Below are 57,671 nucleotides of genomic sequence, written 5' to 3' on the forward strand. Positions count from 1 at the left end.
GTGTCCATGTCGGGGTTGGAGAGGCCTTCTAATGCTGATGATATCCCCAATAAGGTGCTTCTTCCCGCCTATATGCTCAGCGAGCTCAAGTCGGCCTTTCAGATGGGAATAGTTATATACGTGCCTTTTATCGTTGTGGATATGATAATATCCAGCGTCCTGATGAGCATGGGTATGATAATGCTTCCGCCCATGATGATATCCTTGCCGTTCAAAGTTTTGCTTTTCGTGATGGCCGACGGATGGAATCTGGTCGTGGTCAGCCTTATCAGGAGTTTTCAGTGATGTCTAGAGGGAGGTCTTAACGATGGAAGCCTTCAGCGTCAGCGATATGTTGATGGAGGCGATCAAGGTTTCGTTGATGGCCTCTTTGCCCATATTGATAGTCGCCATGGTGGTGGGGCTTATCGTCGGCATTCTTCAGACCGCCACTTCCATCCAGGAGCAGACTCTCTCCTTCGTTCCCAAGATACTTGCCATAATGGGAGCTCTCATAGTCATGGGACCGTGGATCTTCGGGGTGGTCAGGAAACTGGCCGTAGATCTTCTGGGACAGCTGGATCGTTTCGTTCGATGATGGATTTAGACGCCCTTTTCCGCGTGGTTCCCCTCTATATGCTCGTATCGGTCCGTTTCCTAGGGATCATCTTCACCGCTCCGGTTTTTCTGGCCTCGTCGTTCCCAATGCCCTGCCTTTATTTTCTGTCCTTTTTCTTTGCCTTGATAACCGTACCTCAGTTGAGTGGAACTCTCCCCGAAATCCTGTTTTCCGGGGTTATCCCCTTTCTGCTCTCTGCGGCTAGGGAGCTTCTCGTAGGGGCCTCGATAGCCTTCGTGGCCTCGGCTCCGTTCTACGCGCTTCAGATAGCGGGACGGATGATAGGCACCCGCATGGGACTGGCCATGGTCAGTGTTCTGGACCCTATCTCTCAGAGCCAGAGCTCCATAATAGGACAGCTTCAGATCCTGATAGGTCTTTGGTTTTTCCTCTACTGGAACGGCCATATTCTTCTATTCCGAGCTCTGATGGAGAGCTTCAGACTACTGCCTCTCGGAGGAATGGGGTTGTCCGTGTCGTCCGATCTGGGATTGGCCGAATGGCTAGGGAAGCTCTTCGTTATGGCCTTCAAGTTCGCCATTCCGTTTTACGGAGCCCTTCTTTTGGCGGATATTGGCCTCGGTTTTCTGGCTCGGACCGTTCCTCAGATGAACGTTTTTATTCTGGGATTGCCTCTGAAAATAGGTTTGGGACTCTTCCTGCTTATGGTCGTTTTGCCTATGACCGTGGATATGGTTCACGATCAGATAGAGCCCTATCTTCGCGTCGCTTTAGGGAGTCTGGCGGTATGGCGATAATCTTTAAAAATTTCCGGCTTCAGTTTTTCGCCGAGGAGAAGACCGAGCCGGCCACTCCCAGAAAGAGGCGCAAGGAAAGAGAGGAGGGACGGGTCGCCAAGAGCCAGGACATGGGTGCCTCTGCGGTTATAATTGCCGGTTTAATCGCTATCGTCCTGTTTGGGGAATGGATTTTCGACGTTATTCTGTCTTTCATAAGGGAGTGCATGGTTTTTATCGGAGACGGAACTATGGGGCATACCGGGTGGTTTCACTCTCTGACGATGAGGTCCATATCGGCCTACGGTTTGGCTATAATTCCCATGGTCGTTGGCTGTTTCCTAGCCGCGTTTTTTGTATCCGTAGCTCAGGTCGGCTTCGTTATGACCCCTAAGCCACTGATACCCAAGATGAACAGGTTCAACCCCATCTCGGGGCTCAAGAAAGTTATATCTCTAAGGTCTTTGGTCGAGATGGTGAAGGGGCTTCTCAAGGCCCTTATATTGGCTATAGTCCTTTATTCCGCTCTGGTAGGAGATCTTGCCGATATGGTGAGGGCCGTAAGGTACCCTATAGGCCCCGCTGTGTCTCTTATGTTGTGGCGAATCTGGTTGTTGTGTGTCAAGATGACCTTTTTGCTTCTGGTCATAGCGATCTTCGACTGGTCCTATCAGAAATGGGAGTTCGAGAAGAACATCAAGATGAGCAAACAGGAGATCAAAGAGGAGTACAAACAGATGGAGGGGGATCCTCAGATCAAGCAGAAGATCCGCCAGAAACAGAGGGAGATGGCCAGGCAGAGGATGATGGCCGACGTCCCTAAGGCGGATGTGGTCATAACAAACCCGACGACCTTGGCGATAGCCCTTCAATATGACAGGGGAAAGATGGACGCTCCGGTGGTGCTTGCCAAGGGAAAGGATCTACTGGCCAAGAGGATCAGAGAGATTGCCGAGGAAAACGACGTGCCAGTTGTCGAGAACAAGCCTCTGGCCTGGGCTCTCTACGAGGCCGTAGAGATAGGCGAATCGATCCCTGAGGCGCTTTACAAAGGGGTTGCAGAGGTACTGGCTTTCGTCTATGGGATCAGTAAAAAGAGGTCTTAGCTCTCTGGAAGGGCTCCTTGGTTTCTGGTAAAGTTCTAGAATATCGAATTCATCATCTTCATCATCTGAGGACAAACGAGAGGACGCGTGAAAATGGCAGAGGAAAGGATGACTATGGTAGAGAGGATGCTTCGCTTTTCCGACGTAGGCGTGGCGGCGCTGATGGTTTTGGTCGTGGTCATGATGATCATACCTTTACCCACCTGGCTGCTGGACATTCTCCTTACCCTAAACATAACCTTCGGCGTGGTGGTCCTTTTGGTGACCTTCTATGTCAACAGAGCTCTCGAGATATCGTCGTTCCCATCCATCTTGCTCATAGTAACCCTGTTCCGACTGGCCTTGAACGTCTCCACAACGCGATTGATCCTGCTTAAGGGGAATGCTGGAAACATTATCTCTTCCTTTGGAAACTTTGTCGTAGGGGGAAACTACGTCGTCGGTGCGGTGGTCTTTCTCATCTTGGTCATCATTCAGTTTCTCGTTATAACGAAAGGAGCCGAACGAGTGGCCGAGGTCGCTGCCAGGTTCACTCTGGACGCCATGCCTGGGAAACAGATGGCCATAGACGCGGATCTCAACGCTGGCTTGATAGATGAGCTCGGAGCCAAGGAAAGGCGAAGGGATATCCAGAGGGAGGCTGATTTCTACGGTTCTATGGATGGAGCCTCTAAGTTCGTCAAGGGTGACGCCATTGCCGGTCTCATCATAACCATAATCAACATCCTGGGAGGGCTGGCCATAGGCGTATTTCAGCGAGGTCTGTCCCTTGGCCAGGCAGCTGGAGTCTACAGTCTCCTTACAGTTGGAGACGGGCTGGTGTCTCAGATACCGGCTCTGCTCTTTTCCACCGCTACCGGCATAATAGTAACCAGGGCCGCCGGCGACTCCAACCTTGGAAGGGATATCTTTTCGTCCTTTATCAGGTATCCCAGGCCCCTCATGATAGGGACCGCCCTCCTTTTCGCTTTCGCCATGGTTCCAGGGTTGCCGACCTTCCCCTTCATGTTGCTTGGGGTGTTTCTGGGAGTAATGGCCTATGGGGTGTATCGTGAGGCAAAGACCCAGGAAGGTATGGCCAGCGAGCCCGGGCAGAGAAAGGGTAAGGGGGCTTCTCCCGCAGGGGGAGAAGGAGATCACCCGACTCCTCAGACTCCCACCTCTCCGGAGGATGTGATGAAGCTTCTGGCAGTGGATCCCATGGAGATGGAGATAGGCTATGCCGTGATACCTCTGGTCGATCCCGCCCAGGGGGGGGATATGCTCGATCGTATCAGCACCATAAGGAAACAGATGGCCATGGACATGGGTTTGGTCGTTCCCTCCATAAGAATAAGGGACAACATTCAGCTGAAACCCTCCGAGTATCTGATAAGGGTCAAGGGAGCTCTCGAGGGGCAGGGAGAGCTGATGCCGGAGCACTACCTCGCCATGGATACAGGGAACGTCACAGAGGTAGTCGTCGGGGTGCCCACTACGGAACCCGCCTTCGGTCTTCCTGCTCTTTGGATCTCTCCTGAGCTCAGGGACAAGGCGGAGGCCAGCGGCTACACAGTTGTGGACGCTCCCTCCGTGTTGGCTACCCATCTGTCTGAGGTCATCAAACTCCACGGTGCCGATCTCATAACCAGACAGGAAGTTCAGAAACTCACCGAAATGGTCAAAGAGAGCAACTCCGCCGTTACCGAGGAGATGCTCAGCGTCCTCGGCCTTGGGGACATTCAGAAAGTCCTTCAGAACCTGGTGGCGGAGCATATACCCATCAGGGACCTGGTGACCATTTTCGAGACCTTGACCGATTACGGAAGGCTTTCCTCCTCGGTGGATTATCTGACCGAGAGGGTAAGAGAGAGCCTGGCCCGTATAATCTCTCTAAGGCTAAAGGAGAACGACGTCATAACCGTCTCAACCCTTTCCCCGACCTGGGAGCAAAAGATCAGGGACGCTCTGGAAGGCGATCTGGCCAAAGGTTGGCGTCTAAACATGGATTCTAGGGAGATCTCCAAACTGGTCGCTTCCGTGTCGACAAAGTCGGAGGAGGCCATGCTTCAGGGATTCTCCCCCATCTTGCTCGTAAGTCCCGATGTCAGGCTGGTTGTCCGTCGAGTTCTGGAATCCTCGTTGCCTGGTCTGTTCGTGGTGTCTTATAATGAAATAAGTCAGGGTATAGATATCAAATCGTTGGGGATGGTGGAGTAGACCATGAGGGTTGTCCAACAGATTACCTTTGAGGCCAGAGACGATGCCGAGGCCATCAGGATCGCTGCCGATAGATTGGGCAGGGATGCGGTGGTGCTTTCGACCCGTCCTGTCAACAAGGGAGGCTTCCTTGGGTTGTTCGGAAAGCCCGCTCTGGTCGTGACGGCGGGTATTTTGGAGGAAGACGAGCCCAAAAGGAAAGAAGAGCCTCTTGGCGATAGGGTCCGGGCCTTTCAGCTGTTGCTGGAGGGTAAGAGAGAGAGCTTCCCCGTCGCCTCTGCGGATGAGAGATCATTGGGGGAAAAAGAGACCGGTGAAGCTTCGACTTTAGGGGAAGAGGACAGACTTGAATTGTCCTCGTCTATCGGCATTGCCTCCCGTCCTTCTGTCTCGAGGGAGAAAGTCGCTCAGGCTTATGGAAAAGACCCTAATCCCGTCGGAGAGGTAGAAAACAAAAATCTCTCCGACGACGTGGAGAGGATCCAACGCACCTTGTCCTCCGTTCTAGAGCGGCTAGACAGGGGAGCCGTGTCCGATGATGATGGGACGGACAAGATCCCAAGGCCGGATTTAACTTCTTCGCCCGATAACGATTGCCGGAGGCAGTGGCGTAACATGCTGTTAGAGGCCGATATGACCGAGCCCTTCGTTGAAACCCTTCTCGACCGTTACGATGGACCTCTGGACGACCGATCCTTTCGGGATTGGCTGAAGGGTTCCATAAGAGCCCCTTTCCGGGACGTCATAAGCGCCCTAGGCGGGACCAGAGTGATGTTTATAGGTCCAACAGGGGTCGGCAAGACCACTACCATTGCAAAGCTTGCGGCGGCTAACTCTCTCTGGGAAGACCGCAAGGTCCTCCTTGCGACCGCCGATACCTACCGTATAGCGGCGGTTGAGCAGCTCAGGACATATGCCAAGATCTTGGGAGTCCCCGTCGAGGTGGTCTTTGACCCCAAGGATCTCAAGGGCATCAGGGAGAAAAGGGACGCCGAGCTTATCTTGCTCGATACGGCAGGGCGAAGCCAGAGAGATTCTCGCAGGCTGGATGAGGCAAAGGAGCTTTACGAGGCATTCGCTCCAGAGAGCGTTCATCTCGTTATCTCCGCTAGCTCCAAATACAGGGATATGCTCGACGTCATCGAGAGAATGGGAGATATGCCCATATCCCATCTCATATTCACGAAGCTTGACGAGACCTTGACTCTTGGACCGGTTCTGGAGATAGCTCTCAACTTCGATATCCCTGTGTCCTTTCTGACCGTAGGTCAGAATGTCCCCAACGACATAGAGGTTGCCTCTCCCGATAGGCTTGTGGATATGGCATTAGGCGGTGAATACGGTGATTGATCGCAGAGCTTCTATGGCGGATCAAGCCTCCGACCTGAGACGTATGGTGGCCTCCATATCGGAGGATAAAAGGACCAACAGTTCCGGATTTCTCCGTTCCATCGCGGTTGTCGGAGGTAAGGGCGGCGTAGGTAAGAGCAATATTTCCGTCAACCTGGCTCTGGCTTTGGGGGAGATGGGCCATAAGGTGGCGCTCCTGGACGGAGATCTCGGCTTGGCTAACGTAGATATTCTAATGGGTATCCAGGCTCCATATAATTTGATCCACCTAGTAAGAGGTGAGAGATCCCTCGACGAAATTCTGTACGATGTCGGGGACGGAGTCTCCGTAATACCGGGAGGCACCGGTATAGAGGAATTGGCCAATATGGACGAATCGGCTCAGTCGTCTCTGATAAACGCCTTGGCGGATCTGGAGTCACTTGCCGAGATTATGGTGGTGGACACCGGTGCGGGTATCCATAGAAACATGATCTCCTTCGCCCTTTCTGCCGATACGGTTATACTTGTTACTACGCCAGAGCCCACGTCCATAAGAGACGCATATGGGCTTCTCAAGTCTCTGGTGTTCGGTACTGTTGGAAAGCTGGACGTCCGAGTGCTGGTCAATATGGTTTCCTCCGAGGAGGAAGCCCGATCTGTGGCTGGACGTATGCGTTTTGCCGCCAGCCAGTTTCTTAGGGTAGACCTCGGCTACTCTGGGTATGTCTTGACCGATAATAGTCTGTCCGATTCGGTAAGGGCCAGAAAGCCTTTGATTAGATTTGCTCCTCGTTCGGACGCATCCAGATGTTTTCGCAGGATAGCCAGGACCCTTATATCCGAAGGCGGCGAAGAAAACTCAGTCGATCTGGGGCGAGGGGTTAAGTCCCTGTTCTTCAAGCTTGCCAGAAGCCTCGGGGTCGACCGGAATAGATAGGGGGTAGAGCATGGAAGCGACGACCCTTTTAAACAAAGATCCTCAACTGATAGGTTCCAAAGTTGGCATCTCTATAGTGGCGGGGCTCTATAAAGGGGAATATCCATCACGCCTGGAGGACGGAGAAGGAGACGTATGGAAGCTCTCTCATCCGTTCCTCGGGGGGGGGCTTCTGCCTATGTTCCGTGGTGTGGAGCTGAAGCTTTCTCTGAGTTCCGATAAAAGCGTCTACAACGTAACGGGTTCCGTTCTGGGTACGGTTCGGGAGGGGGCCGTCGTTATGTTGGTGGTGAAGGTTTTCGGCGAGGTCGATAAACTTCAGAGACGTCGTTTCGTAAGGGTCCCCTGTATGCTGAACGTCGAGGTAGCTCCTCTCGGTTTTTTCTTGGACAGCCATCATGGATGGCTCGACGGTATCGCCAAGGACGTCAGTCTAGGTGGCGTTAGGCTTGCGTTGAAGGGGAACTGTTCCTCTTCCTTCAGGGATATGTCCAGATTTATACTGAAATTCCCTTTAGATGATGTAGTGTCCTATCTCTCCTGTCGGCTAGTCGTGGTACGATATATAGAAGAACATGACGTTACCGAGTTGGCCCTGGCCTTCGATTTTCTTCCGGCTATTCTGGAGAAATCCTTGGGCCGTTTTATTCGGAAGAAAGAGCTGGCGTCTAAGGGGGATGGACGCTGACGAGGGGAGGGTGGTCCGGTGAAAGGCATAAAAGTCCTGGTAGTGGACGATTCCTCTTTCATGAGGAAAGTTCTAGGGGATATTTTGGAGGAAACACCGGGTATAACCGTGATAGCCAAGGCTAGAGATGGCGTGGATGCGCTTGATAAGATAGATCGAGACAGACCCGACGTGGTTACTCTCGACGTGGAGATGCCGAGAAAGAACGGACTGGAGACCTTAAAGGAGATCATGGATCGTTTCCCTACTCCGGTCATAATGGTGAGTAGCCTGACCAAAGAGGGAGCTTCTATAACCATGCAGGCCCTTGCCCTGGGTGCTGTCGATTTTGTGGCGAAGCCGTCCGGGACAATCTCTCTGGACATGAGGGACGTTGGAGAAGAGCTCAAACAAAAGGTCTTGGGGGCGGCCTTCGCCAGATCTGCCGTCCCAGGCAAGCCCTTTTTGAAAAAAACGGTACCTCCAGTGTCCTCTCTGAAGCGCCAGGCCACCGTAAAACCTCCGGTTCCTGGGATACATCCGGAACTCGTGTGCATAGCCTCTTCAACGGGAGGACCTCAGGCTCTTCAACGGTTGTTGACCGCTTTGCCCTCGGATTTTCCTCTTCCCATAATAGTGGCTCAGCACATGCCCAGAGGTTTTACCGCCTCCTTTGCTACCAGGTTGAACGATCTTTCCAGCATAGACGTGGTCGAGGGACAGGAGGGGACCATCCTAAGGCCCGGTCTGGCGGTCATAGCTCCTGGCGGTTATCATATGATTCTAAAGGGAGGAAGCGGTAGCCTGTCTCTCGGTCTGTCCGACGCCCCTCCCGTATTGTCGGTAAAACCGTCGGCCAACGTGATGTTTCTCAGCGTGGCCGAAATCCTCGGAGGAAACGTAGTTGCTGTCATCCTAACAGGAATGGGTATAGACGGTACAGATGGAGCTCAGACCCTATCGTCCATGGGAGCATACGTTTTTGGAGAATCTCCGGAAACCTGCGTGGTTTACGGTATGCCCAGGGCGGCTATGGAAGCAGGCGTGGTCAACGAACAGCTGCCGTTGCATAAAATAGCGCCAGCCTTGGACCGCTTCGTGAGAGAAAATCGATAGAGGAGATGATAGGACATGTCTACCGATATGAGCCAGTACCTGGGAGCCTACCTCGACGAGGCGACCGATAACCTCCAGCAACTTAATGAGCTTATATTGGCGGTTGAGCAGGACCGTCGCAGTCGCGACACGATAGACGAGATATTCAGAACGGCTCACACGCTTAAGGGGATGTCCGCTACGATGGGTTTTAAGCATATGGCCGAGCTTACCCATGCGTTGGAGGACCGTTTCTCCAAGGTCCGAAGCGGCGACGAGGATCTAACCGACGACGATATAGACCATCTTTTCCAGAGCCTCGATCTGATGCAGTCCATGGTGGATGCTATCAGGGACGGAGGAACCGATCAGGATACCGACATATCCGCCTTGGTAGCTCAGCTGAGGGAGGAAAACGTAGATTCCGCTTCATCGGTAGAAAAAGGTGCGGAGGAAGCGGAGCTTTCTGATCAGGAAAAGGAATGGCTTGTAGATGCGACCAAGATGGGGCTGGCCGTCTACAAGGTTAAAGTGGTCCTGGATCAAGAGTGTCTTCTGAAAGCCGCCAGGGCATATATGGTGGTAAGTCGCCTTGAGGAGATGGGAGAGATCGTAAAATGCGATCCCTCCGTTGACGATCTGGAAAAGGAGCAGTTCGATCACTCTTTCATCGTGTATATAGGAACCAAGGACGAAGCAGACGTCGTTAAAAATGCGGTGATGTCCGTCAGCGAAGTGGTCGAAACCGAGGTTCTGTCCTGGGAGGTGGAGAAAGGAGAAGTATCCAAGGAGGTCGCGGTCTCGGAGGAAAAATCCGCTAAGGTTACCGCAGCTTCTCCCAAAGCTAAGCAGACGGACGAAGCTCTTAAAACTACGAAGGCTCCGAAGGCCAAGAAAACGTCTCAGACCGTGAGGGTGGACATAGGCCGTCTGGACAGTCTCATGAATCTGGTCGGCGAGCTGGTGATCGGAAAAGCCCGTATAGAACGTTTGGTTCTCGAGTCCAAGCTGAGGGAGTTCGACGAGCCCCTTTCTCAGCTGGGTAGGATCTCCGGTGACATCCAGGAGCTTGTTACCAAGCTTCGTATGGTTCCGGTCTCCTTCATCTTCGATCGTTTCCCCAGGCTCATAAGGGATATATCCAAGAATCTCGGCAAAGACGTCGAACTCGTAATAGAGGGACAGGAAACGGAGTTGGATCGAACCGTAATCGACGAGATAGGCGATCCCATGGTCCACCTCATAAGAAACTCCGTCGATCACGGCGTTGAGACCCCGGAGATTAGAAAGGCCGCCGGTAAGCCCGCTCAGGGAACCATCCGCATCGCTGCCTACCAGGAGGGCAACAGCGTCATAATAGAGGTGTCCGACGACGGAAAAGGAATAGATCCCGTGGCGGTCGGCAAAAAAGCGGTGGAACGTGGTATGGTCACGGAAGAGGCGTTGGCGGAGATGTCCGATGACGAGATAATCCAGTACGTCTTTCTTCCTGGATTCAGCATGGCCAAAGAGGTTACCGATCTCTCAGGAAGAGGGGTCGGCATGGACGCGGTCAAACGCAAGGTCGAGGCCCTGGGAGGCCAGTTCGAGATCCGCTCGAAGGTCGGAGAGGGCACCAACGTCTACATAAGACTCCCCCTCACCTTGGCCATAGTCCTGGCATTGTTGGTCCGGGTCGGAGACGAGATCTACGCCATACCTCTGGAAAACGTGGACGAGACCATTCTGGTCCGCGAAGATGACATGAAGAGAATGCATGGACGTCCCGTCACCCTATTGAGAGGAGAGGTCCTTACTCTGGGGGATCTGGCGTCAACTCTTGATGCGATAAGGGATGACGAGGAGAGAAACGAGTACCCCGTAGTGGTGGTCAGGGCCGGCAGAAACAGGATCGGCTTTGTTGTGGACGCCCTGGTTGGACAGCAGGAAATAGTGATCAAATCGCTTGGGAGGCTTTTGTCGAAGATAAAGGGAATAGCCGGAGCCACCATCTTGGGAGACGGCAACGTCGCTCTCATACTAGACGTGGCGTCCCTTAACGTACGGGCTTAGGAGTAGATAGGGACGATGGAGTATAACGATTTCAGTCCGTTGCATCTTGATGCCATTAGAGAAGTGGTAAATATAGGGGCGGGAAACGCCGCGACTGCTTTATCCGAGATGTTGGGTAAACCGGTCGACATGGGAGTTCCCGACGTAGAGCTCGTGTCGATTTACGAGGTGTCCGAACATTTCGGCCCCCCCGAGGATTTCGTTGCCGCCGTCTACACTCATGGAGAGGGAACCTTCCCATGTAATCTCATCTTTATACAGGACGAGGAGGCCGCCCAGGGGATGGTGGATGCCATGTTCATTTCTAGGATGAACACGGATGGAAGAGACTTCCCCCCGGAGATGAGAGACAGCGCCCTCAGCGAGCTCGGAAACATAATCCTGAGTTCCTTTCTGAACGCGGTCAACCGGATGATAGGATCTGAGTCGATCTCGATCTCGGTGCCAGGAGTCGCCCATGATATGCTGGGGGCCATACTGGAGTTCGTCGCCTCCATCTTTGCCCAGTCCGGTGAACTGGCTCTCCTGGTTAACACGACCTTGAAGCTGGACCAAGAGGGGACGGACATCAAGGGGAACATAATGATGGTTCCAGATCCCGGCGCTCTCGAGATCCTTCTCTCCAAACTGGGGGTGCTTTGATGGAAAAAGGGCAACACGTCGGGATGGCCGACACGGTCCTTGTTAAACACCCCGGCAAACTAGTATCTCTCGGTCTCGGATCCTGTATCGGTCTGGTCCTCTACGATGAGACGGCTAAGGTGGCCGCCATGGCTCATATAATGTTGCCGGAGAGCAGAAAGGACAAGGAAAATCCGAAGCCGGGTAAGTTCGCCGATACAGCCGTTCCCACCCTCATCGACATGGTGTTGAGGGCCGGGGCCAAAAAAGAACGTCTGAAGGCCAAGATGGCTGGCGGATCTCAGATGTTCAACGTCCCGGGATCCAAGACTGGATTTCTGGCGGTGGGGACTAGAAACGCCGAGGAGACCGAGAAGAACCTTAAATCTGCGGGAATAAAACTTGTGGCCTCGGACACCGGAGGAAACAAAGGGCGAAGCGTAGAGTTCTCCACGGACGACTGGATATTGATCGTCAAGACCCTGGGCACAGGCAAGCAGGGGATATAATATAGTCTCATACCGAGCTTGGCTTATCTTTCGGTGGATTTCGAGAGGGGGATACTTCTATGCCGCCATCCAAAGAGGACGAGGCCCTGTGGCAGAGATATCGGTTGAATCCCTCCGAGAAGGACGAGATAGTAAGCCGCTATATTCCTCTCGTCAAGTACGTAGTGGCACGGATGACCGTTACTCCCCCACCTGGTTTGGACTATGAGGATCTCGTCAGTTTCGGGCTGATGGGGCTTTTGGACGCCATCGATAGGTTCGAGATAGAGAGAGGCTTTTCTTTCCAGACCTTCGCTGTTCCCAGGATAAGGGGAGCTATACTGGATGAACTGAGAAAATGTGATTGGTTTTCCAGAACCGGCAGGGAAAAACTACAACGTCTGGAGAGGGCCACAGAGCGGCTTATGATTCAGGGGATAGCTCCCGACGACGAATCTCTCAAGAAGGAGATGGACGTAGACGATAAGACCTACAGGGAGATGCTCAGCCTGGCGTCAAGGGGGTACGTGGTCTCCCTGGACGAGGTAATGTCCCTGGATGAAGGAGACGTTCAGAAAGGGGATCTGCTCTCCGATACCGGGGCCTCTGCTCAGGAAGTTCTGGAGAATCGCGAGGATATCGACCGAGTAACCAAGGCCTTGCATCGTCTTTCCGAGAGAGAACGTTTGGTGCTTTCCATGTACTATCTGGAGGAAATGACCCTTAAGGAGATAGGGCTTGTCCTCGGTGTCACCGAGTCGAGGGTCTCTCAGATACACGGAAAGGCCATCGTCTCCTTAAAGGCTAGACTTTCGGTTCACAGCTGATTTGAAGGTCCGTCCACGATTCGATATGGAGGTGTACGATGTCTGAGCGACTCACGATAGAGAAAAACGAAGAAGGGGTTTATCTCTCGGTCGAAGAAGGGGTCTCCCTAGCCGATGTGTTGAACTTCTTGACCAGAGAGAAGATTTCCAACTTCGAAGCTGAAGCGGTGGAAAAGGCCCTGGAGACCCCGGGCAATAAGACCAGAATCGCTCAAGGAGAGGCCAGAAAAGATGCCAAGGTAAAGGTAGAGATATCCAGAGACTCGATGGTCGCCAGAATCGCAGTAGAGCCTCCCGAGGGAGATGCTCCTTGGCCCAGTGTGTCTGACCTCAAGAAGGCCCTGGAGACTAAAAACGTCATTTACGGAATAGACGAACCGGCTCTACATACGATAATCGACGGGCATCTCTCGGACCAATGGGTTGACGTTGCCCGAGGTGATCCTGCAATCGACGGTCGTAACGCCGAGGTCGAGTATGTCGTGGAGTTCGGAAGCAGTCGTCCTTTAGGAACCAACGAGGGAGGAAAGGTGGATCTCAAGGAACTTTCCTCCGTCACTATAGTCCATAAGGATCAGGTATTGGCTACCCGTATACCTCAGACCGATGGACAAAACGGTATCAACGTATTAGGAAAGACGGTAAAGGCCAAAAACGGCAAAGACCGTAAACTTCCGGCGGGGCAGGGGACCAGGTCATCGGAAGACGGCACCACCCTTTATGCGGATCAGGATGGACACCTGGTCTTCAGAGGCAGCGTTCTGGATGTTTTGCCGGTGTATGTCGTTCCGGGCGACGTGGATTACAGCGTGGGGAACGTCCATTTCATAGGTTCCGTAGACGTAAAAGGTGCCGTCAGGGACGGATTCGAGATAAAGACCTCCGGGAATGTCTCAATCGGAGGCGTTGTCGAGGGAGCGGTCATAGAGAACGACGGGGATCTGGAAATCAAAATAGGGGTTTCCGGAGGGAACAAAGGGCACATTCGAAGCGGGGGGTCACTTTCTGCTGGCTATATAGACAAGGCGACCATCCATGTGGACGAGAACCTGCAGGTCAAGGACGCCATTATGCACAGCGACGTATCGGCTGGTAAATCCGTTATCGCTGGGAACAGAGGAGGCAAGGGGCAGATCGTAGGTGGCAAGGTCCAGGCCGGTATAGCAGTTAGCTGTGTTAATCTGGGCAGCCAGATGGGAACGAAGACCGAGGTTCATGTGGGAGTTCCTCCCGAGTTGGCCAATCGAAAGAGCGAGCTGATCTCCCTCATAGAGGAAAACAGGGATAAGCTAAATCAAATAGATACCAACATAGCTTTCTTGAAAAAAATAGAAAAGGCCGGAAAACTGGATACGGAGAAAAGAACCATCATGCTCAAGCTCACCAAGGGCAGTTTTCAACTACGTTCCTTGATAGATGGTTGGACCAAGGAACAGGAGGAAGTTGAACTAAAGATAGAGAGAAGCAGATCCGATCCGAAAGTAAACGTCAAGGAGACCTGCTATCCCGGTGTCTCCGTAACGATGAGGGGAATAACCTATCTCGTGAGGGAAGAGATGCGGTTTATTACCTTCCGATACGACGACGGAGAGTTGAAGCCCTTACCCTATGACCCTTAAATAGGTCGAAGGAGGTCGTATGTCGAGATGATACATCCTATAGACCATCAACTTTCTTTCTGGAAGATGGAGCAGAACGCCCAGAGCCATAAGGACCCGTCGTCATCGGCCCAACAGGCCCTTCAATCCGAGGCGGCGGCGGAGGAAGCCGAGCATAAAAATATTTCCGTCCAATCCGGAGATGAGTCGGCCGAATCCCAGCGTCCCGGGGTCGGTGACAGAGACGCCGGAAAGAACGGAAGGCGCGGTGGCGGAGGAAAAAGAGGATCCCAAGACGACGAAGGGGACGAAACGGAAAAAAGCGAGGGATTCGAATTCTATGCCTGATAGGTCCAGCATAGGCTACGTCAGAGTAGAGGCGGACGGTGACGTCTTCAGAGGAGCTCTCCTGGTGGTGGACGACAGGGGGATACCCTTGGATTTCAGGTACACCGATCCGGTCTCGCCTACCAAACTGGAGAGAGTTCTGTACGGCGAGGCGTTGGACGTATATATCCAGGAGGACGTCATCCTGGGAAGTCTTATCGAAGCAGTGGAGGAAAAGCCCGATATATGGGTATGTGAGGACCGCCGAGTTCTCATCCCCCTAGTTCGTATGTCCAAGTCTTTGTCCGCATCGATCGATTCCACCTCCAGAGCTCCCTTGGATACTCCCGGTGCGACGGCCCCTCTTCCGGAGGAGAACACATTTTTGGTGCAGACCGATTTAATGGGACCTCCTTATCGAGTGACAGTTGAAAAAGCTGAGGTTCTGGATAGGGTAGTCTCTCTTCTGGTTAACCTGTCCTCGACGATGGAGCTTCTGGAGCCCTTCAATCGGATATCGAAGGCAGTTGAAGCACTGGACTGATAAAATGGATTTCGATTCCGTAAAGAACGGTCTAAGGAGGCTGTTTCTGTCCAGAGTTTCGATTCATAAAGCTATCTTGTCCGAGGGTTCTCGCAGGGTGGCCGTTTCGTCCGCTACCAGATCCGTAGATGTTCATCCTCTCAGATCTCCGGTCAAGCTTACCGTATCTCGATGTGCTCAGTGGAGAGGTTTGAGGGCTAAAGGTAAAAAACTGGATCTTTTTATCTCTCCTCCCAAGGCCAGGGGAGGGAAGACCTCTCTCTCCTTCGACGTCTCGGTCGAGACCATCTCCCTTCGGTCCGACAGAGCCGAGACAAGAAACGGTCTGGCCGTAATAGCCCGTATGCCGTTGATTAGAAGGAACAGGGTTCACTGGCTTCGCGGCGATCGACGGAAGGACCTCATGGCCGTCTATTATCCCATAATTAAGGATAGTCTCTTGAAAAGCGCACTGGAGAAAGAGAGCGGCGATCTCTATATCTGGTATAATTCATCCTGTCAAGGACGTTCCTCTCGGATGTTGTGTCTCGTCTCCGATCCCGGAAAGAGACCTCCTCTGGCGTGGAAATGGATTTGATATAGATTACCTATATTATCACGAGAGAAATGAAAGGAGACCCCAAGGGGAACGCAATGGAAGAAAAGAAAAATGTCAAAGAGAACAGTTCGGTAAGCCCGGGAGACGTCGTCACTGGAGTTGTTGAGCAGGTTATGCCTTATGGAGCTTTCGTCCGTCTGTCCACGGGGCAGAGGGCTATGGTCCACATATCTCAGTTGTCTCACAACTTCATCAAAAACGTGTCCGACGTGGTTTCGGCGGAGCAGGAAATCACGGCAAAGGTCATCAAGATCGACGACAAAGGGCGTATCGACCTGTCGATCAAGGCTATGTCCGAGCCTCCCGCACGCCCCAGCAGACCTCCTTTCCGCAAGCCAGGCGGATCGGGAGGAGGTCCGTCCGGAGGTTTCTCCAGGGAGAATTCAGCTCCTAAGACTCCGGAAGAGGATTTCGAGAGAAAACTTTCAAGTTTTCTCAAGAAAAGCGAGGAGAAGATAGCGACATTGAACAGTGCCAAGTCGGGTGGAAGAGGCGGCCGAAAGAAGGGCGGACGTTAGATTTTATGACCGGAAGAGCCCCTTTGCCTTTCAGACGGGATATCGACATCGTGTCTCGTCAGATGGGGGGGAGGCATTTCGATCCGGCCTTTATCGTCGGCATAGCTCGTCGTTGCCGTTGGGGGGCCCCTCAGGTCTTGAGATGTTTTCCTCTTAGGAAGGGATTCCCGTTTCCTACCACCTTCTGGTTGTCCTGTCCGTGGCTGGCTCGATCTCTAGGAACTCTTGAATCCAAGGGGGGAGTTTCCTCGTTGGAGGATTTTCTTCTGTTACGGAAGGAAAGGTGGCGGGATTTTCAGCTTGAGCACAGGATTCTGCGTCTTCGTCTGCTTTCCTCGGGAGAAAAGCGTTTCCTGAGGTTGCACCGAAGACCTATCTGGGAGGTTATCAGATCTGGAGGAGTCGGAGGTATCCGCTATGTGCCGAACAGTCGTCCGACCGTGAAGTGCCTTCACCTTCAGGTCGCGTCTTGGTTGGCTTTAGGGCGTCACCCCGGAGAGGTTTGGCTAAGGGAGAACATTCCCGATGTATGCTGTCCCGACGGGAGATGTCTTTTAGACAGGACAGAGACTTGACAACCTTGGACTGAGACAGTAAGATACCCAAGCGTTCCCGGAATGCAGAAGAGCCGTTAGCTCAGTTGGCAGAGCACCGGACTTTTAATCCGGGTGTCGTGGGTTCGAATCCCACACGGCTCACCAAGCGGTCCCATCGTCCAGGGGTCTAGGACACCGCCCTTTCACGGCGGCGACGCGGGTTCAAATCCCGCTGGGACCGCCATTTTCTGGCCGGTGTAGCTCAGTTGGTAGAGCAGCGCACTCGTAATGCGCAGGTCTGCAGTTCGAATCTGCACACCGGCTCCAGTGATCTCAGGGTTCTCGGTCTAGACCGAGAGCCTTTTTTTTATCTCTCGAAAGGAGATTTCTAGGTGGACGAAAAAAAGCTTCTTCTTTTGCGTCACGGTCAGACGGATTGGAACATAGCCTTTAAATATCAGGGCTCCATGGACATCCCACTCAACGGAGCGGGAGAGCTTCAGGCGGAAAAGACCGCTGAGAGATTGAACGAATGGGTTCCCGGCGTGTGTCTCGTCAGCCCGCTTCGAAGGGCCTTCAGAACCGCCGAGATAGTCTCCGAGAGGTGGCAGGGCGGACCGAAACTCTCCGTTATGGATGATCTGAGAGAGATCTCCTTCGGTGCCTGGGAGGGGATGTCTGTCGGCGAGGTTATGGATGCCTATTCCGACGAGTACGATCGCTGGCGGAACGACCCCGGTTCCTGGACCCCTCCGGGAGGCGAGCCCTTCGGGAAAGTCCGAGAAAGGGCGAAACGGGTGGTTTCCAAGGTCCTCTCCTGCGATGCAGAGAGGGTGTTGGCCGTCACTCACGGTGGACTGATACGAGCCATCGTGGCCGACCTTTTTTCTCTGCCCGATTCCTCCGTTTGGCGTTTCCGTCTGGATAACTGCGCCATGGTGGGGATCTCCTTCTGGAGAGGGAGTCCATCTCTGATGTTTTTCAACGACAGCCTTCATCAACTTATGGAGACGGGTACAAAGCTTCCTTTATCCTTTTAGATAGTCCCCTTTTTTCCCCTTAGCTGGTAAAATAACCTTCGGGATTATGCAGAAAAGGGGGCATCGCTATGGAGGGAAACCGTCTAGCCGAAGAGGAAGAACGACGGCTTTGGTCGTCTCTAGAGGACGGAGATCCCTCCGCCAGGGAAGATCTCATATTGGCCTATCGTCCCTTGGTCTTTTGGATCGCCAAGAAGTTCAACGTGAGTGGGGACATCTACCCCGACCTGATTCAGGAGGGGATGATGGCTCTCATAAAGGGAATAGATAGCTTCGACCCATCTAGAGGTTTTCGTTTCACCACGTACGGTTACTACAGAATAAGAGGCCAAATGTTGAACTATCTCCAGAGGAAGGAAGCCAAGGCCCCCTTCCCCATGGAAAATTTCGACGAAGAGCTCCGAGATCCTATGTCGTCGGAGACTATAGACGCAGTACTGGATCTGAAGGACGGACTGAGTCATCTTCCGGAGAGAGAAGCCAGGATATTGTCCGATCTGATAATGGAGGGGCGCAACGCCAAGGACGTAGCAATGGAGGAGAATATAGACGTCAGTCACGTCTACAGACTCAGGAGAAAGGCCTTGGGTTGGCTGAAATCGTGGCTTTCTCCGAACGATGCCACTTCCAGAGGTTGATCGGGGATACTTTTACGCAGGATGATACCTTATTTTGCGGGAGGGTCCTCTTATGGACGGAAAGATAAAAAAGGTCCAACGATGGTTGGAACGTTGTCTGGTAGCCTGTAAGTCCCGTTCCTGGGAAAACGCATTGGCCGATATGGAATGCGCCTCTGCGGAAATGGAGAACGCCAGGAGAGAGCTTTGGTCCATCGTCGACGGAAGCAGAGTCAAGACGCGAACTCGCCGATTCTCCAGATCAATCGGGGCCTCGATCGCCGCGGCCGTGTTCGTTTTGGTGACGGCCTTTCCTGTTTCGATGCCCGAACCAGTCCGCAGGGCCGTGAGAGCCTCCCTCGCATGGGAGGATCAGAAAGCCCTCCTGGAGCTGGTCACTCGGGACGAAAGGGAGATGTTGCTTATGTTGAGAAAAAACCTCAGCAGTGCGAATATCCCCGAGCGAGATCCTGAGACCCCGGCGGTCCGAGAGAATCCGTCGGATCGGGTTTCCATGAGGGCCGTAAAGGTCGAAAAAACAGGGCGATTAGTCAAAGACGGATCCTCCGAAAGCGAGGTTCCGCTGGATAGGTTTATAGAGCTTATGGAAATTGGACAGAGGGCGCTGAGGACCGACGACGGTCCCGTCCTGTTGGAAGAGAGATGAACTAACATCCGGAAGGAGAGGGTCTTGTGAGGCGACCGTCGGTATCTTTGCTTTTAGCCATAGGACTGGTAGCTGTGTTTTTTTCCGTAGCCAGCGCTGCGCCAGTGGTCACCATGATAGACGTACAGGGAAACGAGGAGGTCGTCTCCCAGCATATTCTCGGGGTCGTCCAGACCAAGATAGGAGAGCCCTTGGATCAGGACGTTCTCAAGAAGGACATAGAGGCCATCTATGGCCTGGGATTTTTTTCCTACGTGGATGCCAAGATAGACCCCTACAACGGAGGTGCGGCTGTTACCTACGTTGTGACCGAAAACCCCGTGGTCGAGAAGGTCGAGTTCATAGGGAATACGGTCTACAGCGAAGAAGACCTCATGAAGCAGGTCTTCACTACCCCCGGAACCGTATTCAACCGGGTCTTTTTTCGCCACGACCTTCAGAGAATAAGGGACAAGTTTCAGGAAGACGGCTACGTCATGATGCGTATCGAGGACGTTCAGGTCGAGGGAGGTATCGTCAAGGTCTATGTACTGGAGCCTCGGATCGGAGAGATCGTCATACAGGGTAACAGAAAGACCAAGACCTATGTCGTACGTCGGGTCATAGACGTAAAAGAGGGTGATCTGTTCAACTCCATCAGACTTCGTCATTCCCTCAACAAGATAAGGGCGCTTGGCTATTTCGAGGACGTCAGCGTAGGTTTCGAGCCTTCCGAAGACGGCTCGGGAGATATGGACCTCATCCTTACCGTTAAGGAACAGAAGACCGGCAGGGTGTCCTTTTCCATCAGTCACGGTTCCAGCAGCGGCTGGGGGGGCGGGGTGTCCTACGGCGACTCCAACATGGCGGGAAGGGGAGTCAACCTGGACGTGGGGTTCGAGGCCGGAGATTACGAGGGATACTGGGCCAGCCTCTCCGACAACTACATGGACGAAAAGACCTACGCATGGAAGATCGGTGCTTACAGCAGAGAGTACGAGGACAGATCCTATTGGGATAACAGCATATCCACCAATGGAGAGCTCTTCGATTACGACGAGAAGCGCAAGGGTGGATACATCGGAGCGGGAAAGAAGTTCAAGGGTGACGATAAGCTAAGCTGGTTCGTCACGCTCGACTGGCACGACAGCGACGTAGAGTTCAAGAGCGGCTCCAGGGATCAGTTCGATCTCGCCACCGCCAACGGCGGGACCAGCGGTACAAATTTCTCCGTGGAGGGGAAGATTACAAGAAATAACCTGGATCCCTATCTCAGCTACAAAAAAGGCGATGTCGAGACCATCGCGATAGAGCACGCCATGGAGCTTCTTGGGGGAGATTGGACTTTCACGAAATACTGGTTTGAGGGCAAGGCCTTTCTTCCCATCAAGGACGTGGAGGATCTGGTCGACATAAACATCAAGAAGGATAACCCGGTGTACATAGCTGCCAGGATAAAGGCCGGTTCGTCAAGTGGCACCATCCCCTGGATGGAACGCTACGAAATAGGAGGTTCCACCACCCTGAGGGGGTACGAGTCGGGACAGTTCAAGGGAGAGGAGATGCTTCTCGGTAACTTCGAGCTCCACGTTCCCATAGAGGAGGCCTTCTCCTTCGTCCTGTTCTACGATATAGGGAACACCGAGATGAGCTTCTCCGACATGATAGACGACTACGGTTTTGGGGTGAGGGTTAGGACTCCTTTGGGCAATCTGCGTCTGGACTACGCTAACGGCGATGACGACTCGCAGTTCCACTTCGGGTTCGGCGAAATTTTCTGATCGAGGTCGAGAGAAGGGCCTTAGGGGGGCTGTGGCGGCCGTCACTGTCGCCCTGGCCCTCCTTTTTTCGTCCTCGGTCTTGCCGGCGTTGGGAGCCGAGATAAGGGTTTCCGGTGCGCCATTATGGATCTCCGCCGCGGCGGAGAGAGCGGTGGATGCCGTATGGTCCGAGCTTTCTAGGAGCGGGCTGTCCCGCTTGCGGGCGGTGGAGACTCTCGGTCTTGTCTCCAGCCGACTTTTCAACGGTTACGACATCGACGTCGTTAAAAACGGACGGGAAAATCCGTCCATAGTCCTATCGGCAGAAAAGATTCTTCCCTGGGAGATCGAGTTCATCTCGCCGGATCTCAAGGAACCCTTCTCTCGCTGGATGGACGACGATCTCAAATCGGTCGAATCGGAGATGTTGGGGAAACTCTCCGGTGTCCCCTATCAGGCCCTGACCTGGGGAGACGACGCCTTCAGATCGGAGCTACGAGCGGTTATGGAGGATAAAATGCCCGGCTGGAGAGGGGGGGCAATCGTTCGGTTTAAGGAGGAGGGAGTACTCCTCGAGTTGACCGTCACGCCCGAATCTCCCTACGTCTTGGCTACCGATCCGACCATATATTCCGGAACCTTGCCCAACATACTTATGGACAGGCTGAAGGAGTCTTTGTTGAAGGATCTTTCTCCGGTTATGGGGCTTCCCGTATCGTGGATCGAATCCCATGGCGAAGCCTTGGATCGATGGGCTAGCGCCATGGTAGAGAGGAGAAACACCGTCTCTAACTCCAGGTCCGATGTGAGTATATCGGTGGTTCCCAGTCAGATAACCAAGGTTGATGCCCTGGTGGAGAGTCGACGTTACGTTCTCAGGGCCTGGTTAGCCGCTCAGGCCGGTGCCAACGGCAGGTCCCCCGAATTGGGGTTTCATATAGGTCGTTTCGTCAAGCTGGTTCCCCGGTGGGAGTCGGAACTTTACGGCGAATTCCTGGTCGACCTGGAAAACTGGAGTCTAGAGAGCCGTGTCGGCCTCAGATGGGGGCTGGTAGATCCGGTCTGGATAGGAGTCGAGTACGTCGATCCCGACGACGAACTTTGGTACAGGCTGTGGGTTAGGGGACACAAAAAAGGACCTTATTTCTGGTGCCGTTATAGCGAGGACTACGAAAACCAGATGGCCCTGGGATACAGGATAAACCAGGTCGTCTCGGTGGAAGTCAATTACGACGATCGTTACGACGACCGGTGGAGTCTTCGTGCCATAGGCGATCTGTGAGATCGATCGTCGAGAGGAGAGAGAGCTTTATATGTCGTACAGTCTGAGTCAGCTTTCCGAGATACTGGAGGGCCGATGTATAGGAAAGGGAGACTTCCTGATTCAGAGGGTCTCCACCCCGGAGGAAGCATCGGAGGGCAGCATAGTGGTGGTCCTCGACGGCAGAATATTGAAGGATATTCCCCGCGAGGTGTCGATAGTCGGTAAAGAAGAGGCGTTTTCCGACGGCAGAAGAGGCATCTCCGTTCGGGAGCCCAGATTGGCGATGGCCGTCATTCTCGGGCTCTTTCAGAAAAAAGCGACCGTTTCGGAGGGGGTAGACCCTTCGGCTGTGGTCCATCGATCAGCCTACGTGGACGAAAACGCCTCCATCGGGCCCCTCTGCGTTCTGTCCGAAGGGGCCTCGGTGTCGGCCGGGGCGGTCCTCAGGGCAAACGTCTTCGTAGGAGAGGGAGTCTCTATCGGTGAGGACTCGGTGATAGAACCGGGAGTGGTTATATATCAGGGATGTTCCGTAGGCGACAGGGTTCTTATACACGGCAACGTCGTTATAGGAGCGGACGGTTTCGGTCATATACCGGCCTCCGAGGGACGCCGGGTCGTCAAGATTCCCCAGATAGGTGGAGTTCGGATCTGCGACGACGTCGAGATAGGGGCCAATACGTCCATTGACAGGGGAACCATAGGTGACACCGTCATAGGCGAGGGAACCAAGATAGATAACCACATACAGATAGGTCACAACGTCTCCATCGGTAAAGACTGTCTATTGGCCGCTCAGGCGGGAATTGCAGGTAGCGCCGTCCTGGAGGACAGGGTTGTGATGGCAGCTAGATCGGGAGTTCAGGATCACATCAGGGTGGGGTCGGACTCGGTTGTCGCCGCCTCGGGAGGGGTCACCAAAGACCTTCCCTCCGGCTCGCTCGTATCCGGGTTTCCCGCCAGGAACCACCGTGCCAAGCTTCGACAGGATGCCTACACCTCTAGAATAGGGGATCTCTTCGATAGAGTGAAGCGTCTGGAGCGGCTTATATCGGAGGACAGTTGACGTGTCCCCCAGGTATCTTCTCGATAGAGAGGTCCTTTTCCGAGGGATAGGGCTTCATTCCGGCCTGGACTGTGGCGTACGGGTCTTCCCCTCTGGCAGGAGAGGAATAACTCTCTATCGGGACGGATCTTTTTTCCCACTCGATCGTCTCGAATGGGACGGCGACGGAAGAGGGACCGTTCTCATTCTGCCTGACGGCTATAAAGTTAGGACGGTGGAGCATCTGTTCGGAGCTATAGCAGGATTGGGTTTGGACGAGGTTGCCGTGGATGTCGCCGGAGGAGAGATCCCTGCCATGGACGGCTGTGCTTCGTCCTTTGCGGAAGCCCTGTTGAAGGCCGGGGTGACTGAAAACGGATTTATCGATCCCTTGAGGTTGGACGAACCGGTAGCGGTAGACGACCGATCCCTGGGAAGGTCGGTGGTGGCACTGCCCTACGACGGATTGAGGGTGACCTACGTTATCGACTATCCCGGCACTGCCATAGGAACTCAATGCCTCTCTATGGACCTGAGCCGTGATAATTTTATCGACCGGATAGCCTCGTGTCGTACTTTCGCCATGATGGAGGACGTCGAGACCCTTAGAAAAAGCGGGCTTTCTCTGGGAGGCTCATTAGAAAACGCCATGGTGGTGGACGGACGGAAAGTTCTGGCCAAGGGCGGACTTCGATTCGAGGACGAGTTCGTTCGCCATAAGATACTTGACCTATTGGGAGATCTAGTGTTGCTCGGTCGCCCCCTGGCCGCCCACGTCATAGCCATTAAAGCCGGTCATTCCATGCATCAGAGACTGGTAAAAGAGATAGCTAAAAGAATAATATCGGAGGATTGATCGTTATGTTCGACATCAACAAGATAATGGAGTTCCTTCCCCATCGTTACCCCTTCCTTTTGGTCGACCGCATATTGGAGTCAGATCTCGAGCGGGTGGTAGGCCTCAAGAACGTGACAATAAACGAGCCCTTCTTCATGGGCCATTTCCCCGGGGAGCCGGTCATGCCCGGAGTTCTCATAATCGAGGCAATGGGACAGACCGGAGCGGTGGTTCTGCTTTCGAAGCCCGAGTTCGAGGGCAAGGTTATATACCTCACGTCGGTGGTCAAGGCCCGTTTCCGTCGTCCCGTAAGGCCCGGAGATCAGATGATAACCACCGCTACCCTGACACGTCTTAGAGGCAAGGTAGGCAAGGTGTCCACCGTGGCAAAGGTCGGAGACGACGTGGTCGCGGAGGCCGAGCTCGGATTCGTAGTGGACGACAGGCTGGAGTGATCCCATCGTGTCGGTCCATATACACGCTACAGCCATAGTCTCTCCGGAGGCCGAGATAGGGGAGAACGTAGTAATCGGCCCCTATTCCGTGATAGACGGGAAAGTCTCCATCGGTTCCGGAACGGTTCTGGGCGCTTTCGTCCGAGTCATGAACTTCGTGTCCATAGGGGCCGACTGCCGTATATGGGAGAACGCCGTCTTGGGTGGAGAACCTCAGGACCACGACTTCAAGGGAGAGGAATCCTGGGTGAGGATAGGAGACGGAGTCGTCCTTAGAGAGGCAGTTACGGTCAACAGGGCTTCCGGAGAGGGCAACGAGACCGTAGTAGGAGACAGGACAATGCTGATGGAGGGGGTCCACGTGGCACACAACGTCCGAGTTGGCAAGGATGTCACGGTAGCCAATAAATCGGGACTTTCCGGCTACTCCTCTCTTGGAGATGGAACCGTTATGAGCGGGCTCTCCGGGCTGCATCAGTTCGTGTCGGTAGGCAAATACTGCATGGTGGGGGGAGCGTCCAAAGTAGTTAAGGACGTACCTCACTACGCCATGGTGGACGGCCATCCGGCCAAGGTTTACGGCCTGAACGTAGTCGGTCTTAGACGGGCCGGCTTCACCTCTGAACAGAGGTTAGACATAAAAAGAGCCTACAGAACCCTCTACAGATCCGGGCTGACCACCAAGGAGGCCACCGCACTCTTGAGGGAACAGATGGGAGACGATCCTCTCATAGGCGATATGCTCGACTTTATCGATGCCGGTAAAAGAGGGCTATGCTCCTGGGCCCGGCGATGAAGAGGATCGAGCTTCTAGCCATGGACGTAGACGGTACCTTGACCGACGGAGGCATCTATATATCCGCCGGTGGGGAGGAGACCAAGAGATACGACGTCAAGGACGGCATGGCCATAGTCAACTTTATGAAAAGAGGCGGAACGGTGGCTCTTATCAGCGGCCGGTATTCCAAGGTCACCGAACTGAGAGCCTCTGAGCTCGGCGTTAACTACGTTTACAACGGTTCGTCCGATAAGATCGGCGACCTCAAGGCACTGGCCGAATCCATGGGCATTACAGAAGACCAAGTGGCCTACGTAGGCGACGACGTCAACGATATCGACTGTCTCGTCTGGTCCGGTATGGGAATCGTCGTAGCCGACGGAACCGCGAGGACAAAGGCCGTGGCCGACTGGATCACCTCGGCCCCGGGAGGCAGGGGAGCTATCCGAGAGGTCGTTGACCGCCTCGTAGCGGAGGGACTGCGTTGAGACCAAGGATACTGGACAGGTTCATCCTGAAAGAGCTGGGCAGTTCATTTCTGTTCGGAGTTTTGACCTTCACCGTGATACTGGTGGCAGGCGACCTGCTCTTCAAGATAGCCGATATGCTCATCGAAAAGGGCATATCCCTGTCCACGGTGCTCAAGCTTTTCGTCTACAAGCTGCCCTCGGTGGTGGTACTGACCCTCCCGATGTCCTGTCTCCTGTCCACATTGCTCTCCTTCGGACGCCTGTCGTCCAACAGCGAGATAGTCGCCCTGAAGGCTTCGGGCATATCCTTTCAGAGGATAGCCCGACCGGTTCTGTGGGGAGCCGCCTTGGTCGCCATCTCCGCCTTCTTCATGAACGAGACGGTAGTCCCTATAGCCAACCGGGCCGCCGAGAACATCCTGTTGTACGACGTGGTAAAGCAGAAGCCAACCCTCCTGAGGGAGAGGATGTTCCTGAAGGACGAGAGCGGCGGCAAACTCAACAGGGTTATCTACGTGGGAAGGCTCAGGACGAGAAAGGGCTCGATGGAAAACGTTTTGGTTCAGGAGTTCGACGACGGACGGCTGAGCAGGATAACCACCGCCGACGAGGGAAACTGGAGCGATGGGGTGTGGTCCCTCTCGGACGGAAAAGCCTTTTCAGTGGATAAAGAGGGAAAGGTGGGCTTTCTCTTCGGTTTCAAGGAACAGAGGCTTCCTCTCGACCTAACCCCTACACAGGTGGCTCGTTCATCCCTGAAGCCCGATGAGATGAGTCTGTCCCAACTGAGGGAACACATAGAGATAATGAAGGCCCAAGGGGCAAATCTGGTCCCTCTTTGGGTGTCCTATCATCTCCACATAGCCATACCTTGGGCCAGCCTGGTGCTCGCACTCATCGGTGCTGCTCTGGGAGTCCGACCTCAAAGACGGGGGGGCATGGGAGTCGGCTTCGGACTCAGCGTCCTGATAGTCTTCGCCTACTACGTGGTCATGTCCATGGGCCGGGCTCTTGGAGAGAGCGGACATATACCTCCTCTGGTCGCTGCCTGGTTGGCCAACGTCGTGTTTCTCGGTTTCGGAGGGCTGTTGACCTTGAGGGCCAATCGATGAGGGTTTCTTCGAAAAAAGGCAATCTGGCCCTTGTGGCCGGAGATGGCGACCTGCCTCTGGTCATATTGAAAAACCTGGTCGCCTCCGGAGAGAGCCCGGTGGTCTATGCCATCCGGTCCGACTGGCAGGATATAGAGGCGTATGGCGTGTCGGTGATACCGGTGAAGGATATCAACCTGGTAAAGATCTTCGGGAGCTTCCTTTTTCGTAGGATAAAGAGACTTCTTCTTGCAGGCTACGTCTCCAAGACCGTCATCTACGACGACTCCGCCGACAGAGAGATCAAGGGTATAGTCGCAGGTCTGGACGACAGAAACGACCACGCCCTTCTGGGGGCTGTCATAGACCGTGTAGAGAAGCTGGGCATATCGGTGCTCGGCTACGACTCCATACTTCCCGACATGATAGCTTCAGAGGGACATATCGCCGGTCCGGAGCCTTCTCCCTCCGACCTGGCCGACGTGGACTACGGCAGAACCGTCCTAGGACGTCTGCTACCTCTGTCCTTCGGCCAGTCGCTGGTGGTCTGTCGAAGATCGGTGGTGGCGGTGGAGGCCATGGAGGGAACGGACGAAACGGTCAGAAGGGCCGGAGGGATATCCGGCGCCGGCGTTCTGGTCAAGGGAATGAGGGCCGATCAGGACCGTAGATACGATATTCCGGTGGTGGGGAGGAAAACCCTTGAGTCCATGTCGGAATCCGGTCTATCCTGTCTGGCCGTCGAGGCGGGAAACGTCTTGATAATGGACCGTGAAAAACTGTCCGAGGCGGCCTCCAGGTTGGGGATATCGGTGATAGGGGTGGCGTCGTGTCCATCTTCCTGAGCTGCGGGGAGATCTCGGGAGACATCCTGCTCTCCTCCCTGGCCGGAGCCCTGAGAAAATCGGGATACTCCCGTCCGCTTTGGGGCATGATAGGGGAGCAGGGGGCAGCGTCCGGGGTTGAGCCCCTATGGAAAAGCTCGGAGCTCCATATAATGGGCGTCTCCGAGGCATTGGCGGCTCTGCCCAGATTGTATAAACTGGCCGACCGTATTGTGGGGGAGATATGTCGCGTAAAACCCGAGGCGGTCGTCGTGGTGGACAGTCCCGACTTCCATATTCCCATGGTGAGGCGGCTTCGTAAAAGCGGTTATTCCGGACCGGTGATCTATCTGTCTCCCCCTACCGTGTGGGCCTGGAGGAAAAGACGAGTAATCCATCTGAGGGAGCTTTTCGACCTCAATCTGCCTCTTTTCGAATTCGAACACAGCCATCTGGTTCGCAACGGCGTCTCCTCCGCCTGGATAGGCCATCCTATGGTGGATACCTTCCCTCCCCCGATTCCCCCTTCGGAGCCGGACTCGGTTGCGTTGCTTCCCGGAAGCAGAGGTTCGGAGATCCGTCGGCTGATGCCGATTCTGGTGTCTCTGGCCAGGCGACTCGAAGACCTAGGGATGAAGCCCGTCTTCTCCCTGGCGCCGGGACTCTCCCGGTCCTCTAGAGATTCGGTCTTGGAGGAAATCGGGAAATTCGAGGTTTATCGGGGAGAGGCGAGAAATCTTCTCAGAAGATGCGGAATGGCCGCCGGAGCCAGCGGAACAGTGGCGGTCGAGGCTATGATGTCCGACAGGTTCATGGCCGTACTGTACCGGGCCGGAAGTCTGGAGTGGTTCATATACGACAACTTCATACACCTTCCCTTCGTGTCGATACCTAACGTCATGTCCCGTAAGGAGGTCTATCCCGAGCTGTTACAGGATAGGTGCGACAGTTCGGAGATACTCTCCTCTCTCGTATCATACCGTTCCGATCATAGAATACGCCGTCGGATCCATGGGGACTTGAAAAGGTGTCGTTCGATGATGGGCTCGACAGGGGCGGCCGATTTCTGGGCAGAGAGGATATCGAGGCTGTGAGATCCCCGATCGCCGTCTTTCTCGCCAACGGTCCCGGAGAGCTTTGGGGATGGTGCAGGCCCCTGGCCAGAGAGATGTCTCTGAGAGGGTGGAAGGTCCATCTTCATCTTCTGAGGTGTCCCTTTGCGACAGGCAGGGAGAGGGACGTCGCTCTCTCTTTGGAGGGGGTCGACGTCGTCACTGGGCCGTCCGACCCTATGGGCTCCTTCGGGAAACTTTTCAAGGACCGATGCGACGTGGCGGTACAGCTTGGAGGGGATCTGATGTTCGGCCGCGCCATGGCGGCCTTTCATAGGATCCCCTTGGCCTGTTATTCCTACGGTTACAAGAAGGGACTGGACAGATGCGACCTTAAGGCAACCGCCTTCGACGGGATGGCCCGCTCCATGGGGAAATCGGTGCAGGTGGTGGGAGACCTCGTCTCTGACGGTCTAAGAATGGACCCTGAGGTTCCCACTCCATGGCGCGAGGGGCGCGGAAAAAGAGTCCTCCTTTTCCCCGGAAGCCGGCCCTGGATAAGGGACGCCGCCAGGAACTATCTGTCCGAGATGGTGCCTTCTTTGATCGATAGAATGAACCTACAGGTGGCCTCCATGTTGTCTCCCTTCTCTCGTCCGGAGGAGGTCGAGAGCTGGAGGAACGCCGGCCTGAATCCCTTCATGGGGGCTACAGGAGCGGCCTTGGCCGATGCGGACCTGGCCGTGACCCAGCCCGGCACCAATACACTGGAGCTTCTCGATAGAACTGTTCCCTCTATAGTGGCCATTCCCTTCGATTTTTTGGGCTCGATTCCCCTCAGCGGGGTCAAAGGATGGTTTTTCTCTCTGCCAGGCGGAGCTTCTCTCAAGGAAAAAGTCCTTCGTCGCGCTGCCCGAAAGAGGGGCTTTGTCGCCTGGCCCAATCGTCTGGCGGAAGAGGAGATAATGCCCGAGTTGGTCGGGGACATCTCTCCGGCCCAGTTGGCCGACGCCGTGACGAATATCTTGACCGACGAGGTCAAGCTGAGGAAACAGAGGGTCCTTCTGGAAAAACTGAGAGGCGAGGTGGAGTCGCCTTCCTCCGTCTTCTGCGATTTGATCGAAAGGTTGGTATAGTCGATATGAAGCCGTCCCGTTCCATGGAGATCTACCTTAGAGTCCTCTCCTACGCAAAACCCTACACCAAACGTATAGCGTCGGCTCTCTTCTGCATGTTCGTGGTCTCAGGATGTGCCGTCGTTCCCCCTTGGCTAATGAAAAACGTGGTGGACGACGTCCTTATAAGGAAAGATCTGTTCATGCTCAACGTGGTCGCTGTGACCCTGGTCGCTGTCTACGTGGTGAAGGGGGTGGCGTCCTACGGTCAGAAATACCTCATGACCTGGGTCGGCCAGAGGGTTGTGCTGGACCTTAGACTTCAGGCCTACAGGGCCTCTCAGTATATGTCCCTCAAGTACATAAACGGTCATAGGGTGGGAGAGCTAATATCCCGGGTTACCAACGATGCCACGGTGTTACAGTCCACCGTTACCAACGCCGTGGTGGACCTGGTCGTTCAGGGAGTGACCACCCTCGGCATGCTCGGTTTTTTGATATACATAAACTGGCGGCTTACCCTGGTGACCTTCGCAGTGCTTCCCCTCACGGTGTGGGTGATAGACAGGGCCTCTAAAAAGCTCAGAAAGGTGGGGCACGACATCCAGGAGAACCTGGCCGGTCTTTCCGCCCTGGCGGAGGAAGCCCTGTCGGCGATCCGCATAGTCCGGGCCTTCGCAACGGAGGATCAGGAACGTCTCCGCTTCGAACGACAGAACATGGCCAACTTCAAGGCCCTCATGAGAGGGACCCAGGTCAACGCTGTCTTGTCCGGTGCCGTAGAGGTCCTACTAATAACCGCCTTGGCCGCCATCTTCTGGCTGGGTGGCCGGTCCGTCGTGGACGGCGAGATGACCCCCGGCGACCTCATCGCCTTCTTGGGATATCTCGGTTTCATGGCCCATCCTGTGACGGTCCTTACGAGGGTTATAAGCCAGCTTCAGCACGGTCTGGCATCGGCCGAGAGGATTTTCGAGCTTCTGGACAACAGGGAAAGGGTGGAACAGCCAGAAAATCCCGTCGTCCTCAGCCCCGTCGAGGGGGCGGTGGATTTTAGAGACCTTTGGTTTCGCTACGACGACGAGTGGGTCCTTAAGGGCATCTCCCTTTCGGTGAAACCAGGAGAGACCGTCGCTGTGGTGGGATCCACCGGCTCAGGAAAGTCCACCATGGTGGACCTCATTCAGCGTTTCTACGATCCCGAGAAGGGCTCGGTGGAGATAGACGGACACGACGTCAAATCGCTGGACCTTACCTCCCTGCGTCGTCAGATCGGAGTGGTTCCCCAGGATCCGATCCTCATGAAGGGAACCTTCCGTTACAACATCTCCTACGGCTACGACGACGCGACGGATGAGGAGATAGTGAAGGCCGCCGAGATAGCGGGTATATCGGAGTTCATAGAGTCCCTCCCATCGGGATACGATTCGGAGATCGGCGAGAGGGGAGTCACCCTGAGCGGAGGGCAGAGACAGAGGGTAGCCATAGCCAGGGCCATAGTCAGGGATCCTAGGATACTCATAATGGACGAGGCCACATCCTCCCTCGACGCCCAGGTGGAACAGGCCATTCAGAAGGCTATGGACAGGGCAATGGAGGGTCGAACCTCTTTTGTAATAGCCCACAGACTCTCCACCATAAGGGGGGCCGACAGGATATTGTTCCTGAAGAACGGGGTGATCGTGGAGGATGGAACCCATTCGGAACTCTCCAGCTCCGACGGACCCTACAGCAGGCTTTACGCCATACAGCACGGAGAGCGGCGGTGATGGTGCTTTTCAAAAGCTATCTGGCACACGCCAAGGGAGAGAAGAAACTTTCTCCCTGGATGTGTCTGGCTCCGTTGGGTTGGCTGGCCTCTGTCTTCGTCAGGTCGAGAAACTGGGCCTTCGATAGAGGGATATATTCCTCTAAAGAACCGCCTCTTCCGGTTATAAGCGTGGGCAACGTGACCCTCGGAGGGACGAATAAAACTCCCTTCGTCGAGATGATAACCAGAGGACTTTCTAAAAGAGGTCTCAGACCCGGGATAGTCAGTCGAGGATATGGTGGGAGCACCGAGGGCCCCCACGTCTTCAGAGGGGGCAAGGCCGATAGAAACCGGGTAGGGGACGAGCCCCTTCTGCTGTCCAACAGGCTTCCTGAGATCTTCGTGGCTGTGTCCAGGGATCGATTCGGAGACATCAGGGCCCTGGGCAAAAGAGGGGTTCAGATCGTGGTGGCAGACGACGGTTTCCAGCACAGAAAGCTGGGGCGGGATCTGGACATCGTTCTGGTCGACGCAGCCTGTCCTTTCGGCAACGGCAGGCTGGTCCCGGGAGGCGTCCTCAGGGAACCGGTCGAAAGCCTGAGACGGGCCCACATAGTGGTAATAACAAAGGTGGACCAGGGATCTCCCGAGGCGGTTCAAAGGCTTTACGACCGGCTGTGTCGAGTGGTCCCTAGACGAAAGATTTTCAGATCCTCTCTGAGGATAGAACGCTGGTGTCTCTGGAACGGCTCTGGGTTCGAGGAGGTACAAAAACCGTCGGGGAGGTCCATGGTCGCCTTCTCCGCCATAGGCAACCCCGGGAGCTTCCTCTCCACCCTGTCGGGGCAGGAAGTGGATGTTCTCGATGAAGTCCGTTTCAAGGACCATCACAGATATACCTCGGAGGATCTGAAGAGGATCGAAAAGATCTATAGGTCGTCTGGTGCCTTCGGGGTGGCCTGTACGGAAAAGGACGTCTACAACCTACCCAGGGGATGGAAGCCCCCCTTTCCCCTTATGGTCCCCTTTCTGGAGACCGAGGTGGAGGACGAAGACCGTTTCTGGATGGCCGTGACCGACGGACTCAGGCCTAAGGTAGTGGTGGCCTCCAACGGATACGGCGAGGACGCCATGGGCTCCCTTCTGGCCCGAAAGGTAAGGGAAGCGTTTCCTGTGGCGGAGGTCACAGGTTTCCCCCTGGTAGGAAGGGGAGAGCAATATCTGCAAAGGGGAATAAAGGTCGGTTCGTCTCCTTCGGTGACCCCGACGGGAGGAGTCATAAAATACCGTATCGCGGATCTGATTGCCGACGTCCGCTCCGGACTGTTCGGTCATATCCGAAGACAGCTGGAGGCATGGAGGAAGAGGAGCGGTTGCATTCGCACCCCCCTGTGTGTCGGTGACGTTTATCTGTTGCTTCATACCCTGTGGGGACAGGGGCAGTCTCCCCTTTTGATAGCCACGGCCAAGACCAACTACCTTCACGGTCATTGGATGGCGGAGAGGGCTCTACTTAGAGGACGGGCCAGGACCGTATGGACCAGAGACGAGGAGACCGCCGAGGATCTTTCGAAAGCCGGCGTGTCCGCTCGTTTCCAGGGCAATCCAATAATGGACCTTATAGGGGATAATGAAGAGGGCGACTTCTCCTGGCCCTCCGAGGGGGATCGAGTCCTTATCCTCCCGGGAAGCCGTAACAGGGCCTACGAGGACGTTCGATTGCTTTTGGAGTCGGTGGTTATAATGGCGACTCGGAGGAACTGCCGTTTCGTGGCGGTTCTGGCTCCGACCCTGGATCTTCGTAAAATGGCTCGGGGATGTCCTGGGTGGACCCTGGACGGACGGATTTTGAAGGGACCGAACTCGGTGGAGGTCCACATTCATCGAGGACCTGTGGCGGAGGTCGCCGTAGGAGCTCATGTCCTGCTTGGGCTGGGAGGAACGGCCAATCAGGTCTGTGCCGGGTTGGGAGTTCCGGTCGTCTCCATACTGGAAAAGGGAAAGTTGGTTCAGCAAAAACTGCTAGGAGAGGCCGAATGGCTCGTGTCGGCGGATCCGGAGAGATTGGCTGAGGCCGTACTCCTGGTCCTATCGGACGAAACTTTGGCCCGCACCATGGCGGAGGCGGGGAGGAGAAGACTTGGAGCCCCCGGTGCCCTGGACAGCGTCGTTCGCTACTGTTCCCGAGTGTTGGGCTGGTCCGTCCGTTGCGAGGTTTACTCCAGATTAAAGGAATCCCTGGAGAATCGAGGAGAGGAGAGATCCCATGGTTACCGAGATAGAGATCGGCAAAGTTAGAATAGGGGACGGTCCTTTGGCCGTCATAGCCGGTCCGTGCTCACTGGAGAGTCTTGAACTGTCCATGGAGACCGGAAAGAGGATAAAGGAGATCTGCGAAGAGTTGGGCTTGAACTACATATTCAAGGCCTCCTACGACAAGGCCAACAGGACCTCCATACACAGCTACAGAGGCCCGGGGCTCGAAAAGGGCCTTCGTTGGCTCTCGGAGATCAAGGAGACCCTGGGAGTACCGGTCATAACGGATATACACGAGCCCTGGCAGGCCGCTCCGGTAGCGGAGGTGGCCGACGTCCTCCAGATTCCGGCTTTCCTCTGTCGTCAGACCGATCTACTGGTAGCGGCCTCGAAAACGGGAAAACCTCTCAACATCAAGAAGGGACAGTTCATGTCCCCCTACGACATGAAGGCGGTCGTCAGCAAGTGCAGCGAGGCGGGAAACGATAAGGTCATGCTCTGCGAGAGGGGAACCACCATGGGATACGGTCAGCTCGTGGTCGACATGAGGTCGCTTCCCATAATGAGATCCATGGGGTGCCCCGTCGTCTTCGACGCCACCCACAGCGTTCAGATGCCCGGTGGCAGAGGTGATACCTCCGGCGGCGATCGACGTTTCGTTCCCGCTCTGGCTAGAGCCGCGGTGGGGCTGGGGATAGACGCTCTCTTTCTGGAGGTCCATCCTAACCCGGACGAGGCCCTCAGCGACGGTCCCAACATGGTTCCCCTGGACAGGCTGAAGGACATCCTTACCGGCATAAAGGCCCTGGACGACCTGGTCAAGTCCGACCTGGGTATATTCTCCCTGGGTTGGGAGGGCGATGGGAAATGATGAGTCTTCCCAGCGAGAGGGATTGTCCCGTCTTCGACGACGAGAAACTGGTCGAGATAGGGAGACAGGTCCTTCTGGAGGAGGCGGAGGAGATAAAAAAAGCGGCCTTCAGGATAGGACCAGAGCTTGCCAAGGCGGCTCGAATCGTGCAGGGATGTCGAGGAAGGCTGGTCATCTCCGGTCTTGGAAAATCGGGGCACATAGGCAGAAAGATCGCCGCGACCTTGGCGTCCCTCGGCACCCCCTCCTTTTTCCTCCACGCTGCCGAGGCGGCTCACGGGGACCTGGGAATGGTCCGTCGGGAGGACGTGGCCTTTCTCATAAGCCACAGCGGCACCACCTCCGAGGTGGTCAAGCTCATTCCCTTCTTCAGACGTCTGGGAGCTCCGGTCATAGCCCTAACCGGTAGCCTCGAATCGCCTCTGGCCAAGGGTGCCGACGTGGTCTTGAACGCCTCGGTGGAAAGGGAGGCAGATCCTCTCAACCTGGCCCCAACCAGCAGCACCACGGTTCAGCTGGCCATCGGAGACGCTCTGGCCGGTGTCGTGACGGAGATGAGATGCCTTCGCAAGGAGGACTTCGCTCTTTTCCACCCGGCCGGAGCCTTGGGCCGTCAGCTTCTGCTCAAGGTGTCAGACGTTATGGGGTCCGGTCCCAAGCTGCCGGTGGTCAAGGCCGACGTGGCGGTCAAGGAGGCTCTCTTCGAGATAACCAGCAAGAACTACGGAGCCACCACCGTAGTGGACGATCAGGGAACCCTGGTGGGAGTCTTCACCGACGGAGACCTGAGAAGGCTCATAGAGAGACAGGGAGTCTCCGCCCTGGAGGAGAACATCTCGGACGTCATGACCGAGGGCCCCAGGACAATAGGGCCGGACCATCTGGCGGTGGAGGCGGTCCGTATAATGCAGGACGTCGAGGTCTCGGTTCTCATAATAACCGATGAAGACCGACCGGTGGGCATGGTCCACCTTCACGAGCTTCTTCAGGCCGGACTATCCTGAGATGTCCCTGTCGCTGCAACTCTATAGAGGGGCCGCCGCTATCGGCTTCGCTCTGGCATCTCCCTGGCTGCAACGTAAATACGCCGGAGTAGGCCTGGAGGAGAGACGGGGAATATACGCTCCCTCGCTTTTGTCCCAACTCAGAAAAAGAGGCAGGCCCCTCTGGGTCCACTCGGTGTCGGTGGGGGAGGTGCAGTCGGCGGCTCCGTTTCTGAGGAGGGCCAGGGTAGCTCTGGGAAAGCGTCCGGTAATACTGTCCACCATAACCCCGACCGGAAGGGAGATGGCGGGACGATTGCTACAAGGTGTTCCCGACAGGGTGATATCCTATCCCTGGGACAGCCCCGTCGTGCTGAACAGGGCCCTGAACTCGCTTCGTCCCAAGGTCTACGTAACGGTTGAGACGGAGATCTGGCCGGGGATGCTTTGGGAGATGAGCCGTCGGAGCGTGCCTGCCTTTATGGTCAACGGCAGATTCTCCGACAAAACCTATCTGTCCATGAGGCGTTTCAGATCCTTCTGGAGGGAGGTCCTCTCCTGCTACACCGGAATGATGGTGAGATCCCGGTCGGACATGGAAAAACTGATCGATCTGGGAGTGGAAGAGGAAAAAATAGAGATAACCGGAGACTGCAAGGCCGACGCCCTGATGGAGAGAAAGGCCGAACTGGACAAAGACGAAATTCTTGCGACCTTGGGAGACGGAGGCCCGATCGTCCTGGCCGGAAGCACCCACACCGGCGAGGACGAAATAGTTATTAAGGCCTTCCGGAAGGTGCTGAACCGCTATCCCGAAGCCAGGCTCGTAATCGTGCCGAGACATCCCGAGAGATCCCGCCGCATAGCCCGATTGGCGTCGGATCTGGGGCCGGTCAGCCTATACAGCCGCATCGAACCGGGATGGCGCACCCTGGTGGTGGACGTCATAGGGGTGCTCTTCGGCCTCTACTCCGTTGCGGACTGTGCCTTCGTCGGGGGCAGCATAGCCCCCAGAGGCGGACAGAACATAATGGAGGCCGCCCTTTTCGGGGTGCCCTTCTGCCAGGGACCTCACTACGAGGACTTCGTGGAGGCAACTGATAGCATGGTAAAGATGGGGATATGTACCATGATATCCGACGAGGATACCATGGCAACGGCGTTTCTGAGAGATCTGGATGGCAGACGTAGAAAAAAGGTCGAGGCCGACTGTCGAGACTATTTTCAAGGTCTCGAATCGGCGGCAGACCGTTCCTGGGAGATAGTGGCTCCCTATCTAAACTAAAATAACCTACATCGGGAGGGACTCAATCATGACGATAAACAGAGAGCTCATAGACGGATTTTACGCCAACCTGGACGACAGATCCAAAAAGGCGGTAGACGACGCTGTGGCCAAAATGGTGGAGGTCAAGAAAAAGGGCGGTAAGATAGTCGTGGCCTCCGGCAGCGGCCCCAACATCCACGAGGGAGTCACCACCCTTATAGCCGAGCTCATGGACAAGGGAATAATAGACGGAGTCACCACAAGTTCCGCCGTGATAGGCCACGAGATGGCCGGTTCCCTGGACAGGGTAAAGATGTGCGACGCCTCTCAGCTCGGCCTGCCGGAGGAGAAGATGCCCAGAGGCAACGTCTTCGAGTTCACCAGGATGACCGACGAGGAGAGAGAAGCCCTTCGCAGGGAAATGGTGTTGGACGAGGACCTTCTGTCCAAGGAAGACGAGGTGGAAGGTCACGACGTGGTCAAGGCGGCTGGCAACATGGCCTACCCAATGGGGCTCTGGAACGAGACCCTGGCCTCGGAGATACTGGAGATAGCCAGAGCCTACGGCCTCCCCTTCGAGACCGTCGCCGGATGGGGGGCGGACCGCAAGACCATGATAGGCATAGGAGCCGAGAAGGGGCTTCCCGTGATAGTCAGCATCCCCCAGATGGTGGGAGGGGGCAACATCGGTCTCGCCATAGGAGACAGCATCCCCATATCCAACCGCAGCATGAGACTGGCCGGGATGCTGGAGGACGCCGACATAATAATAGAGTCGGCCATAGCCCTCTCCCAGGAGCTCCACGACGGCCCCTTCGAGAACTACACCGGTCACGGCATATGGGCCTGGTGGAAGGGACTCCACACCTATCACCTCAGGGAAAAGACCCTCATCCGTATAGACCTGGACGAAAACCTCAGAAAGGCCCAGGACCAGCAGAGGGAGAACGCCAGGATCCAGGAGGCCATAGACAAGGGGCTTCCCAAGACCAAGATCTCCGGCATACCCTTCAGGATGGAGATGTCCGCCTTCGCCCGCCACGAGGGAAGCATTCCCGTGATAGGCGACATAGGCGAGATCTGGCCGGTCATGGCCCTAAAGGTCGCCGACGAGCTGGGCATTAAACTGGACTTTATGAGCTACAAGCAGGAGACCGAGGAAGGAAAGGCCATGAGAGAGTGGATCGTCGAGAACGTCCGTCCCATAGATCCCGCCAGGATGAGAGCCAAGGCGGGGGAATACCGCCTCTCTCGGTCGTAACATGGAGATAGTTGCGGTAATACCGGCCCGTTACGGCTCCTCCCGTCTGCCCGGCAAGCCTCTTTGCGACCTGGGAGGCAAGCCGGTGATACAGCACGTCTACGAGAGGACTATGTCCGCCGGTCGGATAAGCCGGGTCATGGTCGCCACCGACGACGAGCGGATCGCCCAGGCGGTCCGCTCCTTCGGCGGAGAGGCGGTCATGACCTCTCCGGACCATCCCAACGGCACCTGCCGGGTGGCCGAGGCCATAAAGGGCGTTTCCTGCGACGGAGTCGTCAACGTCCAGGGAGACGAGCCCTTCATGGATCCCGCCCTGGTGGACCAGGTGGGTCTCTGTCTCTGTGAAAACCCGGAGGTACCTATGGTATCCCTCAGGTATCCTCTGTCGGAGGAGGAGATAGACAACCCCAACAGGGTCAAGGTAGTGGTGGACCAGGCGGACAGAGCCCTCTACTTCAGCCGGTCTCCCATTCCATACAGAAGAGTTTCCGGCGCAACAGTCTATGGTCATCTGGGAATATACGGCTACAGGAGGGATTTTCTGGATAGATACATTTCCCTGGAACCCACCCCTCTGTCTGAGAGCGAATCGCTGGAACAGCTCAGGGCGATCGAACACGGTTACGACATAATGGTCCCTGTGGCACGGGGAAGACACGCCCCCGGCATAGACACCGATTCGGACCTTCTGTGGGCTAGAAAAGAATTGGAAAAGGAGATGTCATGAGAACCCTCTATCTGGAGCCCTTCGCAGGCATAGCGGGGGATATGTTCATAGGTGCCATGATCGACCTGGGACTCTTCTCTAAAGATGAGTTCATCTCGGCCATGAAAGGACTGGATCTGGACGACTACGGTCTTTCCATAGAAAAAGGCATTAGACGGGGAATCTCCGGCACCGATTTCAAGGTAGAGGTCCATTCCGGCGATCATCATCACGGTCATGACCACGGCCACTGTCACAGACATCTCTCGGACATACTGTCCATACTGGAAAGGTCCTCCCTGCCGGAAAACGTCAAGAACAGGTCCGAACGGGCCTTCCGGATGCTGGCTCAGGCGGAGGCCTCGGTCCACGGGGTCGATCTCGAGTCCATACATTTTCACGAGGTCGGAGCGGTGGACTCCATAGTGGATGTAGTAGGATCCTTTATGGCACTGCACATGGCCGGGGCGGATAGGGTAGTCTCGTCGCCGGTCAACGTCGGTTCCGGAACGGTGAAATGCGCCCACGGGGTTCTGCCCGTTCCTGCTCCCGCCACCGCCAGGCTTCTCGAGGGAATACCGGTTATCTCTCAGGGGGACCCTCTGGAGAGGACCACCCCCACAGGAGCCCTCATACTGAAGACCTCGGTGGAATCCTACGGCTCTCTTCCAAGCGGCCGCATAGTCGCCACAGGCTACGGCCTGGGGGACAAGGACACCGAGCTTCCCAACGCCCTGAGGATAACCCTGCTGGAAGAGGAAGAGGACGAAAAACTTCCCTGGATTCCCGGGGAAGCCGTCGTCCTGGAGGCCAACGTGGACGACATGAACCCCCAGGATTTCGCCTCCGCCATGGAAAAACTCTTCGACGCCGGAGCCTGGGACGTTTTTCTGACATCGATCATGATGAAAAAACAGCGTCCGGGAACCAGAATAACCTGCGTGTGCTCTCTTGAACTGGAAAGACGGTGTGCCGAGATCATATTGAAAAACACCTCCACCATAGGGCTTCGATGCCGCAGGGAGAACCGATACACCCTGAGAAGAGAGGAAACGATGGAGCTCACGTCCCTCGGGCCGGTCAGGCTGAAAAAAGCCTACTGGGGAGACAGGATAGTGAAGAGAACCATCGAATACGACGACTTGAAAGACATATCGGAAAGACATACCATACCCTTGATGGAGTTGAGAGACAGACTTACGTCAGAACTGGGGGTATGGACGGATGAAAAATGACAGATCCGACGGCCCTTCGCTTGTGTTGATCCTCTCGGACGGGATAAGGGGTCACCTGCACCAGAGCGAGGGCATAGCAAGATGGATATCGAGGAACACCGGTGCCGATATCGTAAGGATGGACGTGCCGAAATACGGAGGGGGCAGGAGGGCTTTGCTGCTCAAACTTTTGGGCCGAAGGCTTCCCAAACTGGACAGACTCGGAACGAGACGATGGCTTCACTGGACCGGAGAAAAAGGACTGGCTCTCTTGGAGTGCTACCGCAAGGCCCTGGACGAGAGGGGCCTGTCCGGTTCGGACAGTCTCGTGATCTCCACAGGCAGCTCCGCTGCTCCATTCTGTCTTGCCCTTTCAAAGGTCATGGGGGGAAAATCCTGCGTGGTTATGACCCCCTCGGTCATAGGGGTCGAGCCCTTCGACTACGGCGTGGTTCCGAGCCACGACGGAATATGCGGAGGCTCCGCCATTGAAACCCTGGGAGCTCCGAACTTCGTCAGCCCGGAGGATCTGGAGAGATCGGCGGAAAAACTCCTGAGAGATCATCCCGGATCAGAGGAAAAATGGGGTGTCCTTGTCGGTGGAGATGACCAGAACTACCGGCTCGACGCCACCTGGGCGGACATGACCGTAGGGGTATTGCTTCGCATAGCCGAGGAAAGAGGACTGTCTCTCTACATCACCACATCCAGACGCACCTCTTTGGAGACGGAAAAACGCATAAGGGAGATCTGTAAGGACAACGACAGGGTGTCCATGCTACTTCTCGCCTCGGAGAGCGACGAAAATCCCGTCCCGGGAATTCTCGGTGCCTGCGACAGGGTATTCTGTACCGAGGACTCCGTGTCGATGATATCCGAGGCCGCCACCTCGGGATCCAAGGTGTACCTCCTGAGGGTGGGAAGACAGCCCGGATGGAGACGGTTTGCCCAGGAGTTTACGGTACGCCTCATAAAATGGAAGATACTGCCGGAGAGGTTTTCATGGGGAACCCCCAGGTTCGATAGAATGATAGATAGATTCGTTGAACGAGGGCTTTTAACCGAGATGCCCTCGGACGTCATGGCCTGGCGTCCTATGCTGAACCGACCTGTCGGCAAGGCTCCGGAGTTCAACGAAGCCCGTCGGGCCGCCGATTGGATATTGGAGAACTGGAAATGAGGATAGTACACCTCCTGCCGGGGCTGGACATCGGAGGGGTGGAGCGTCACGTGGTGGACCTGGCCTCCGAACAGGCCAGATCGGGCCACCAGGTCACGGTGGTGTCCGGCGGCGGACGGATGACGTCGGAACTGCATCCCGAGGTCATCCATATAAAGCTCCCCATACACGTAAAAGAGCCCTTTACCGGCGGCCTCTGTGCGTTGAGACTGGCTATTATGGCCCGATCCGGAAAATGGGATATCCTTCACGCTCATTCCAGGGTCCCCGCCTGGGTGGCCTGGTGGACCTCCGTTCTGTCCGGAGTTCCCTTCGTCGTGACCTGTCACGCCATATACTCGCTGAACGCCGGCCTGATCCCATACCGTCACGCCGACGGCGCCATCTGTGTATCTCAGGCGGTGAAGGATCACCAGAGAGATTGGCTTCCCCGGCGGTCGACTGTCATAAAAAACGGCATAGTCGATCCGGGCGTTCGATGGGCTCCTCACCACGATAAGGGGCCCTTTCGTTTTCTCTTCGTCGGTCGCCTGACCAGTGTAAAGGGAATAGACTTTCTGATAGATGTCCTTCTATCCATGACGGATCGAGACGACTGGGTTTTGGACGTAGCCGGCGAGGGGCCCCTGGAGGTTCAGCTTAAAGAGAAGATCGCCTCGGCTCGATTGGGCGACAGGATAGACTTTCTGGGATACAGGGACGACGTGGTCGACCTGATGGCCCGGTGCGATTGCTGTCTTTTCCCATCCAGAAGCGAGGGAGCGGGGCTGGTCCTTTTGACCGCTCTGACCATGGGAGTTCCCCTTATAGCGTCGGACCTTCCAGCCTTCAAAGAGAGCTTGCCCCCTAATGCAATGATCCCATTGAATAAAGAACGCTGGAGCGACGCTCTCGAGGCTTATCTGGACGGTAAAGCCGTTTTTTCGGAAGTCAGAAGGAATCTCTCTCTTTCCGATATGGCGGAGGAAATAGAGGACCTATATCTCGAAGTCAGAAGACGAAAAGAGGTTGAACCGTCATGAAAAAAGCCCTTATAACCGGAATAACCGGCCAGGACGGAGCGTATCTGTCTAAATTTCTACTGGACAAAGGCTACGAGGTCCACGGAATGAAGAGGAGGTCCTCGCTGTTCAACACCGGCAGGATAGACCATCTGTTCAGAGACCCCCACGACGAAAAAAGAGGCCTTATCCTCCACTACGGAGACCTGACCGACTCGTCCAACATAGTCCGTCTGCTTCAGGAGATAAAGCCGGACGAAATATACAACCTGGCGGCCCAGAGTCACGTCAAGGTATCCTTCGAGACCCCGGAATACACCGCCAACGGCGACGGACTGGGAGTCCTTCGCATCCTGGAGGCCATTCGCATACTGGGGCTGGAGAAGACCACCCGTTTCTACCAGGCCTCCACCAGCGAGCTGTTCGGCAAGGTCCAGGAAATCCCTCAGAGGGAGACCACACCCTTTTATCCAAGAAGCCCCTACGCCGCCGCCAAACTCTACGGCTACTGGATCACCGTCAACTATAGGGAGGCCTACGGTATCTACGGCTGCAACGGAATACTCTTCAACCACGAATCGCCCCTTCGGGGAGAGACCTTCGTCACCAGAAAGATAACCAGGGCCGTGGCCCGGATATCTCTGGGACTCCAGGACAAACTATACCTGGGCAACATGGATGCCAAACGGGACTGGGGCCACGCCAGAGACTACGTCGAGGCCATGTGGCTCATGCTCCAGCAGGAAACCCCGGACGACTTCGTAATAGCCACAGGCGAAACCCACTCGGTCAGGGAGTTCGTGGAGCTCTCCTTTAAAGAAGTCGGGATCCCCATGGAGTGGCGCGGAACAGGGGTGGACGAAGTTGGATTCGATCCTTCCACCGGAAAAATCCTGGTCGAGGTGGACCCCAGATACTTCAGGCCAACCGAGGTCGAGCTCCTTCTGGGAGACCCCGCAAAGGCGAGAGAAGTACTAGGCTGGGAGAGAAAAACCTCCTTTACCGAACTCGTACGGGAAATGGTCTCCCACGACCTGGAACTCTTCAAAAAAGACATCCTCTGCCGGGACGCAGGATATACCATCTGTCCCGCCATAGAAGACCTGTCATGAACGATAGGATATACGTAGCCGGACACAGGGGAATGGCCGGCAGCGCCATCGTCCGTGCCCTCGAAGGCCGAGGGGCCAAAGACATAATAACCAAAACCCACGAAGAGCTGGACCTGCTGGACCAGAGCGCCACGGAAAACTTCTTTCGGGGCAACCGTCCCGAAGTCGTCATCCTCGCCGCAGCCAGAGTAGGAGGGATAGGGGCCAACATGGCGGACCCCTACGGATTCCTCTACGAAAACCTCCAGATCCAGAACAACGTCATAAACGGAGCCGCCCTTAACGGCGTAAAAAAACTGGTCTTCCTGGGAAGCTCCTGCATATACCCTCGGGAATGCCCTCAGCCCATGAAGGAGGAATACCTATTTACAGGCCCATTGGAGCCCACCAACGAAGGCTACGCACTGGCTAAAATAGCGGGCCTCCGTCTCGTCCAGTACCTGAGCAGACAGTACGGCATAAAGGGCCTCTCCGTCATGCCCTGCAACCTCTACGGCCCGGGAGACAGCTTCCACCCAGACCACTCCCACGTCATAGCTGCGTTGGTCAGGCGATTCGTCGAGGCAAAGAGGGAAAAAGCCCCCACCATAACCCTGTGGGGAACCGGCAGCGCCAGACGGGAATTCCTCCACGTCGACGACATGGCCAGAGCCGTCACCCTCCTCATGGAAAAATGGGACAGCCCGGACATAATCAACCTGGGCAGCGGAGAGGACATCTCCATAAAAGGCCTGGCCGAGGAGATCAAAAAAGCGGTGGCCTACGACGGAGAGATACTATGGGATAAAACCAAACCCGACGGAATGCCAATAAAACGGCTGGACGTCTCGAAACTCAGAGGACTGGGCTTCGAGCCCCGGATACCGCTGAGCGAGGGAATCGCCCGGATGATAGACCAATACGAAAAGCTGAGAGAGGAGAGACAAAGCGGTGTATAAAGTCCCTCTGGTGAAAAACACCTTCCTCCGGGAGGAGGAGACAAAAAAAACCCTGTCCAAATTCGTCCTGGACGCCCGAATCCTGAGCATGGGGGCCGAATGCCGCAAATTCGAGGAAAGCTTCGCCGAATATCAGGGGCGAAACAGGGCGGTGCTCTTCAACAGCGGAGGAAGCGCCAACCTGGCCCTCCTCCAGGCCCTGAAAAACATGGGCAGACTGAAAGACGAAGACCTCATAGGCTTCTCCGCCGTCACCTGGTCCACCAACACCATGCCCATAATACAGCTGGGCATGGTCCCTGTTGCCTTGGACTGCTCCAGGGAAACCTTGAACGTCGAGCCCGAGGAACTTGAGAGATGCCTCAAAGACCACCCCCTGAAAGCCCTATTCATAACAAACGCCCTGGGCTTTGCTGGAGACCTGGACGTCGTCCGGGACATCTGCCGGGAAAAGGGAATAATCCTTCTAGAGGACAACTGCGAATCCCTGGGATCAGAGCTTAAGGGTACGAAACTCGGCAACTTCGGCCTCGCCTCCACATTCTCCTTCTTCGTCTCCCACCACATGTCCACCATCGAAGGCGGCATGATCTGCACCGACGACCTTGAGCTCACCGCCATGCTTAAACTCGTCCGTGCCAACGGCTGGGACAGAAACCTGGAGGAAGAGGAAAAAGCCACCATCAGGGCGAAATACCGGGTCCAGTCCGAACTGGACGCCAAATACACCTTCTACGACCTGGGCTACAACCTCAGGCCGACGGAGATAACCGGATTTTTGGGCCAACAGCAGCTGATTCACCTCCCTGCCTCGGTCCTCAAAAGACAGGATAACTACCTAAGGGTGGAGAGGGCCATAAAGTCCAACCCAGACCTCCTGACCTTAAAGAGAGACCACCTGACGGTCCTCTCCAACTTTGCCATACCCATACTTTGCAAGACCCCGGAGCTAAGGGAAAAATACGGCGAAAAACTGGAGCGAGCGGGGGTGGAGATAAGGCCTCTAATAGCTGGCAACATCCAAAGACAGCCCTTTTACGGCAAATACGTCCCCATCGCCAGAGAACTTAAAGACGCCGACTTTATCCACCGTTGCGGCCTCTACTGCGGCAACCACCCGGACTATCGCCAGGAGGAACTCTCCATCCTGGAGGACATACTGGGGGGAGGAAAATGACCGAGATCAAAGCCCTCATACTTGCAGGAGGAGGAGGGACCAGACTGTGGCCCCTCTCAAGGGAAGAGGTCCCCAAGCAGTTTCTGAAACTCGCGGGAGACCACAGCCTCCTCCAGACCACCATAAAAAGGCTTCTGCCCCTCTGCGGCCAAGAGGGCATAAAAATAGTGGCAGGGGAGAGATGGGACAGCCAGATAGCCTTTCAGGCCTCCGACGTAGGCCTGAAAGGAAACATACACGTCCTCGAGCCGGAAGGCAGAAACACCGCCCCCGCCATAGCCCTTGGGCTGGCCCATTTGATGGAAAAAGGGGCCACCAGGGAAACGCCGGTCCTGGTCTGTCCCAGCGACCACATAATCCAAAACGAAAAAGCCTTCCAAGACGCCCTGAAAACGGGGCTGCTGGCTCTGGAAGAGGGAAAACTGGTCACCTTCGGAATAGTTCCGGACGCTCCGGAGACCGGATTCGGCTACATAAAAAAAGGCGAAGACCGGGGAGGCTGGCACGACGTATCCCGGTTCGTCGAAAAGCCGGACCTGAAAAAAGCAAAGGAATACGTCCAAAGCGGCCAGTACCTGTGGAACGGCGGGATATTCCTCTTTCGGGCCGGAGACATGATACACTCCTTCAAAGAACACCTCCCGGAGATAGCCAAACTCATGGAAGGCGGGGAGAGGACCATGATCGAGGGTTTCAAAGACCTTCCCTCCGTATCCATAGACTACGGCATAATGGAAAAGGCCTCCTCCGTGGCGGTGGTCCCACTGGACGCCTGCTGGTCCGACCTGGGGAGCTGGGACGCCATCTACCAGCAGGGGGAAAAAGACGGCAACCGCAACGTCCTAAAAGGGGACGTCCTGGCCGATCGGTCGGAAGGGTGCCTGGTCCAAGGGGACAGACGGCTCATAGCCCTGTCGGGGGTCAGAGACCTGCTGGTGGTGGACACAGCCGACGCCCTGTACATAGCCCCTAGGGGGACATCCCAATCGGTCAAAGACGTAGTCGCCACACTGAAGGAGCGGTCCAGACCGGAGATAACCCAGGCCCCCGAAAGCGCCAGGAGATGGGGAGACTATAGAATCCTCCACGAAGGGGACGGCATAAAGGTAAAGAGAATCACAGTCCACCCGGGAAAGGCCCTGAGCCTCCAGTATCACCACCACAGGACGGAACACTGGATAGTGGTAAAAGGCACAGCCCAGGTCGAGAGGGATGAAGAGACCTTCTACCTTCACGAAGGGGAAAGCACCTTTATACAGAAAAACCAGCTCCACAGGCTCATAAACCCCGGAAAGATTCCCCTCGAGATAATAGAGGTCCAAAACGGGCCGTATCTGGGGGAGGACGATATTGTGAGGATAAAAGGCGAACCTAATGGACGAAACTAGGAGGCCTAAAATAACGACGTTACTCCTGTCCTACGACTACGGCCTTCCCGAAAGGGGCCCGTCCTTGGAGAGAGGGCGTTTCTTTCCCGCTATATGCGACTTCGCCGACGTAACTCCCTTTTGGCTGGAGGAGAACGGCTACCCCGAGGACCTGGAGGGCCTCCAAGGCAGAATAGTGGATTTCGTCGAAAAAGAGCATCCTGACGTGGTCTTCACCATAACCATGAGGGACGAGATTCTCTGTCAGACCTTGGATAGGCTTAAAGAGCTGTCCTTCGTGGTCAACTGGTTCTGCGATGACCAGTGGAGGTTTGATGACTACTCCTCGAAAAGGGCTCCTCACCTGTCCGGAGCCATGACCGTGGACCTCTACTCCCTGCCTAAATACAGGGAAAGGGCCATACCTGCGGTCTGGGTCCCCTGGGGTATAAGGGACTTTGCGGAAGAATCGTCCTTGCATGATGTAAAGTACGACTTTGACGTCTCCTTCATAGGAGGAGCGGACAGAAACCGTAGGTGGTGGATAAAGAGGATAGAGGCTCTCACCGGATCCCCTGTGGCCTGCTTCGGATCGGGCTGGAAAGGTGGCAGGGTCTCTGACCAGGACGTGATGGACATCATGCTTAAATCCAGGATAAACCTCAACCTCTCAAACAGCAGGAACAACGACATTCGTTTCGTCCTCTCCTCTCCGGTGAACGCCCTAAGATACCTCCGGTCCGGCAAAAACCAAGAGCAGGTAAAGGCCAGAAACATAGAGATTCCGGCCTTCGGAGGATTTGAGCTGTCCTGCTACGCCCCAGGGATTGAGAGATACTTCTCCATAGGAGACGAAATAGACCTGTTCACCTCGCCGGAGGAAGCTGCGGTGAAAATATCCTACTATCTTCTCGATGAAAAGCGGAGGGAGTCCATGAAGCTAAAGGCTTACCGCAGGGCAAAAAGGGACTACCATCTTGGGGCGGTCATACTGGAAGGACTTAAAAACCTGGGGGTGTCGTTTTGAATCTCGCCATAGTCATGCCGTCGATCTACGGCCAAAACAGGGCCTTCGACCCCGACAGCCCCTTAAACAGGGACGATTGTCTTGCCCACCTTCGCCGTCTCAGGGAGAGGCTTAAGGGCATGGGTGTATCCCTATCCACCTACGACATGGTATCCCCTGAGGACACCTGGGGATACCTCTTTCTGGACTACCAGGGTAAGTTCATGAAAGAGCTGGATCGCCGGGGCTATGGAGGACACAGATATCTGGCCATATTCGAGTCGGAAGTCATAATAAGGGATAACTGGGACAGGGAAAAACACCGGTCCTTCGATGCCGTATTCACCTGGAACCGTAATGTCTTTTCAAAGCAGGATGGTGGTCCAAGGTATATACCCTACATGTGGCCCAACGACCTGACTCCACCTGTGGAGGTGCCCTCAAAAAAAGACAGGCAAAAGCTCTGTGTCCTCATGGCGGGGAATAAATGGAGCTCAGACCGGAGGGAGCTATACTCGAGCAGAAGGGATACCATCCGGTGGTTTGAAAAGCACCACCCTGATGAACTGGACCTATACGGCCCTGGCTGGAACTCCACCCCTCTAAAGAAGGTTGCCGAAACGGTAAAGACCATAGGTCGAAAGCTGCGGGGACGGCCCATCGGTCCTATAGGGGACCTATGGGAGAAATTCTCCTGCTATCGTGGGATAGCCTCCTCCAAGAGAGAAACCCTGCCGAACTACGGCTTCTCCATATGCTACGAAAACGCCCAGGGCATACCGGGCTACATCACCGAGAAGATCTTCGACTGTTTCCTCTCAGGCATAGTTCCTGTGTACATGGGGTGGGAGGGCGTTCAGGAGGTCATACCGTCTGAGTGTTACGTGGACAGGAGGGCCTACGGCTCTCACGAGGAGCTTTATCGATACCTTGTCTCCATGTCGGAGGACGAATACCGAGGCTACTTAGAAGGGGCGTCGACCTTCCTCACAGGGCCACTATCGAACCGTTTCAGCCTAGACGCCTTTGCCGACGCCATCATAGAGGGCATAGAGCCGGACTTAGCTAAAGAGGGGGACAAACCATGAAAGTAGTCATTCTGGCAGGGGGCTTTGGAACCAGGATAAGCGAGGAATCCCATCTGAAGCCCAAGCCCATGATCGAGATAGGAGGAAAGCCCATACTGTGGCACATAATGAAGATCTACTCCCACTATGGCTTCGACGATTTTGTCGTATGCCTGGGCTACAAAGGACAGGTCATAAAGGAATTCTTCGCCAACTACTACCTCCACATGTCCGACGTCACCTTCGATTTTCGTGACTCCAACCGGCTCACGGTACACTCCAACGCCGCCGAGCCGTGGAAGGTAACCTTGGTGGACACGGGACTGAACACCATGACAGGAGGCAGGGTCAAAAGGGTGGCCCCCTACCTGGAGGAGGGGACCTTTATGCTCACCTACGGCGACGGAGTGAGCGACGTGCCAATAGACAGGCTGTTGGAGTTTCACCGCTCCCACGGAAAAACCGTTACCGTAACGGCGATTCAGCCAGCCGGTCGGTTCGGCGCTCTGGACATGGACGAAAAAGGCTCGGTCAGCGGTTTCCAGGAAAAGCCCAAAGGTGACGGAAGCTGGATAAACGGCGGATTCTTCGTCCTTGAACGGAGCTTCCTGGATCGACTGGGAGACGACGACACGGTCCTCGAGAGGGCTCCTCTCGAGGGAGTGGCAAAAGACGGCCAGCTAATGGCCTACAGACATAGAGGCTTTTGGCAGCCTATGGACACCTTGAGGGACAAGATAAAGCTCGACGAAGCCTGGGAGACTGGACAGGCACCGTGGAAGATATGGTGACGGATCTTGAATAAAATAGATAAATCCTTCTGGAACGGACGATCTGTGTTCGTGACGGGGCACACCGGGTTTAAAGGAGGATGGTTATCGCTCTGGCTGTCTTCTCTGGGAGCTCGGGTTCACGGCTATGCTCTGGATCCTCCTACGTCGCCCTCCTTTTTCGATGCCTTGAAGTTGGACGACATGATCGACTCCACCATAGGAGACGTAAGGAACCTAGATCTCATGATAGCCGAGATGAAAAGGACTAGTCCCGAAATAGTCTTCCATATGGCTGCTCAACCGCTTGTCAGGGAATCCTACAAAAACCCTATAGAGACCTACGATGTAAACGTAATGGGAACTGCCAAGGTCCTGGAAGCGGTTCGCAAAACCCCATCGGTACGGGCCGTAGTGGTAATAACCACCGACAAATGCTACGAAAACGGCGAACGTATATGGGGATACAGGGAAGACGAACCGCTGGGAGGATACGACCCCTACTCGAGCAGCAAAGCCTGCTCCGAAATAGTAGCCTCGGCCTATCGTCGCTCCTACTTCAACCCTGACGATTATGACAGGCACCGGGTCGCCCTGGCAACGGCTAGGGCCGGAAACGTCTTGGGCGGAGGCGACTGGGCCAAGGACAGGCTGGTTCCCGACTGTTTTAGATCCATCCTTGCCGGTGAGCCGGTGATTATCCGAAGTCCCTATGCGGTTCGTCCGTGGCAGCACGTTCTGGAACCTCTGTCGGGCTACCTTTGTCTTGGAAAACTGCTCTATCAGGCTGGACCGGAATACGGAGAGAGCTGGAACTTCGGTCCTCTGGACAGAGACGAACAGACGGTCGAAAAAGTGGTCGGCAAACTCTGCGAACTATGGGGCGATCGGGCCGGATACGAGATAGGGGAGGATCCGGAAAGACTCCACGAAGCCTCCATGCTTAGGCTGGACTGTTCCAAAAGCCGGTTCAGACTCGACTGGCTTCCCGAATGGTCCCTCGAACAGGCGCTGCTTGCGTCGGTGGAATGGACCAAGGCTTGGAGTAACGGTGCCTCGAGCGACGAGATGACGACGATCTCCGTCGATCAGATAGACAAATATTCCAATGGAGAGAGCTAGCCTTATGACTGAAAAAGAAGCCCTAAGAAAAGAGATCTTGGAACTGGTCGGTCGTTACTGTGATATGGAAGACGACGCCCGGTCTTATAGAACCGGAGATAGAATTCCATACGGAGGAAGAGTCTACGACTCTCGGGAGGTAACCGCTTTGGTAAATGCCTCCTTGGACTTCTGGCTTACGGCGGGACCGGAAGCCTCGGGATTCGAGAGCGAATTCGCCGACTTCCTGAACATCCGTCATTGCTCTTTGGTCAACTCGGGTTCCTCCGCCAACCTCCTTGCCTTCATGGCCTTGACGTCGCCTCTTCTGGGAGACAGAAAGATCTCCAGAGGAGACGAAGTCATAACCGTGGCTGCCGGTTTCCCCACCACAGTTGCCCCTGTCGTCCAGTACGGCGCCGTGCCGGTATTTGTGGACGTCTCGTTGCCTACGGCGGATGTAGACGTCCACATGTTGGAAGATGCTTTGTCCGAAAAGACCAAGGCTGTGATGATAGCCCATACCCTGGGAAACCCCTTTGACCTGGCCTCGGTCAAGGACTTTTGCGATTCCCACAATCTGTGGCTGGTGGAGGACAACTGCGACGCTCTAGGCTCCAAATATCTCATGGACGGAAAATGGCGCTACACCGGAACCATAGGACACCTGGGCACCTCCAGTTTCTATCCTCCACACCACATGACCATGGGAGAAGGGGGAGCGGTGTACACAGACGATCCCTTGCTTCATCGTATAGTTCGGTCCATGAGGGACTGGGGGAGAGACTGTACCTGTCCTTCTGGAGTGGATAACTCCTGCGGCCATAGATTTACCGGTCGTTATGGAGAATTACCCGAGGGATACGACCATAAATATGTATACTCCCACCTGGGTTACAACCTTAAAGCGACGGACCTGCAAGCTGCGATAGGGCGGATCCAGATAGAAAAACTGTCTGATTTCGTTGAAGCCAGAAAGAAAAATTGGGCCTATCTCAGAAAACGGATGGACAGGTACAGTGATCGTCTTATCTTGCCCGAGGCCACGGAGAACAGCGATCCCAGTTGGTTTGGCTTTCTCTTGACCGTCCGAGACGGAGCCGGTTTTTCCAGAGACGAAGCTGTAAGACATCTCGAATCCAGAGGGATCCAGACCAGGATGCTCTTTGCGGGGAACCTCATAAAACATCCCTGTTTCGACGATATGAGGAAACAGGGGATCGGATACAGGCAGATAGGACCTCTCGCTACCACCGACAGGATAATGACCGACAGTTTCTGGATCGGGGTATATCCTGGATTGGACGAGAGAAGATTGAACGCAATGGCAGAGGCAATTGAAGAGCTCTGCGAGAGGTGATCTCCTCCGTTCATGGCTTGACCCCCTGGCGGATCTCGCCATGGACCTGGCGGACGATCTGAAGGGCAGCCGGATTCTCTTGACCGGTGGAACCGGCTTCGTAGGCACATGGATAACCTCGCTGCTTATGGCGATGAAAGACCGTGGTGCTGCCTTCGATCTCGCCATATTGTCCAGAAAACCGAACGTTTTAAGAGCCCGACTCGGAGCTTTCTTCGACCTCTCCTCTCTGGAGCTGATACCCTCGGATCTTACTGCGCCTCCTTTGGAGCTTCCTCGCTTCGACATGGCTATCCATGCCGCTGGCGAGATATCTCCCGGGGTGACCTGGCCGATGGTTGAGAAAAGCCTTGTCTCCGCCACCGGATCGGTCGCCGATGAACTGGGAAAGAACGGCTGTCGCCGCTTCCTCTTCATAAGTTCAGGAGCCGTCTACGGTGATAGTGGAAATCCCGGCGGAGTGGCGGAAAACTGTTGCCTCGCTCCCGATCCCTGCGGTGGAGATATCTACGGAAACGCCAAGAGATGGGCCGAGACCCTGTCTCTCATGTACGGTAGAAAATGGGGAATGGAGGTTACCATAGCCCGATGCTTTGCATTTTCCGGTTTCTTTTTGCCTCTGAACGGTCGTTTTGCCCTAGGAAACTTCATTTCCGACGGTATAAAGAAAGATCCCGTCGTCGTCCGTGGTACAGGAACTCCATTAAGATCCTATCTGGACGGCAGCGATATGGCCCTTTGGCTCTTGACCCTATTGGTTCGTGGAAAAGACGGAAGACCCTACAACGTTGGTTCTCCATATCCGATCTCCATAGGAGATACCGCCGCCATGGTTGCCGATATGAGTGGAACCAGGGTCGAGATCCTGAACGGACAGGACGGCAGAGGGGATTATTACCCTGCGACCGACAGAATAGAGGAAGATCTCGGTTTGAATCCTACCGTGGATTTGGTGGAATCCATAGAAAGAACGATAGTCTGGAACGGAGGGGACGTTCTATGAAGGCGAGCGACTGGATAGCTCGATATCTGGCGGATATCGGAGTGGATACGGTGTTCGAGATGATAGGCGGCATGACCACCCATATGCTCGACTCCATATACCGAGAGGGAAGAAGCCGTATAGTGACGGTACATCACGAACAGGCCGGTGCCATAGCTGCCTGCGGCTGGGCCCAGGTGAAAGGGCTTCCCGGCGTCGCTCTGGCTACCAGCGGTCCAGGAGCGGTCAATCTGTTGACTGGAATAGGGACTTGCTACTTCGATTCGATCCCGGCGGTATTTCTTACCGGTCAGGTGAACAGAAACGAGCTCAGCACAGGGTTTTCGATGAGACAGCTCGGCTTTCAGGAAACCGACGTCGTCTCCATGGCTAAGGCCGTAACAAAAGGGGCGGTCCAGGTTACCGATCCAGAGGACACCCCGAAGATAATGGACTGGGCCTTTAAGACCGCTATGGAGGGCCGCCCCGGACCGGTGCTCATAGACATACCTATGGACGTCCAAAGAGGGGAGATAACCGAACCTTACGATGCCCCCGAGCTAACGAAAGATCCCGATAAAGGGTCGATCTGCGGAGCGGACCGTTTCCTAGATAGGGTGAGAAACTCCCTGTGCAAGGCCAACCGTCCTCTCATACTGGTGGGGAGCGGTGTCGTTCGTTCCGGTATCTCCGAGGAGGTCTCGTCTCTCGTTCGAAAGCTGAAAGTTCCATCGGTCTTTTCCCTTATGGGGAAAGGAACCCTAAAGGATTGCGGAGAGCTTTCGGTGGGAATGATAGGAACCTACGGAAACAGATGGGCCAACTATGCCCTGGCTAGATGCGATCTGCTTCTCGTCCTGGGCAGCCGTTTGGACATTCGCCAAACCGGCGTGGACACCGAGGGCTTTACCAGGCAAAAAGAGGTCTTTCAGGTGGATATCGATCCTTCCGAGATAGAGGGTCGAATAACCGCCACAGAATCCCTGGTGGCCGATCTTCGTTCCCTGGTCCCTCTCATGGCGGACAAGATAATGCCAGCCCCCTCTTTCGACGATTGGCGAAGCGAGATATCCGAGAGAAGACGACTTTGGGACGATACGGAAGAGCTGGGGCGGATCGAAGGGATAAACCCCAACGGTTTTATGCGTATGTTGGGCTTGAGAAGCCCCGATGCGTCTGCCTTCGTGACCGATATAGGGGCCAATCAGATGTGGGCCGCCCAGTCCTTGGACACAGACGGAAGACCTTTCATCAGCTCCGGTGGGATGGGTGCGATGGGATACGCTCTACCTGCCGCCATGGGTGCCTCCATCGGATTCGGGCAGACGCCCGTGGTCGTTGTGGTCGGAGACGGGGGCATGCAATGCAACATACAGGAGCTACAGACCATAGTCAGGAACAAGCTTCCCCTGAAAATAGTGGTTATGGACAACGGGTCGCTTGGGATGGTGCGACAGTTTCAGGAAGCCTATCTGGGTGGACGCTATCCCGGTACGGTCTGGGGATACGACGCTCCCGACTTCTGCCGGGTCGCGGAGGCCTATGGGATAGAGGCGAGGAGAGTCGAAGATCCCGCTTTCGTGGAGGATGCTCTGGCGTGGCTGTGGAGGGATCCCGAAAAGCCCTCTCTGTTGTCTGTGAGAATCTTGCCAGGCGTAGGGGTCGCCCCGAAGATGGCTTTCGGAAAGGGATTGGACGAAATGGAGCCTGAAAGATGAGTTCTAAAATCGGAGTGTGTATTTTATCCTACAACAGGCCTGAGTATCTGCGAAAGGCGATCGAGTCGGTATTGAACCAGTCTCTTCGTCCTTCCTGGATAGAGATCATGGACAACGGGAGCGATCCATCCGTAAGGGAGTCTGTTAGAGGGTGGATCGAGGATGGATCGATCCTATGGAAAGGTGAGTCCGTAAACAAAGGTGTCCATTGGAACTTCCAAAAGGCTCTGACAAGAGGAGATTCCATGGACTATCTTTATATAATGCACGACGATGATGTCCTTCTTCCCTCTTTTTTGAAAGAAGGGGTGGGGTTTATGTTGAATCATCCCGAATTGGTAGCATTGGCCTGTAACGGGTACGAGATCGATTCCGACGGAATCAGGATAGGCAATCTCCATAATCCTAAAAGGCGAAAGAGCGTGGAGTTTTTTTCCTCCGTGGTAGATATGGTCAACCTCTATATGAAAACTTTCATGGCCTTCCCCTCCGTCATATACAGAGGGGAGTTTCTTGCGGGTGTAGAGGTTCCCAGTCGATTCGGCCAGTTGATGGATGTTGTGTTTCTCACGGAATTGGCCCGAAAGGGCGGTTTGGCATACCTAAATAAGCGTCTTTTTGAGTATAGGGTCCATGGCGGTCAGGACTCCACCGTTTTCAAGGAAGACGATTGGCGACTTCTGGAAAAGTATTATCTGTCTTTATCGAAAGATTTCCCAAGATTATCCTGGAGGATAAAAGTATATCTAGTTAGGCGCAGACTATCCAGATATTGGAAAAAGATAAAGCGAAAGTTGTTTTGTTGAATTGGTTTTGCGGTTTGGGAGGGATATTTCAGTGCACATCTGTATGATAGGAACAGGCTACGTCGGACTCGTGACGGGAACCTGCCTTGCCGAGGTGGGACACAGCGTCTGGTGCGTCGACGTTGACGGATCCAAAATAGAACGACTTAAAAACGGGGAGATCCCCATATACGAACCGGGCCTGGAGGACGTGGTTTCCCGCAACGTGAAACAGGGGAGGCTGAGATTTACCACCGACCTGAAGGAAGCTCTGGACGACAGCCCTTTCGTGTTCATCGCCGTGGGTACGCCTCCGGGAGAGGATGGTTCCGCAGATCTTCGGTACGTTCTAGACGCGGCCAGACAGATAGGATCCGCCATGGACGACTACAAAATCGTGGTGGTGAAATCCACCGTTCCGGTGGGGACTACGGAAAAGGCGAGGCTGTGCGTTTCGGAAGAGCTCGGTATAAGGGGACGAGACGACCTCGACTTCGACGTGGCGTTTTGTCCCGAGTTCCTCAAGGAAGGCTCGGCCATAGACGACTTCATGAGCCCCGACAGGGTGGTTATAGGGACGGACAATCAGAAGACCGCTGATCTGCTGGGGGAGCTTTTCTCCGCCTTCAGTTTCAGGGAAGACCGGATAATATTCATGTCCATTCCATCGGCGGAGCTCACAAAATACGCGTCCAACTCTATGCTGGCCACCAGGATCAGCTTCATGAACCAGCTCGCCCGTTTTTGCGAGAAAATCGGAGCGGACATAGACCAGGTTCGCCACGGAATGGGAAGCGACGGTCGGATAGGATCGGCCTTTCTGTATCCCGGAGTGGGATACGGTGGATCCTGCTTTCCTAAAGACGTGAAAGCCCTCATTCACTCCGGCAGAAGCCATGGAGTTCCGATGACACTTCTGGAATCGGTGGAGGAGATAAACAAGAGCCAGAGAAAGTGGTTCTTCGATAAGATACTGAGCCACTACGGAGCGGACATATCGGGCAAGATCTTCGCTATCTGGGGGCTCAGCTTCAAGCCCAACACGGACGATATAAGGGAGGCCCCTGCACTGGACATAATTCCATGGCTGCTTGAAAAAGGGGCGGGTGTTAGGGCCTACGACCCGGTGGCACAGGAAAACGCCAAGGCGGCGTTGCCGAATACGGAGGGCATAGTCTACTGCGACGATAACTATCAAGCTCTGGAGAACACCGATGCCTTGATTCTGCTTACCGAATGGCTCCCATTTCGCCGTCCCGAGTTCGACATGATGAAAGATCTGATGAGAGGGCACGTCCTTTTCGACGGAAGAAATCAATATAGGCCGGACCGGATGGCGGAGCTGGGGTTCGTTTATTACGGGATAGGCAGGTATGTAAGATAAACTAGAGGCCGATTCCGTTCGGGGTCGGCCTCTATGATTTCATGCCTTGAAAAGCTTCATTATCTCCTCGAAACAGTCCACCGTTTCCCTTGAGGAGAACTTGGGGCTTAGTCTTTCTCTGATGGTGACCAGGTCCTCGACCGACTCCTTCGTGCCGTAGACTCTGTATATCTCCGCCAACGTGGGGATTATGTGTTTTAACAGAGATGGATCCTTCTTGAAATGTCCGATGCCGCCTCTCTCTCCGAAGTAGGATCCCACCACCTGGTCCAGGTTCTCAGGCGTGGCGTGTCCCATCCAGTAGCTGGCGAAACAGACTGTTGGTTTTTGAGATAAAATCGACTCTATTGCCGACGTCGATGCGGCGCACACCGCGTTCGAGCGATCTATCCAAGGTCTGGGGTCCGGCTTTGTTCCGATCACGTTTACGCATTGCTCTCCCATTTTACGGTTTATGGCCGCCGCCATATTTCGAAACTTCAGCAATCGCCAACCGCCGCCTCCTACGACTGTTATGGAGGCGGAGGGGATCGCCTTTTTTAGTTCTTCCATGTGTTCCATAAGGTACACCATGCCGGGGGTCTTGTAACCGCTGAGGCGACCGAAACAGGTTATGACGAATGGGTCTTTAGGGGGA

57 protein-coding genes and 3 tRNA genes (2 of these 60 running past the window's edge) are annotated in these 57,671 nt (G+C 55.1%); 59 read left to right on the forward strand and 1 reads right to left on the reverse strand.

The genetic code is table 11. The annotated features are described in order from the left end of the window. The 59 genes from fliP to L2W58_RS02625 form a co-directional block, all read left to right on the forward strand. Positions 1-285 carry the 3' end of a flagellar type III secretion system pore protein FliP gene (gene fliP, locus L2W58_RS02335; protein ID WP_236101407.1) on the forward strand. The gene continues 486 nt to the left of window position 1, outside the view, so 285 of the gene's 771 nt are visible here — the last part of the coding sequence; its start codon lies off the left edge, out of view; the stop codon is at positions 283-285. A gap of 22 nt (positions 286-307) precedes the next feature. Beyond that, positions 308-577, forward strand: a complete 270-nt coding sequence (locus tag L2W58_RS02340; protein WP_236101408.1) for a flagellar biosynthetic protein FliQ — start codon at positions 308-310, stop codon at positions 575-577. After that, the gene (locus L2W58_RS02345; protein WP_236101409.1) at positions 577-1,356 is read left to right on the forward strand and encodes a flagellar biosynthetic protein FliR; all 780 of its coding nucleotides are present in this window, start codon (positions 577-579) and stop codon (positions 1,354-1,356) included. Before L2W58_RS02340 ends, L2W58_RS02345 begins: the two co-directional genes overlap by 1 nt. Further along, a complete protein-coding gene (gene flhB / locus L2W58_RS02350; RefSeq protein ID WP_236101410.1) occupies positions 1,347-2,441 on the forward strand; it encodes a flagellar biosynthesis protein FlhB in 1,095 nt (364 codons plus the stop codon). The genes L2W58_RS02345 and flhB overlap by 10 nt, the downstream gene beginning before the upstream one ends. 93 nt (positions 2,442-2,534) lie before the next feature. Then, the gene (flhA, locus tag L2W58_RS02355) at positions 2,535-4,640 is read left to right on the forward strand and encodes a flagellar biosynthesis protein FlhA (RefSeq protein ID WP_236101411.1); all 2,106 of its coding nucleotides are present in this window, start codon (positions 2,535-2,537) and stop codon (positions 4,638-4,640) included. Between the two features lie 3 nt (positions 4,641-4,643). Next, positions 4,644-5,990, forward strand: a complete 1,347-nt coding sequence (flhF, locus tag L2W58_RS02360; protein ID WP_236101412.1) for a flagellar biosynthesis GTPase FlhF — start codon at positions 4,644-4,646, stop codon at positions 5,988-5,990. Then, positions 5,983-6,909, forward strand: a complete 927-nt coding sequence (locus tag L2W58_RS02365) for a MinD/ParA family protein (RefSeq protein ID WP_236101413.1) — start codon at positions 5,983-5,985, stop codon at positions 6,907-6,909. Before flhF ends, L2W58_RS02365 begins: the two co-directional genes overlap by 8 nt. A 10-nt stretch (positions 6,910-6,919) precedes the next feature. Continuing rightward, positions 6,920-7,597: a flagellar brake protein gene (locus tag L2W58_RS02370; RefSeq protein ID WP_236101414.1), complete on the forward strand. Its 678-nt coding sequence runs from the start codon at positions 6,920-6,922 to the stop codon at positions 7,595-7,597. A gap of 18 nt (positions 7,598-7,615) precedes the next feature. Further along, the gene (locus L2W58_RS02375) at positions 7,616-8,692 is read left to right on the forward strand and encodes a protein-glutamate methylesterase/protein-glutamine glutaminase (protein WP_236101415.1); all 1,077 of its coding nucleotides are present in this window, start codon (positions 7,616-7,618) and stop codon (positions 8,690-8,692) included. Positions 8,693-8,707: 15 nt separating this feature from the next. Further along, positions 8,708-10,723: a chemotaxis protein CheA gene (locus tag L2W58_RS02380; RefSeq protein ID WP_236101416.1), complete on the forward strand. Its 2,016-nt coding sequence runs from the start codon at positions 8,708-8,710 to the stop codon at positions 10,721-10,723. Positions 10,724-10,738: 15 nt separating this feature from the next. Continuing rightward, on the forward strand, positions 10,739-11,365 hold the full coding sequence (locus tag L2W58_RS02385; protein ID WP_236101417.1) for a chemotaxis protein CheC: 627 nt from the start codon (positions 10,739-10,741) through the stop codon (positions 11,363-11,365). Next, positions 11,365-11,853, forward strand: coding sequence for a chemotaxis protein CheD (locus L2W58_RS02390; protein ID WP_236101418.1), 489 nt, complete (start codon positions 11,365-11,367; stop codon positions 11,851-11,853). The genes L2W58_RS02385 and L2W58_RS02390 overlap by 1 nt, the downstream gene beginning before the upstream one ends. A gap of 59 nt (positions 11,854-11,912) precedes the next feature. Continuing rightward, positions 11,913-12,659, forward strand: coding sequence for a sigma-70 family RNA polymerase sigma factor (locus L2W58_RS02395; RefSeq protein WP_236101419.1), 747 nt, complete (start codon positions 11,913-11,915; stop codon positions 12,657-12,659). Positions 12,660-12,697: 38 nt separating this feature from the next. Beyond that, positions 12,698-14,278, forward strand: a complete 1,581-nt coding sequence (locus L2W58_RS02400) for a DUF342 domain-containing protein (RefSeq protein ID WP_236101420.1) — start codon at positions 12,698-12,700, stop codon at positions 14,276-14,278. Positions 14,279-14,305: 27 nt separating this feature from the next. Then, positions 14,306-14,605 (forward strand): hypothetical protein, encoded by a 300-nt coding sequence (locus L2W58_RS02405; protein WP_236101421.1) that lies wholly within the window; start codon positions 14,306-14,308, stop codon positions 14,603-14,605. Then, the gene (locus tag L2W58_RS02410) at positions 14,598-15,128 is read left to right on the forward strand and encodes a hypothetical protein (protein WP_236101422.1); all 531 of its coding nucleotides are present in this window, start codon (positions 14,598-14,600) and stop codon (positions 15,126-15,128) included. The genes L2W58_RS02405 and L2W58_RS02410 overlap by 8 nt, the downstream gene beginning before the upstream one ends. A gap of 4 nt (positions 15,129-15,132) precedes the next feature. Continuing rightward, positions 15,133-15,705, forward strand: a complete 573-nt coding sequence (locus L2W58_RS02415; RefSeq protein ID WP_236101423.1) for a hypothetical protein — start codon at positions 15,133-15,135, stop codon at positions 15,703-15,705. 56 nt (positions 15,706-15,761) lie between these two features. Then, positions 15,762-16,244: a S1 RNA-binding domain-containing protein gene (locus L2W58_RS02420; protein WP_236101424.1), complete on the forward strand. Its 483-nt coding sequence runs from the start codon at positions 15,762-15,764 to the stop codon at positions 16,242-16,244. Positions 16,245-16,249: 5 nt separating this feature from the next. After that, positions 16,250-16,819, forward strand: coding sequence for a DUF501 domain-containing protein (locus L2W58_RS02425; protein ID WP_236101425.1), 570 nt, complete (start codon positions 16,250-16,252; stop codon positions 16,817-16,819). A gap of 50 nt (positions 16,820-16,869) precedes the next feature. Continuing rightward, a tRNA-Lys gene (locus L2W58_RS02430) sits at positions 16,870-16,945 on the forward strand. A 3-nt stretch (positions 16,946-16,948) separates the two neighbouring features. Then, positions 16,949-17,024 (forward strand) — tRNA-Glu (locus tag L2W58_RS02435). Between the two features lie 7 nt (positions 17,025-17,031). After that, positions 17,032-17,107 (forward strand) — tRNA-Thr (locus tag L2W58_RS02440). Between the two features lie 65 nt (positions 17,108-17,172). Beyond that, positions 17,173-17,820 (forward strand): histidine phosphatase family protein, encoded by a 648-nt coding sequence (locus L2W58_RS02445; protein ID WP_236101426.1) that lies wholly within the window; start codon positions 17,173-17,175, stop codon positions 17,818-17,820. 68 nt (positions 17,821-17,888) lie between these two features. Continuing rightward, positions 17,889-18,458 (forward strand): sigma-70 family RNA polymerase sigma factor, encoded by a 570-nt coding sequence (locus L2W58_RS02450; RefSeq protein ID WP_236101427.1) that lies wholly within the window; start codon positions 17,889-17,891, stop codon positions 18,456-18,458. A gap of 52 nt (positions 18,459-18,510) precedes the next feature. After that, positions 18,511-19,104 (forward strand): hypothetical protein, encoded by a 594-nt coding sequence (locus L2W58_RS02455; protein WP_236101428.1) that lies wholly within the window; start codon positions 18,511-18,513, stop codon positions 19,102-19,104. A 26-nt stretch (positions 19,105-19,130) separates the two neighbouring features. Continuing rightward, a complete protein-coding gene (locus tag L2W58_RS02460; RefSeq protein WP_236101429.1) occupies positions 19,131-20,864 on the forward strand; it encodes a BamA/OMP85 family outer membrane protein in 1,734 nt (577 codons plus the stop codon). A gap of 31 nt (positions 20,865-20,895) precedes the next feature. After that, positions 20,896-22,125 (forward strand): hypothetical protein, encoded by a 1,230-nt coding sequence (locus L2W58_RS02465; RefSeq protein ID WP_236101430.1) that lies wholly within the window; start codon positions 20,896-20,898, stop codon positions 22,123-22,125. A gap of 31 nt (positions 22,126-22,156) precedes the next feature. Then, positions 22,157-23,173: a UDP-3-O-(3-hydroxymyristoyl)glucosamine N-acyltransferase gene (gene lpxD, locus L2W58_RS02470; RefSeq protein WP_236101431.1), complete on the forward strand. Its 1,017-nt coding sequence runs from the start codon at positions 22,157-22,159 to the stop codon at positions 23,171-23,173. 1 nt (position 23,174) lies between these two features. Then, the gene (gene lpxC / locus L2W58_RS02475) at positions 23,175-24,008 is read left to right on the forward strand and encodes a UDP-3-O-acyl-N-acetylglucosamine deacetylase (RefSeq protein WP_236101432.1); all 834 of its coding nucleotides are present in this window, start codon (positions 23,175-23,177) and stop codon (positions 24,006-24,008) included. A 5-nt stretch (positions 24,009-24,013) separates the two neighbouring features. After that, on the forward strand, positions 24,014-24,445 hold the full coding sequence (gene fabZ, locus L2W58_RS02480) for a 3-hydroxyacyl-ACP dehydratase FabZ (RefSeq protein ID WP_236101433.1): 432 nt from the start codon (positions 24,014-24,016) through the stop codon (positions 24,443-24,445). 7 nt (positions 24,446-24,452) lie between these two features. After that, the gene (gene lpxA, locus L2W58_RS02485) at positions 24,453-25,241 is read left to right on the forward strand and encodes an acyl-ACP--UDP-N-acetylglucosamine O-acyltransferase (protein WP_236101434.1); all 789 of its coding nucleotides are present in this window, start codon (positions 24,453-24,455) and stop codon (positions 25,239-25,241) included. Next, the gene (locus tag L2W58_RS02490) at positions 25,238-25,711 is read left to right on the forward strand and encodes a KdsC family phosphatase (RefSeq protein WP_236101435.1); all 474 of its coding nucleotides are present in this window, start codon (positions 25,238-25,240) and stop codon (positions 25,709-25,711) included. Before lpxA ends, L2W58_RS02490 begins: the two co-directional genes overlap by 4 nt. Beyond that, a complete protein-coding gene (gene lptG, locus L2W58_RS02495; RefSeq protein ID WP_236101436.1) occupies positions 25,708-26,805 on the forward strand; it encodes an LPS export ABC transporter permease LptG in 1,098 nt (365 codons plus the stop codon). The genes L2W58_RS02490 and lptG overlap by 4 nt, the downstream gene beginning before the upstream one ends. Next, positions 26,802-27,629 (forward strand): LpxI family protein, encoded by an 828-nt coding sequence (locus L2W58_RS02500; protein WP_236101437.1) that lies wholly within the window; start codon positions 26,802-26,804, stop codon positions 27,627-27,629. Before lptG ends, L2W58_RS02500 begins: the two co-directional genes overlap by 4 nt. Then, entirely contained in the window at positions 27,614-28,702 is a 1,089-nt protein-coding gene (locus L2W58_RS02505; RefSeq protein WP_236101438.1) for a lipid-A-disaccharide synthase, read from the forward strand. Before L2W58_RS02500 ends, L2W58_RS02505 begins: the two co-directional genes overlap by 16 nt. Next, on the forward strand, positions 28,636-29,796 hold the full coding sequence (locus tag L2W58_RS02510; protein WP_236101439.1) for a hypothetical protein: 1,161 nt from the start codon (positions 28,636-28,638) through the stop codon (positions 29,794-29,796). The genes L2W58_RS02505 and L2W58_RS02510 overlap by 67 nt, the downstream gene beginning before the upstream one ends. A gap of 5 nt (positions 29,797-29,801) precedes the next feature. Next, a complete protein-coding gene (locus L2W58_RS02515; RefSeq protein ID WP_236101440.1) occupies positions 29,802-31,544 on the forward strand; it encodes an ABC transporter ATP-binding protein in 1,743 nt (580 codons plus the stop codon). Then, the gene (gene lpxK / locus L2W58_RS02520) at positions 31,544-33,823 is read left to right on the forward strand and encodes a tetraacyldisaccharide 4'-kinase (RefSeq protein ID WP_236101441.1); all 2,280 of its coding nucleotides are present in this window, start codon (positions 31,544-31,546) and stop codon (positions 33,821-33,823) included. The genes L2W58_RS02515 and lpxK overlap by 1 nt, the downstream gene beginning before the upstream one ends. Next, complete coding sequence (kdsA, locus tag L2W58_RS02525; RefSeq protein ID WP_236101442.1) at positions 33,792-34,652, forward strand: 3-deoxy-8-phosphooctulonate synthase; 861 nt, start codon at positions 33,792-33,794, stop codon at positions 34,650-34,652. The genes lpxK and kdsA overlap by 32 nt, the downstream gene beginning before the upstream one ends. Continuing rightward, positions 34,649-35,656 carry a KpsF/GutQ family sugar-phosphate isomerase gene (locus tag L2W58_RS02530; protein WP_236101443.1) on the forward strand — a complete coding sequence of 336 codons (1,008 nt, stop codon included), beginning with the start codon at positions 34,649-34,651 and terminating at the stop codon, positions 35,654-35,656. The genes kdsA and L2W58_RS02530 overlap by 4 nt, the downstream gene beginning before the upstream one ends. After that, positions 35,595-36,920 (forward strand): 3-deoxy-D-manno-octulosonic acid transferase, encoded by a 1,326-nt coding sequence (locus L2W58_RS02535; protein WP_236101444.1) that lies wholly within the window; start codon positions 35,595-35,597, stop codon positions 36,918-36,920. Before L2W58_RS02530 ends, L2W58_RS02535 begins: the two co-directional genes overlap by 62 nt. A 28-nt stretch (positions 36,921-36,948) precedes the next feature. Continuing rightward, positions 36,949-38,163, forward strand: a complete 1,215-nt coding sequence (locus L2W58_RS02540) for a hypothetical protein (protein WP_236101445.1) — start codon at positions 36,949-36,951, stop codon at positions 38,161-38,163. A 1-nt stretch (position 38,164) separates the two neighbouring features. Next, on the forward strand, positions 38,165-38,893 hold the full coding sequence (gene kdsB, locus L2W58_RS02545) for a 3-deoxy-manno-octulosonate cytidylyltransferase (RefSeq protein ID WP_236101446.1): 729 nt from the start codon (positions 38,165-38,167) through the stop codon (positions 38,891-38,893). Further along, positions 38,890-40,107: a nickel pincer cofactor biosynthesis protein LarC gene (gene larC / locus L2W58_RS02550; RefSeq protein WP_236101447.1), complete on the forward strand. Its 1,218-nt coding sequence runs from the start codon at positions 38,890-38,892 to the stop codon at positions 40,105-40,107. Before kdsB ends, larC begins: the two co-directional genes overlap by 4 nt. Then, complete coding sequence (locus tag L2W58_RS02555) at positions 40,097-41,266, forward strand: mitochondrial fission ELM1 family protein (protein WP_236101448.1); 1,170 nt, start codon at positions 40,097-40,099, stop codon at positions 41,264-41,266. The genes larC and L2W58_RS02555 overlap by 11 nt, the downstream gene beginning before the upstream one ends. Next, positions 41,263-42,288: a glycosyltransferase family 4 protein gene (locus L2W58_RS02560; RefSeq protein WP_236101449.1), complete on the forward strand. Its 1,026-nt coding sequence runs from the start codon at positions 41,263-41,265 to the stop codon at positions 42,286-42,288. The genes L2W58_RS02555 and L2W58_RS02560 overlap by 4 nt, the downstream gene beginning before the upstream one ends. Continuing rightward, entirely contained in the window at positions 42,285-43,379 is a 1,095-nt protein-coding gene (gene gmd / locus L2W58_RS02565; protein WP_236101450.1) for a GDP-mannose 4,6-dehydratase, read from the forward strand. Before L2W58_RS02560 ends, gmd begins: the two co-directional genes overlap by 4 nt. Then, positions 43,376-44,317 carry a GDP-L-fucose synthase family protein gene (locus L2W58_RS02570; RefSeq protein ID WP_236101451.1) on the forward strand — a complete coding sequence of 314 codons (942 nt, stop codon included), beginning with the start codon at positions 43,376-43,378 and terminating at the stop codon, positions 44,315-44,317. The genes gmd and L2W58_RS02570 overlap by 4 nt, the downstream gene beginning before the upstream one ends. Then, complete coding sequence (locus L2W58_RS02575; protein WP_236101452.1) at positions 44,310-45,494, forward strand: DegT/DnrJ/EryC1/StrS family aminotransferase; 1,185 nt, start codon at positions 44,310-44,312, stop codon at positions 45,492-45,494. The genes L2W58_RS02570 and L2W58_RS02575 overlap by 8 nt, the downstream gene beginning before the upstream one ends. Further along, positions 45,491-46,882, forward strand: coding sequence for a mannose-1-phosphate guanylyltransferase/mannose-6-phosphate isomerase (locus L2W58_RS02580; RefSeq protein WP_236101453.1), 1,392 nt, complete (start codon positions 45,491-45,493; stop codon positions 46,880-46,882). The genes L2W58_RS02575 and L2W58_RS02580 overlap by 4 nt, the downstream gene beginning before the upstream one ends. After that, positions 46,869-47,888 (forward strand): glycosyltransferase family protein, encoded by a 1,020-nt coding sequence (locus L2W58_RS02585; protein ID WP_236101454.1) that lies wholly within the window; start codon positions 46,869-46,871, stop codon positions 47,886-47,888. Before L2W58_RS02580 ends, L2W58_RS02585 begins: the two co-directional genes overlap by 14 nt. After that, positions 47,885-48,955 (forward strand): glycosyltransferase family 10 domain-containing protein, encoded by a 1,071-nt coding sequence (locus tag L2W58_RS02590; RefSeq protein ID WP_236101455.1) that lies wholly within the window; start codon positions 47,885-47,887, stop codon positions 48,953-48,955. The genes L2W58_RS02585 and L2W58_RS02590 overlap by 4 nt, the downstream gene beginning before the upstream one ends. Next, positions 48,952-49,725, forward strand: coding sequence for a glucose-1-phosphate cytidylyltransferase (gene rfbF, locus L2W58_RS02595; RefSeq protein ID WP_236101456.1), 774 nt, complete (start codon positions 48,952-48,954; stop codon positions 49,723-49,725). Before L2W58_RS02590 ends, rfbF begins: the two co-directional genes overlap by 4 nt. Positions 49,726-49,731: 6 nt before the next feature. Beyond that, complete coding sequence (rfbG, locus tag L2W58_RS02600) at positions 49,732-50,826, forward strand: CDP-glucose 4,6-dehydratase (RefSeq protein WP_236101457.1); 1,095 nt, start codon at positions 49,732-49,734, stop codon at positions 50,824-50,826. 4 nt (positions 50,827-50,830) lie between these two features. After that, positions 50,831-52,165: a lipopolysaccharide biosynthesis protein RfbH gene (gene rfbH / locus L2W58_RS02605; RefSeq protein WP_236101458.1), complete on the forward strand. Its 1,335-nt coding sequence runs from the start codon at positions 50,831-50,833 to the stop codon at positions 52,163-52,165. Beyond that, positions 52,143-53,168 carry an NAD-dependent epimerase/dehydratase family protein gene (locus tag L2W58_RS02610; protein ID WP_236101459.1) on the forward strand — a complete coding sequence of 342 codons (1,026 nt, stop codon included), beginning with the start codon at positions 52,143-52,145 and terminating at the stop codon, positions 53,166-53,168. The genes rfbH and L2W58_RS02610 overlap by 23 nt, the downstream gene beginning before the upstream one ends. Then, positions 53,165-54,865 (forward strand): thiamine pyrophosphate-binding protein, encoded by a 1,701-nt coding sequence (locus tag L2W58_RS02615; protein ID WP_236101460.1) that lies wholly within the window; start codon positions 53,165-53,167, stop codon positions 54,863-54,865. The genes L2W58_RS02610 and L2W58_RS02615 overlap by 4 nt, the downstream gene beginning before the upstream one ends. After that, positions 54,862-55,671, forward strand: coding sequence for a glycosyltransferase family 2 protein (locus L2W58_RS02620; RefSeq protein ID WP_236101461.1), 810 nt, complete (start codon positions 54,862-54,864; stop codon positions 55,669-55,671). Before L2W58_RS02615 ends, L2W58_RS02620 begins: the two co-directional genes overlap by 4 nt. 31 nt (positions 55,672-55,702) lie before the next feature. Next, positions 55,703-57,034, forward strand: coding sequence for a UDP-glucose dehydrogenase family protein (locus L2W58_RS02625; RefSeq protein ID WP_236101462.1), 1,332 nt, complete (start codon positions 55,703-55,705; stop codon positions 57,032-57,034). A gap of 39 nt (positions 57,035-57,073) precedes the next feature. On the opposite strand, the gene L2W58_RS02630 is transcribed toward L2W58_RS02625, so the two are convergent. Beyond that, positions 57,074-57,671 carry the 3' portion of a glycosyltransferase gene (locus tag L2W58_RS02630; RefSeq protein ID WP_236101463.1) on the reverse strand. Its footprint extends 503 nt past the window's final position, so 598 of the gene's 1,101 nt are visible here — the last part of the coding sequence; its start codon lies off the right edge, out of view — the gene reads right to left on this strand; it ends in the stop codon at positions 57,074-57,076.

The sequence above is a fragment of the Dethiosulfovibrio faecalis genome (assembly GCF_021568795.1).
Taxonomy (GTDB): domain Bacteria; phylum Synergistota; class Synergistia; order Synergistales; family Dethiosulfovibrionaceae; genus Dethiosulfovibrio; species Dethiosulfovibrio faecalis.

Excerpts from the sequence above, each read along its gene's own strand:
- L2W58_RS02340 (WP_236101408.1), top strand. The coding sequence starts at position 308 with ATGGAAGCCTTCAGCGTCAGCGATATGTTGATGGAGGCGATCAAGGTT.
- L2W58_RS02345 (WP_236101409.1), top strand. The coding sequence starts at position 577 with ATGGATTTAGACGCCCTTTTCCGCGTGGTTCCCCTCTATATGCTCGTA.
- flhB (WP_236101410.1), top strand. The coding sequence starts at position 1,347 with ATGGCGATAATCTTTAAAAATTTCCGGCTTCAGTTTTTCGCCGAGGAG.
- flhA (WP_236101411.1), top strand. The coding sequence starts at position 2,535 with ATGGCAGAGGAAAGGATGACTATGGTAGAGAGGATGCTTCGCTTTTCC.
- flhF (WP_236101412.1), top strand. The coding sequence starts at position 4,644 with ATGAGGGTTGTCCAACAGATTACCTTTGAGGCCAGAGACGATGCCGAG.
- L2W58_RS02370 (WP_236101414.1), top strand. The coding sequence starts at position 6,920 with ATGGAAGCGACGACCCTTTTAAACAAAGATCCTCAACTGATAGGTTCC.
- L2W58_RS02380 (WP_236101416.1), top strand. The coding sequence starts at position 8,708 with ATGTCTACCGATATGAGCCAGTACCTGGGAGCCTACCTCGACGAGGCG.
- L2W58_RS02385 (WP_236101417.1), top strand. The coding sequence starts at position 10,739 with ATGGAGTATAACGATTTCAGTCCGTTGCATCTTGATGCCATTAGAGAA.
- L2W58_RS02390 (WP_236101418.1), top strand. The coding sequence starts at position 11,365 with ATGGAAAAAGGGCAACACGTCGGGATGGCCGACACGGTCCTTGTTAAA.
- L2W58_RS02395 (WP_236101419.1), top strand. The coding sequence starts at position 11,913 with ATGCCGCCATCCAAAGAGGACGAGGCCCTGTGGCAGAGATATCGGTTG.
- L2W58_RS02400 (WP_236101420.1), top strand. The coding sequence starts at position 12,698 with ATGTCTGAGCGACTCACGATAGAGAAAAACGAAGAAGGGGTTTATCTC.
- L2W58_RS02405 (WP_236101421.1), top strand. The coding sequence starts at position 14,306 with ATGATACATCCTATAGACCATCAACTTTCTTTCTGGAAGATGGAGCAG.
- L2W58_RS02410 (WP_236101422.1), top strand. The coding sequence starts at position 14,598 with ATGCCTGATAGGTCCAGCATAGGCTACGTCAGAGTAGAGGCGGACGGT.
- L2W58_RS02415 (WP_236101423.1), top strand. The coding sequence starts at position 15,133 with ATGGATTTCGATTCCGTAAAGAACGGTCTAAGGAGGCTGTTTCTGTCC.
- L2W58_RS02420 (WP_236101424.1), top strand. The coding sequence starts at position 15,762 with ATGGAAGAAAAGAAAAATGTCAAAGAGAACAGTTCGGTAAGCCCGGGA.
- L2W58_RS02425 (WP_236101425.1), top strand. The coding sequence starts at position 16,250 with ATGACCGGAAGAGCCCCTTTGCCTTTCAGACGGGATATCGACATCGTG.
- L2W58_RS02450 (WP_236101427.1), top strand. The coding sequence starts at position 17,889 with ATGGAGGGAAACCGTCTAGCCGAAGAGGAAGAACGACGGCTTTGGTCG.
- L2W58_RS02455 (WP_236101428.1), top strand. The coding sequence starts at position 18,511 with ATGGACGGAAAGATAAAAAAGGTCCAACGATGGTTGGAACGTTGTCTG.
- lpxD (WP_236101431.1), top strand. The coding sequence starts at position 22,157 with ATGTCGTACAGTCTGAGTCAGCTTTCCGAGATACTGGAGGGCCGATGT.
- fabZ (WP_236101433.1), top strand. The coding sequence starts at position 24,014 with ATGTTCGACATCAACAAGATAATGGAGTTCCTTCCCCATCGTTACCCC.
- L2W58_RS02490 (WP_236101435.1), top strand. The coding sequence starts at position 25,238 with ATGAAGAGGATCGAGCTTCTAGCCATGGACGTAGACGGTACCTTGACC.
- L2W58_RS02500 (WP_236101437.1), top strand. The coding sequence starts at position 26,802 with ATGAGGGTTTCTTCGAAAAAAGGCAATCTGGCCCTTGTGGCCGGAGAT.
- L2W58_RS02515 (WP_236101440.1), top strand. The coding sequence starts at position 29,802 with ATGAAGCCGTCCCGTTCCATGGAGATCTACCTTAGAGTCCTCTCCTAC.
- lpxK (WP_236101441.1), top strand. The coding sequence starts at position 31,544 with ATGGTGCTTTTCAAAAGCTATCTGGCACACGCCAAGGGAGAGAAGAAA.
- kdsA (WP_236101442.1), top strand. The coding sequence starts at position 33,792 with ATGGTTACCGAGATAGAGATCGGCAAAGTTAGAATAGGGGACGGTCCT.
- L2W58_RS02530 (WP_236101443.1), top strand. The coding sequence starts at position 34,649 with ATGATGAGTCTTCCCAGCGAGAGGGATTGTCCCGTCTTCGACGACGAG.
- L2W58_RS02535 (WP_236101444.1), top strand. The coding sequence starts at position 35,595 with ATGAAGACCGACCGGTGGGCATGGTCCACCTTCACGAGCTTCTTCAGG.
- L2W58_RS02540 (WP_236101445.1), top strand. The coding sequence starts at position 36,949 with ATGACGATAAACAGAGAGCTCATAGACGGATTTTACGCCAACCTGGAC.
- kdsB (WP_236101446.1), top strand. The coding sequence starts at position 38,165 with ATGGAGATAGTTGCGGTAATACCGGCCCGTTACGGCTCCTCCCGTCTG.
- larC (WP_236101447.1), top strand. The coding sequence starts at position 38,890 with ATGAGAACCCTCTATCTGGAGCCCTTCGCAGGCATAGCGGGGGATATG.
- L2W58_RS02555 (WP_236101448.1), top strand. The coding sequence starts at position 40,097 with ATGAAAAATGACAGATCCGACGGCCCTTCGCTTGTGTTGATCCTCTCG.
- L2W58_RS02560 (WP_236101449.1), top strand. The coding sequence starts at position 41,263 with ATGAGGATAGTACACCTCCTGCCGGGGCTGGACATCGGAGGGGTGGAG.
- gmd (WP_236101450.1), top strand. The coding sequence starts at position 42,285 with ATGAAAAAAGCCCTTATAACCGGAATAACCGGCCAGGACGGAGCGTAT.
- L2W58_RS02570 (WP_236101451.1), top strand. The coding sequence starts at position 43,376 with ATGAACGATAGGATATACGTAGCCGGACACAGGGGAATGGCCGGCAGC.
- L2W58_RS02580 (WP_236101453.1), top strand. The coding sequence starts at position 45,491 with ATGACCGAGATCAAAGCCCTCATACTTGCAGGAGGAGGAGGGACCAGA.
- L2W58_RS02585 (WP_236101454.1), top strand. The coding sequence starts at position 46,869 with ATGGACGAAACTAGGAGGCCTAAAATAACGACGTTACTCCTGTCCTAC.
- rfbF (WP_236101456.1), top strand. The coding sequence starts at position 48,952 with ATGAAAGTAGTCATTCTGGCAGGGGGCTTTGGAACCAGGATAAGCGAG.
- rfbH (WP_236101458.1), top strand. The coding sequence starts at position 50,831 with ATGACTGAAAAAGAAGCCCTAAGAAAAGAGATCTTGGAACTGGTCGGT.
- L2W58_RS02615 (WP_236101460.1), top strand. The coding sequence starts at position 53,165 with ATGAAGGCGAGCGACTGGATAGCTCGATATCTGGCGGATATCGGAGTG.
- L2W58_RS02620 (WP_236101461.1), top strand. The coding sequence starts at position 54,862 with ATGAGTTCTAAAATCGGAGTGTGTATTTTATCCTACAACAGGCCTGAG.